General features: G+C 37.2%; 51 protein-coding genes and 1 pseudogene (2 of these 52 running past the window's edge). 23 read left to right on the forward strand and 29 right to left on the reverse strand.

Going from position 1 to position 57671, the window contains the following annotated elements; all coding sequences use genetic code 11:
• The 10 genes from galE to H4J52_RS18200 all read right to left on the reverse strand — a co-directional run.
• On the reverse strand, nucleotides 1–111 hold the beginning of the coding sequence (gene galE, locus H4J52_RS18155) for a UDP-glucose 4-epimerase GalE (protein ID WP_182225346.1). 900 nt of this gene lie to the left of the window's left edge; 111 of the gene's 1011 nt are visible here — the first part of the coding sequence; it begins with the start codon at nucleotides 109–111; the stop codon falls past the left edge of the window.
• 94 nt (nucleotides 112–205) lie between these two features.
• Nucleotides 206–1180, reverse strand: a complete 975-nt coding sequence (locus tag H4J52_RS18160) for a DHH family phosphoesterase (protein ID WP_182181857.1) — start codon at nucleotides 1178–1180, stop codon at nucleotides 206–208.
• Nucleotides 1170–1775: an adenylyl-sulfate kinase gene (gene cysC, locus H4J52_RS18165; protein WP_182181856.1), complete on the reverse strand. Its 606-nt coding sequence runs from the start codon at nucleotides 1773–1775 to the stop codon at nucleotides 1170–1172. The genes H4J52_RS18160 and cysC overlap by 11 nt, the downstream gene beginning before the upstream one ends.
• Before the next feature lie 52 nt (nucleotides 1776–1827).
• A complete protein-coding gene (locus H4J52_RS18170; RefSeq protein WP_220461111.1) occupies nucleotides 1828–3546 on the reverse strand; it encodes an SLC13 family permease in 1719 nt (572 codons plus the stop codon).
• Between the two features lie 187 nt (nucleotides 3547–3733).
• Entirely contained in the window at nucleotides 3734–5155 is a 1422-nt protein-coding gene (cysN, locus tag H4J52_RS18175; RefSeq protein ID WP_182225348.1) for a sulfate adenylyltransferase subunit CysN, read from the reverse strand.
• Between the two features lie 85 nt (nucleotides 5156–5240).
• Complete coding sequence (cysD, locus tag H4J52_RS18180; protein ID WP_182181853.1) at nucleotides 5241–6140, reverse strand: sulfate adenylyltransferase subunit CysD; 900 nt, start codon at nucleotides 6138–6140, stop codon at nucleotides 5241–5243.
• A gap of 192 nt (nucleotides 6141–6332) precedes the next feature.
• On the reverse strand, nucleotides 6333–7001 hold the full coding sequence (locus H4J52_RS18185; protein ID WP_182181852.1) for a GntR family transcriptional regulator: 669 nt from the start codon (nucleotides 6999–7001) through the stop codon (nucleotides 6333–6335).
• 116 nt (nucleotides 7002–7117) lie between these two features.
• Complete coding sequence (locus H4J52_RS18190) at nucleotides 7118–8653, reverse strand: aldehyde dehydrogenase (NADP(+)) (protein WP_310649593.1); 1536 nt, start codon at nucleotides 8651–8653, stop codon at nucleotides 7118–7120.
• Nucleotides 8654–8695: 42 nt separating this feature from the next.
• On the reverse strand, nucleotides 8696–9742 hold the full coding sequence (locus H4J52_RS18195; protein ID WP_182225349.1) for a 4-hydroxyproline epimerase: 1047 nt from the start codon (nucleotides 9740–9742) through the stop codon (nucleotides 8696–8698).
• A gap of 114 nt (nucleotides 9743–9856) precedes the next feature.
• A complete protein-coding gene (locus tag H4J52_RS18200) occupies nucleotides 9857–10777 on the reverse strand; it encodes a dihydrodipicolinate synthase family protein (protein WP_259366509.1) in 921 nt (306 codons plus the stop codon).
• A 164-nt stretch (nucleotides 10778–10941) separates the two neighbouring features.
• On the opposite strand from H4J52_RS18200, the gene H4J52_RS18205 reads away from it, so the two are divergent.
• The 5 genes from H4J52_RS18205 (at nucleotide 10942) to H4J52_RS18225 (ending at nucleotide 14833) form a co-directional block, all read left to right on the forward strand.
• Nucleotides 10942–12225 carry an FAD-binding oxidoreductase gene (locus H4J52_RS18205; RefSeq protein ID WP_182181850.1) on the forward strand — a complete coding sequence of 428 codons (1284 nt, stop codon included), beginning with the start codon at nucleotides 10942–10944 and terminating at the stop codon, nucleotides 12223–12225.
• Between the two features lie 254 nt (nucleotides 12226–12479).
• Entirely contained in the window at nucleotides 12480–13217 is a 738-nt protein-coding gene (locus H4J52_RS18210) for a DUF1538 domain-containing protein (protein ID WP_182181849.1), read from the forward strand.
• On the forward strand, nucleotides 13217–14086 hold the full coding sequence (locus H4J52_RS18215) for a DUF1538 domain-containing protein (RefSeq protein ID WP_182225350.1): 870 nt from the start codon (nucleotides 13217–13219) through the stop codon (nucleotides 14084–14086). The genes H4J52_RS18210 and H4J52_RS18215 overlap by 1 nt, the downstream gene beginning before the upstream one ends.
• 4 nt (nucleotides 14087–14090) lie before the next feature.
• On the forward strand, nucleotides 14091–14441 hold the full coding sequence (locus H4J52_RS18220) for a P-II family nitrogen regulator (protein ID WP_182225351.1): 351 nt from the start codon (nucleotides 14091–14093) through the stop codon (nucleotides 14439–14441).
• Entirely contained in the window at nucleotides 14438–14833 is a 396-nt protein-coding gene (locus H4J52_RS18225) for a CBS domain-containing protein (protein WP_182225352.1), read from the forward strand. The genes H4J52_RS18220 and H4J52_RS18225 overlap by 4 nt, the downstream gene beginning before the upstream one ends.
• 47 nt (nucleotides 14834–14880) lie before the next feature.
• Here H4J52_RS18225 and H4J52_RS18230 read toward each other — a convergent pair whose 3' ends face one another.
• The 5 genes from H4J52_RS18230 to H4J52_RS18250 form a co-directional block, all read right to left on the reverse strand.
• Entirely contained in the window at nucleotides 14881–15252 is a 372-nt protein-coding gene (locus H4J52_RS18230) for a hypothetical protein (RefSeq protein ID WP_182225353.1), read from the reverse strand.
• Between the two features lie 157 nt (nucleotides 15253–15409).
• The gene (locus H4J52_RS18235) at nucleotides 15410–16342 is read right to left on the reverse strand and encodes a hypothetical protein (protein WP_182181844.1); all 933 of its coding nucleotides are present in this window, start codon (nucleotides 16340–16342) and stop codon (nucleotides 15410–15412) included.
• A gap of 4 nt (nucleotides 16343–16346) precedes the next feature.
• Nucleotides 16347–17129, reverse strand: a complete 783-nt coding sequence (locus H4J52_RS18240; protein ID WP_182181843.1) for a hypothetical protein — start codon at nucleotides 17127–17129, stop codon at nucleotides 16347–16349.
• On the reverse strand, nucleotides 17122–17670 hold the full coding sequence (locus H4J52_RS18245; protein ID WP_182225354.1) for an RNA polymerase sigma factor: 549 nt from the start codon (nucleotides 17668–17670) through the stop codon (nucleotides 17122–17124). Before H4J52_RS18245 ends, H4J52_RS18240 begins: the two co-directional genes overlap by 8 nt.
• A 213-nt stretch (nucleotides 17671–17883) precedes the next feature.
• The gene (locus H4J52_RS18250) at nucleotides 17884–18777 is read right to left on the reverse strand and encodes a hydrogen peroxide-inducible genes activator (protein ID WP_182181841.1); all 894 of its coding nucleotides are present in this window, start codon (nucleotides 18775–18777) and stop codon (nucleotides 17884–17886) included.
• A 223-nt stretch (nucleotides 18778–19000) separates the two neighbouring features.
• On the opposite strand from H4J52_RS18250, the gene H4J52_RS18255 reads away from it, so the two are divergent.
• From H4J52_RS18255 to H4J52_RS18270, 4 genes are all read left to right on the forward strand, one after another.
• Nucleotides 19001–20959, forward strand: coding sequence for a S9 family peptidase (locus H4J52_RS18255; protein WP_182181840.1), 1959 nt, complete (start codon nucleotides 19001–19003; stop codon nucleotides 20957–20959).
• Between the two features lie 110 nt (nucleotides 20960–21069).
• A complete protein-coding gene (locus tag H4J52_RS18260; RefSeq protein ID WP_182181839.1) occupies nucleotides 21070–21348 on the forward strand; it encodes a peptidylprolyl isomerase in 279 nt (92 codons plus the stop codon).
• 40 nt (nucleotides 21349–21388) lie between these two features.
• Nucleotides 21389–21742, forward strand: a complete 354-nt coding sequence (locus tag H4J52_RS18265; RefSeq protein WP_182181838.1) for a hypothetical protein — start codon at nucleotides 21389–21391, stop codon at nucleotides 21740–21742.
• 372 nt (nucleotides 21743–22114) lie between these two features.
• Complete coding sequence (locus H4J52_RS18270) at nucleotides 22115–24352, forward strand: M4 family metallopeptidase (protein ID WP_182181837.1); 2238 nt, start codon at nucleotides 22115–22117, stop codon at nucleotides 24350–24352.
• 71 nt (nucleotides 24353–24423) lie between these two features.
• On the opposite strand, the gene msrQ is transcribed toward H4J52_RS18270, so the two are convergent.
• From msrQ to H4J52_RS18290, 4 genes are all read right to left on the reverse strand, one after another.
• A complete protein-coding gene (gene msrQ / locus H4J52_RS18275) occupies nucleotides 24424–25017 on the reverse strand; it encodes a protein-methionine-sulfoxide reductase heme-binding subunit MsrQ (protein ID WP_182223315.1) in 594 nt (197 codons plus the stop codon).
• 81 nt (nucleotides 25018–25098) lie between these two features.
• A complete protein-coding gene (msrP, locus tag H4J52_RS18280) occupies nucleotides 25099–26118 on the reverse strand; it encodes a protein-methionine-sulfoxide reductase catalytic subunit MsrP (RefSeq protein ID WP_182223314.1) in 1020 nt (339 codons plus the stop codon).
• Between the two features lie 102 nt (nucleotides 26119–26220).
• A complete protein-coding gene (locus H4J52_RS18285; protein WP_182181834.1) occupies nucleotides 26221–26583 on the reverse strand; it encodes a glutaredoxin in 363 nt (120 codons plus the stop codon).
• Between the two features lie 123 nt (nucleotides 26584–26706).
• Nucleotides 26707–27258, reverse strand: coding sequence for a DUF2058 domain-containing protein (locus tag H4J52_RS18290; protein ID WP_182225355.1), 552 nt, complete (start codon nucleotides 27256–27258; stop codon nucleotides 26707–26709).
• A 182-nt stretch (nucleotides 27259–27440) separates the two neighbouring features.
• On the opposite strand from H4J52_RS18290, the gene H4J52_RS18295 reads away from it, so the two are divergent.
• The 3 genes from H4J52_RS18295 to H4J52_RS18305 all read left to right on the forward strand — a co-directional run bounded on the left by H4J52_RS18295 (nucleotide 27441) and on the right by H4J52_RS18305 (nucleotide 31707).
• A complete protein-coding gene (locus H4J52_RS18295; RefSeq protein WP_182181832.1) occupies nucleotides 27441–29861 on the forward strand; it encodes a penicillin acylase family protein in 2421 nt (806 codons plus the stop codon).
• Between the two features lie 68 nt (nucleotides 29862–29929).
• The gene (locus H4J52_RS18300; RefSeq protein WP_182181831.1) at nucleotides 29930–30316 is read left to right on the forward strand and encodes an MAPEG family protein; all 387 of its coding nucleotides are present in this window, start codon (nucleotides 29930–29932) and stop codon (nucleotides 30314–30316) included.
• 209 nt (nucleotides 30317–30525) lie between these two features.
• Complete coding sequence (locus H4J52_RS18305; protein WP_182181830.1) at nucleotides 30526–31707, forward strand: chorismate mutase; 1182 nt, start codon at nucleotides 30526–30528, stop codon at nucleotides 31705–31707.
• 127 nt (nucleotides 31708–31834) lie between these two features.
• On the opposite strand, the gene H4J52_RS18310 is transcribed toward H4J52_RS18305, so the two are convergent.
• Nucleotides 31835–33436 (reverse strand): YdiU family protein, encoded by a 1602-nt coding sequence (locus H4J52_RS18310; protein WP_182181829.1) that lies wholly within the window; start codon nucleotides 33434–33436, stop codon nucleotides 31835–31837.
• Between the two features lie 129 nt (nucleotides 33437–33565).
• On the reverse strand, nucleotides 33566–34021 hold the full coding sequence (locus H4J52_RS18315; RefSeq protein WP_182181828.1) for a hypothetical protein: 456 nt from the start codon (nucleotides 34019–34021) through the stop codon (nucleotides 33566–33568).
• A 219-nt stretch (nucleotides 34022–34240) separates the two neighbouring features.
• Between H4J52_RS18315 and H4J52_RS18320 the strand changes: the two genes are divergently transcribed.
• Nucleotides 34241–35557 (forward strand): leucine-rich repeat-containing protein kinase family protein, encoded by a 1317-nt coding sequence (locus H4J52_RS18320; RefSeq protein WP_182181827.1) that lies wholly within the window; start codon nucleotides 34241–34243, stop codon nucleotides 35555–35557.
• A 94-nt stretch (nucleotides 35558–35651) separates the two neighbouring features.
• Here H4J52_RS18320 and H4J52_RS18325 read toward each other — a convergent pair whose 3' ends face one another.
• From H4J52_RS18325 to H4J52_RS18340, 4 genes are read right to left on the reverse strand one after another with little or no spacing between them, the layout of a single operon-like run.
• Nucleotides 35652–37571 (reverse strand): bifunctional diguanylate cyclase/phosphodiesterase, encoded by a 1920-nt coding sequence (locus H4J52_RS18325; protein WP_182181826.1) that lies wholly within the window; start codon nucleotides 37569–37571, stop codon nucleotides 35652–35654.
• A complete protein-coding gene (locus H4J52_RS18330; protein WP_182181825.1) occupies nucleotides 37568–39163 on the reverse strand; it encodes a diguanylate cyclase domain-containing protein in 1596 nt (531 codons plus the stop codon). The genes H4J52_RS18325 and H4J52_RS18330 overlap by 4 nt, the downstream gene beginning before the upstream one ends.
• Nucleotides 39156–39590, reverse strand: a complete 435-nt coding sequence (locus H4J52_RS18335; protein ID WP_259366508.1) for a hypothetical protein — start codon at nucleotides 39588–39590, stop codon at nucleotides 39156–39158. Before H4J52_RS18335 ends, H4J52_RS18330 begins: the two co-directional genes overlap by 8 nt.
• Complete coding sequence (locus tag H4J52_RS18340; RefSeq protein WP_182181824.1) at nucleotides 39590–40843, reverse strand: hypothetical protein; 1254 nt, start codon at nucleotides 40841–40843, stop codon at nucleotides 39590–39592. Before H4J52_RS18340 ends, H4J52_RS18335 begins: the two co-directional genes overlap by 1 nt.
• A 608-nt stretch (nucleotides 40844–41451) precedes the next feature.
• Here H4J52_RS18340 and ettA point away from each other — a divergent pair.
• The 7 genes and pseudogenes from ettA to H4J52_RS18380 all read left to right on the forward strand — a co-directional run bounded on the left by ettA (nucleotide 41452) and on the right by H4J52_RS18380 (nucleotide 48091).
• Nucleotides 41452–43131, forward strand: a complete 1680-nt coding sequence (ettA, locus tag H4J52_RS18345; RefSeq protein ID WP_182181823.1) for an energy-dependent translational throttle protein EttA — start codon at nucleotides 41452–41454, stop codon at nucleotides 43129–43131.
• Nucleotides 43132–43292: 161 nt separating this feature from the next.
• Nucleotides 43293–43673 (forward strand): PilZ domain-containing protein, encoded by a 381-nt coding sequence (locus tag H4J52_RS18350; protein WP_182181822.1) that lies wholly within the window; start codon nucleotides 43293–43295, stop codon nucleotides 43671–43673.
• A gap of 35 nt (nucleotides 43674–43708) precedes the next feature.
• Nucleotides 43709–44206 carry a glycine cleavage system protein R gene (locus tag H4J52_RS18355; RefSeq protein ID WP_182181821.1) on the forward strand — a complete coding sequence of 166 codons (498 nt, stop codon included), beginning with the start codon at nucleotides 43709–43711 and terminating at the stop codon, nucleotides 44204–44206.
• Nucleotides 44207–44338: 132 nt separating this feature from the next.
• Nucleotides 44339–46534, forward strand: coding sequence for a polyphosphate kinase 1 (ppk1, locus tag H4J52_RS18360; protein ID WP_182225356.1), 2196 nt, complete (start codon nucleotides 44339–44341; stop codon nucleotides 46532–46534).
• A 278-nt stretch (nucleotides 46535–46812) separates the two neighbouring features.
• A pseudogene (locus H4J52_RS18365) lies at nucleotides 46813–47473 on the forward strand (hypothetical protein).
• An 11-nt stretch (nucleotides 47474–47484) separates the two neighbouring features.
• Nucleotides 47485–47841, forward strand: a complete 357-nt coding sequence (locus tag H4J52_RS18375; protein ID WP_339379963.1) for a hypothetical protein — start codon at nucleotides 47485–47487, stop codon at nucleotides 47839–47841.
• 25 nt (nucleotides 47842–47866) lie between these two features.
• Nucleotides 47867–48091, forward strand: coding sequence for a hypothetical protein (locus H4J52_RS18380; protein WP_182181817.1), 225 nt, complete (start codon nucleotides 47867–47869; stop codon nucleotides 48089–48091).
• 304 nt (nucleotides 48092–48395) lie between these two features.
• Here H4J52_RS18380 and H4J52_RS18385 read toward each other — a convergent pair whose 3' ends face one another.
• Nucleotides 48396–49361, reverse strand: coding sequence for a PstS family phosphate ABC transporter substrate-binding protein (locus H4J52_RS18385; protein WP_182181816.1), 966 nt, complete (start codon nucleotides 49359–49361; stop codon nucleotides 48396–48398).
• Between the two features lie 345 nt (nucleotides 49362–49706).
• On the opposite strand from H4J52_RS18385, the gene H4J52_RS18390 reads away from it, so the two are divergent.
• Nucleotides 49707–51686 (forward strand): methyl-accepting chemotaxis protein, encoded by a 1980-nt coding sequence (locus tag H4J52_RS18390; protein ID WP_182225357.1) that lies wholly within the window; start codon nucleotides 49707–49709, stop codon nucleotides 51684–51686.
• A gap of 95 nt (nucleotides 51687–51781) precedes the next feature.
• Here H4J52_RS18390 and phoR read toward each other — a convergent pair whose 3' ends face one another.
• From phoR to H4J52_RS18405, 3 genes are all read right to left on the reverse strand, one after another.
• The gene (phoR, locus tag H4J52_RS18395; protein ID WP_182225358.1) at nucleotides 51782–53077 is read right to left on the reverse strand and encodes a phosphate regulon sensor histidine kinase PhoR; all 1296 of its coding nucleotides are present in this window, start codon (nucleotides 53075–53077) and stop codon (nucleotides 51782–51784) included.
• A gap of 55 nt (nucleotides 53078–53132) precedes the next feature.
• Nucleotides 53133–53834, reverse strand: coding sequence for a phosphate regulon transcriptional regulator PhoB (phoB, locus tag H4J52_RS18400; protein ID WP_182225359.1), 702 nt, complete (start codon nucleotides 53832–53834; stop codon nucleotides 53133–53135).
• 169 nt (nucleotides 53835–54003) lie between these two features.
• On the reverse strand, nucleotides 54004–54927 hold the full coding sequence (locus H4J52_RS18405) for a porin (RefSeq protein ID WP_182225360.1): 924 nt from the start codon (nucleotides 54925–54927) through the stop codon (nucleotides 54004–54006).
• A 323-nt stretch (nucleotides 54928–55250) separates the two neighbouring features.
• On the opposite strand from H4J52_RS18405, the gene H4J52_RS18410 reads away from it, so the two are divergent.
• Both H4J52_RS18410 and rdgC read left to right on the forward strand, forming a co-directional pair.
• On the forward strand, nucleotides 55251–56996 hold the full coding sequence (locus tag H4J52_RS18410; RefSeq protein WP_182181811.1) for a HAMP domain-containing sensor histidine kinase: 1746 nt from the start codon (nucleotides 55251–55253) through the stop codon (nucleotides 56994–56996).
• Between the two features lie 377 nt (nucleotides 56997–57373).
• Nucleotides 57374–57671, forward strand: partial view of a recombination-associated protein RdgC gene (gene rdgC / locus H4J52_RS18415; RefSeq protein WP_182181810.1) — the start only. The gene runs 623 nt beyond the window's last position; the window shows 298 of its 921 coding nt (coding positions 1–298); the start codon lies at nucleotides 57374–57376; its stop codon lies beyond the right edge, outside the window.

Below are 57671 nucleotides of genomic sequence, written 5' to 3' on the forward strand. Positions count from 1 at the left end.
AGATGAATTTGATAAGTTATCAACGATGACAATATCTTTATCTAATTTAAGTAACTCAACAACAGTATGACTGCCAATATACCCTGTACCGCCAGTGATCAATAAACTCATTTTTAGTCCTTTTATAAATAGATGCTAGATCTTGATAACATCATGCTCAAATAAGTTCAGCGTGATGGGAATGACAATATTTGTCATAACAATACTATGCGTAATATTCTGACACTGTCGCGATAAACTTACCAAGTATTTCTTTAGGTAATTGGTTAATCCCTGCGGCGCCAGCTCGTCCTCCCCCCGTAGGAAATTGTACACAAACACTGTCAGCACCTTGTTTATTGTGCAAAGGTGCACGTAAACTTACCGTATAAGTGGCTTGCATATTTAAGGTATCCGTTTCATTCAAGGTAAGTACAGCATGAGCTTTATTAGGTGATAAGTTCGCTAGTTCATTGCCAAAAACACCACTCACCCGGCGTGACCAAGCCTCATCGGCTAGCAGTACAACTTTACAAACATCGTTGTCGGCTAATATTTCAGCTGATTGTGCTTGCGCCATATCAGCTTTATAGGCAGCCGCTAATTGAGTAAAAATAGAATCAGGCGCATTAATTAGCGCTAAAGGGTCTTCAAATGCCAGACAAGCATTGAATAGATCAGCGGGTGCAATATGTAAATCGTCAACGGTACGCCCGTAGCCATTATAATTAATGTAAATACCGAGCGCTTTGAGTTGTTTTTGTTGCTGTACTGACAAACCTTGCTGCGCGGCTAGTTTCGTCGCAGACTCATTCATGTTGTCACCATAGGCCGCGGTAATTGCCCAATTAGCAAATTGACCTTTGAGGTAGTCGTTCATTAATAAGCTGGTGCAGGTATTGGCATCAGTATTGATCAGCGCAGTTAATTTTTTTGATTGCGGGATATCTCCCGAGCGATGATGGTCAACATAGAAAATGTCGATGTTATTTTCTAGCAACATAGCTAATGCATCACTATTTTTTTCCATGGAAATATCAAGCACGGTAACCGATGTTGTTGCCGCAACAGGTACTTGCTTTAATAAGCTAATATCTCGCTTCACTCCCGTTATCAACGTTGATTTTTTGGGCTGGGCTAAGCGTAATTGCACTAAAGCAATAATGCCATCTGCATCGCCATTAAAAACATCATAATGCATGAACAAAACCTTCTGCTAGGAGATGGTTGACGATTTGCTCTGCACACACTTGAATTGATTTTTCTGCGGTTTTCACATGTATAGCTGGAGATTCCGGTATATCGTAACCTGAACTTATTCCGGTAAAGTCTTTTATTTCACCTGCACGCGCCATTTTATAGAGGCCTTTGGGGTCGCGCTGCTCGCAAACGTCAATAGGAGTATCAATATAGACTTCAATAAATTCTCCTGGCGCTAACTTGTCAGCCGCCATTTTTCGGTCTTGTGCAAATGGAGAAATGAATGCCGTAGACACAATAGTACCTGAGTCGATAAAAAGTTTAGCGACTTCACTGATGCGGCGAATATTTTCAACTCTGTCAGCATCACTAAAGGCTAGATCGCCATTTAAACCGTGGCGAACATTATCACCATCAAGTAAATAAGTATGGCATCCTCGTTTGAACAACAACGCGTCAACAGCATTGGCTACTGTTGATTTTCCTGAGCCACTTAGCCCCGTATACCATAATAAACAAGGCTTCTGTTTTTTCAGCTGAGCTCGTTGCTCTTTTGTTACTTGCTGCTCGTGCCAAACGGTATTTTCTGTTTTCATAAAAATCCTACTTTTTTCTGTTTGTTATCCTAAGTTTTTTTCAGAATAACCATTAAAACGGGAAAACGACAGGTATCATTAACAACACAACAATCGAGTAAGCTATTGATACGGGTAAACCAAATTTTACCACATCAATTAAGCGATAGTTTCCCGCATTAAAAACCATCATATTCGTTTGATAGCCATAAGGGCTGATAAAACTACCACTTGCGCCAAAAGCCACCGCCATGACAAAAGGTAGCGGGTTTACCCCTAGTCCTAATGCAATACTATAGGCGATAGGAAAAACTAATGCCGCTGCAGCACTATTCGTTATAATTTCTGTCATTAATAACGTGATAATAAAAATACAAACCATGGCTAAATATGCACTTTTCCCCTGCAATAACAACTCTATTTGCTGTGCAAGTAACGCTGCGATACCGCTGGTTTCAAAAGCTTTAGCTAAGGTAAGTGCGCCTAAAACTACCATCCATATTTCTAGGGGAAATCGACGTTTTATTTCATTTACTGTTAAACAGCCAGAGAGTACTAATATAGCGATATAAAACATTAAGCATTTTAATAGCGCAATATTAGTCATAACAGAGCAAGCAATGGTGACTAAAAACCCAAAGACAGTTAATGAATCACGCCACCCTGAGAGCATATTGTCAGGTTTGTGACCAGAAAGAATAAAAAAGTTTTTTGATAAATTTGTGCGAGCACTAAAGTCATTACCAACAGCTAATACTAAAAAATCACCTGACTGTATTGTAATGTCGCCTAACTTGCCTGATAGCTGAGTGCCTTCACGGCGTATCGCCACTACAGCGGCATCAAAACGAGCACGAAAGCCTGCTTTTTTTAGATTTTTGCCGATAACAGCAGAGTCAGGTTTAATTAACACTTCGGTAAGGTTGTCACGCAACAGACCGTCTTTTTCAGCAAATAAGGTTAAACCGTCAAATTGCTGTAGTGTCAATACTTTAGATATATCGCCAGTAAAAATAAGTTTGTCACTTGCTTGAATAATTTCATCAGGGCAAACAGGCGAAATTAATCGTCCGCCACGCACTATTTCCGCAAGGAATAAAGAATCTAAATTTCGTAGCCCGTTCCCTTCAATCGTGATGCCCACAAGTTTTGAAGATTGAGAGACTTCCGCTTCAAGAAGGTATTGGTCAGCAGAAAAATTTTCGACGTCAAGGTTTGGTAATAAATGTTGCGTTGCAAGAATAACCAGTAAACAGATGACAAAAGCACTAAAGCCAATGAAGGTAAAATCAAAAAAACCTAGACTGTTGGCGCCTTGTTCAATAAAGAGCGAATTTACAATAAGGTTAGTTGACGTACCCACTAAGGTTAACGTACCACCCAATATTGCGGCATAAGAGACGGGTAATAGGAGTTTACTGGGCTTAATTAGGGTGTTTTTTTTGATGGTTGAAATAAGTGCAGCAACCACAGCGGTATTATTCATTAATGCCGAAGCGAAGGCAGTGTAAAGCAAGGTTTTAAAGGTAGATTTAAAGGGAGAGCCTTTAATCATAATAACTGATATACGACGCAAAACGCTGGTACGTTCGAACGCAAATGAACAAAGAACCAGTAACACTAGAGTCACTAACCCCGGGTTAACCACATTGTTGAGTACAACGTCCGCTGAAACTAAACCTGTTGCTAAACAAGCGAGTAATGATAACGCAAAAACCTTTTCAGGTGTTTGTTGATACTTTATCAATCCAATAAAGGTTGCGATAAAGATCAATAACATCAACCACTGCATCGTTAACACATACTTTCCTTTTTGATTAACTTATTATGTTATTAACACGAGATGTGGATACTAAAACCGCCATACTGAACTCACCAATACAAAGACAAGTAATAAGGTTTATTGCAAAACAATAAACCTGTTTTTCAGTATCAACATGACTAGGCCGCTGATCGTTTATTTATTGAACTACTCGTAATTATCCTTTAAGGATATCTCGAGCGCCCCAGTGTGGAAAGTGCTTACGAACCAAGGTATTAAATTCAAGTTCAAAAACTGAGTAATTTTCTTTATTCTCATCATCTACCGCTTTAGTGATCATACCTGCGCCGACGGTTAAGTTACTTAAACGGTCAATAATAATGAAAGCACCTGACGATTTATTATCGTCATAAGCATCAAAATGTAATGCTTGTGCAACTTCAAAATTTACTGACCCAATTTCATTTAATGCCAGTTGTGACGTTGGCGATCGCTCCATGGTATTGACATCAAACTTATGTTCAAAACTAATCGCATGACCTGTGGTCATTTTACTGCCGTGTTTAATATAAAATTCACGACCCACTTCTAATTCATCTTCATGCATCCAAACAACATTAGCATTCAATTGCTTATTAGAAATAGGTAAGCTGCCTTTCTTTACGATGAGCTCGCCACGACTAATATCGATTTCATCGGTCAGTGTTAATGTAACGGCTTGGCCTTTATCAGCACGTTCAAACTCACCATCAAACGTGACAATAGATTTAACTGTACTTTCTTTACCTGACGGTAGAGCAACAATTGCATCACCAACGCGAATATGTCCAGAGCCAACGGTGCCAGCAAAACCGCGGAAGTTTAAGTTAGGACGATTAACATATTGAACTTGGAATCTAAATTGAGTGAAACTGTCGTCTTGTTCAACATTAATCGTATTTAATAACTTCATTAAAGTCGCGCCTGGATACCAAGGCATATTAACGCTTTCTTCGACGACGTTATCACCATTTAACGCAGAAATAGGCACAAAACGGACGTCTGAAAAATTTAATTCGTCAGCAAATTCACGGTATTCTTTTTTAATCGCTTGATAACGCTCTTGACTATAGTCAACCAAATCCATTTTATTGACCGCAACCAATACGTGTTTAACACCAAGTAGTGAACAAATAAATGAATGACGACGGGTTTGTACTTGTACGCCATATCGGGCATCAATCAAAATAATGGCTAAATCACACGTTGATGCACCTGTTGCCATATTACGCGTATATTGTTCATGGCCAGGAGTATCTGCAATAATGAATTTACGCTTTTCGGTAGCGAAGTATCGATAAGCCACATCAATGGTAATGCCCTGCTCGCGTTCAGATTGTAAGCCATCAACAAGTAAGGCTAAGTCGATTGCTTCACCGGTAGTACCTGATTTTTTACTGTCGTTTTCAATCGCTGCAAGTTGATCTTCAAAGATCATTTTTGAGTCATGCAGTAAACGGCCAATTAGCGTGCTTTTTCCGTCGTCAACACTGCCACAAGTAAAAAAACGTAACATTTCTTTGTTTTCATGTTTTTTTAAATACGACTCAATATCGGTTTCTAATAAATCAGTTTCGGCGAAGTCTGTTTGTTGACTCATGGTTCTTCCTATAAAATTCTGTTTTATTGCTTATATTACTGACAAGCAAATTTAAAATGTTGTGAAAAAGGTTGTATAAGTTGGCTTAAAAATAACCTTCCATTTTTTTCTTTTCCATAGAGCCTGATGAATCGTGGTCGATCACTCGGCCTTGACGTTCAGACGTCTTGGTTAATAACATTTCTTGAATAATTTCTGGTAACGTCGTCGCCGTTGATTCAACCGCGCCTGTTAATGGGTAACAACCAAGCGTTCTAAAACGAACACTTTTCATCATTACTTCTTCGCCGTCTTCAATAGGCATACGGTCGTCGTCAACCATGATCAAGGTACCGTCACGTTCAACGACAGGGCGTTTCTCAGCTAAATAAAGTGGCACAATTTTAATACCTTCAAGGTAGATATATTGCCAAATATCAAGCTCTGTCCAATTAGATAATGGAAAGACACGAATGCTTTCACCTTTGTTTACTTTGCCGTTATAAACATTCCATAATTCTGGACGTTGGCTTTTTGGATCCCAGCGATGATTTTTATCACGAAATGAGTAAACACGTTCTTTAGCGCGAGATTTTTCTTCATCGCGACGTGCTCCACCAAAAGCGGCATCAAATCCATATTGGTTAAGCGCTTGCTTTAAACCTTGCGTTTTCATGATGTCGGTATGTTTTGCACTGCCATGCGTAAATGGCCCCACACCCATTGCAACACCTTCAGGATTTTTATGAACAAGTAATTCAAAGCCATGCTCTTTCGCCATTTCATCACGAAATGCGATCATTTCTTTGAATTTCCAACCAGTATCTACGTGTAATAATGGGAAAGGAATTTTACCCGGAGCAAAAGCTTTACGGGCTAAATGGAGTAAAACCGCAGAGTCTTTACCAACTGAATAAAGCATGACAGGGTTGTCAAACTCAGCGGCGACTTCTCGCATTATGTGAATAGATTCAGCTTCAAGCTTTTGTAAGTGAGTTAAGTTCATGGTGTTTACCGACTTTCATAACAATATAATGTTAAGAATAATGCCATAGTCGGCAAACAGTTTCCATATAAGAAAAAGCTTTAATATAACCAAAAAGAATAACCAAAAAGAGAGCTGTTAGGTTTATGCTATAAGCCTATAAAAGGTAAAAACAATAAACACCACTACTTATTTGATTTGCTTAAGTAAAAATCATCCCTCTGCGAGTTCACGTGCACAAAGAAAAGCTTTTATTTCATCACGAGAACCTAAAATATGTTGCTTCAACAAAGCCACAGACTTTTCAACGTTGCGGGCTTTACATAAATCGAGTAGTTCATTGTGCTCTGATTCTGCTTTTGAAATACCGCCTGCCCATAATAAGTGCATGCGAATATAACGGTCAGCATTTTTATTTAGGGTATTGACTAAATCTTGAGTTTGCGGACGATTAGCCCCTGAATATAAACAATTATGGTAATCAGAATTTAATTCACTCCAAGTATTAGCCGCATTTTCTTTGCCGAGCGCTTTATCTAATTTTGCCAAAATATCAGTAGCTTCTGCTAACTTTTCATTACTAAGATTAGGAATTGATGAGGCTAATAAATCACCTTCGAGCATAGCTCTTAATTCAAATAGTTCATCGACCTGACTCGCATTCAGCTCAGTCGCTGTAGCACCTTTGTGCGGTTCAAAAGAAACCAAACCTTCAGCTTCCAGTTGCAATAGCGCTTCACGTACCGGTATACGACTAACATTTAATTCTTCTGCTAATGCCGCTTGGCGTAAAGGTTGACCTGCTTGAATTTCGCCACTTAGAATTTTCTCTCTAAGGGTTTCAACAACTAACTGAGTTCGGGTTTTGTAAACAATGGTCATAAAGTACTTCTCTTGAAAGTGTGCTGACATTATAAGGGTTTATCAGCTAAAAAAAAGCGGCTAATAAACATTAGCAGCTTATTCTTATTATCAATGAAAGTTATAACTTTAAAAGCTTACCTTTTCAATAACGCAGGTAAGAGCTCATTGGGCATATTTTGATAGCAAATAGGGCGTTGAAAGCGTTTAATCGCTTCGCTTCCCACCGATGTCGTTCTTATTTGAGTTGAGGCAGGGAATGGTCCGCCGTGATTCATAGCGGCACAAACTTCAACACCCGTAGGCATTTGATTATAAATTAAACGCCCCACTTTATGAACAGCGGCTAAAGCAACGCGTTGTGCTACGTGTAAATCTTTTTCATTTGCATGAATACTGGCGGTTAGGTTACCTTTTAATAGAGAAATAAATTCCATCAATTCACCGTGGTTTTTACAGCGTACAATAAGCGCTGATGACCCAAAAACTTCTTCATGTAATGTTTGATTAGCTTTAAAGGTGGTTAAATCGGTAGCGAATAATACCGCACGACAAAAGTGCGCTTGCTCGGGTTCTGCCACTTGGCCTTGTGCTAAACATTCAACACCCGTGAGGCTTTGCCATTGACTGACAGTATGATTATATGACGCTGCGATTGCTGGCGTTAACATAACCCCGGCTTTTGTTTCACTGATCGCTTGTGCCGCCGACTTTTCAAATGTTGGGGTATTTTCATCCGTCACATAAGCCCAAATCCCCGGGCTAGTGCAAAATTGTCCTTGTGCCATCATTAATGATGCAACCAGCGCTTGTGCAAGTTCCGTTGCTGCGTTAGCTAATTTATCTTCTAAAATAAATTGTGGATTGACACTACCAAGCTCACCATAAAATGGAATTGGCTCAGCCCGTTCATTAATTTGACGTTGTAAAATCATCCCAACACGTTCAGAGCCAGTAAAACCGACGGCCTTAATTAACGGATGCGTAACTATTTGGCGAGAGATCGCGTAGTTCTTCCCTTGGATCAATGAAAATACGCCAGCATCTATGCCACATATTTTAATCGCTTTACTGATCGCTTGTGCCACAAGTTCAGCGGTACCTGGGTGCGCTGCATGAGCCTTCATGATGACTGGGCAGCCTGCTGCTAATGCAGAAGCGGTATCGCCACCAGCCGTAGAGAAAGCCAATGGAAAGTTGCTCGCCGCAAATACTGCTACAGCACCCAATGGTAAGTAACCTAAACGCGTGTCTGATTTTGGTAAAGGTGTGCGATTTTCATCAGCTAAATCTACCACCGGCTGATATTCACCACTTTCAAGTAAATCAGCAAACAGCCCTAGTTGACCTATAGTACGACCTCGCTCGCCTTGAATACGCATAGCAGGTAAGCCTGTTTCAGCACAAGCGATGTCAACTAAATCATCACCAAGTGCAAGAATTTGTTCACCTATTGTGCGTAAGAAAACAGCTCTTTTTTCTGCACTTAAGTGGCTATAAGACACAAAGGCTTGATTGGCTTTACTAATGGCTTGTTCAATTTCTTGTTCACTAGCATCAGCAAACTTTTCATGCATTGTTTGATTAGTAATAGCATTCATTGCAGAGAAACCATTGCTTGTATCGCCTGACCATTCGCCCGCGATTAAATTTTTTCCGGATATATTCATCATTCACTCCTACTTAAATTTGTATTTTAATTTTTATCAATCGAATTAGGTAACAGCGAAACCGAATGCATAAGGGTCATCATCATCAATAGTGATACAGTTTTTTCCAAAAACTTTTGCCCAGCCTTCAATGCTAGGCTTTATCGCTGTTATTTTTCCATTTATCCCTGCAGGATTTCCTCTATCACAATTAAGGGTAACCACTTGTTCAATTTTTCCAACAAACTGACTACCGATATAGCTTTCATGGATAAAGGTATCACCTAAGCTAAGCTTACCTTTCGCAAAAAGCTGAGCCATACGTGCACTGGTACCCGTTCCACAAGGTGATCTATCTATTGCCTTATCGCCATAAAATACCGCATTGGCACCATTTGAATTATGATGCTTCGGTTTCCCTGTCCACAGCACATGCGTCACACCATTAACGCTCGCGTCTTCTGGATGCACACAAAATACGGTTTCACTAGCTGCCGCTCGAACGATTGGGCTCCAATGAAGAATTTCATTTGAACTCCATTGGTCAATACCGGGGAAATTTTCTTGAGGTTCAACAATCACATAATAATTGCCACCATAAGAGACATCGACAATTAAGCGTCCTAAACCTTCAATAATAAGCTCAATATTTTGATGTGCTAAATAAGCAGCAACGTTATAAATTTTTACAGCAGTAACGCCATTGCTCACCTTCAAATTTTTTTGCGTGTATTCAACTTTAATCTGCCCTGCAGGCACATCTAACGTTAATTTACCTTTCTGCTTAGGTGTGATTAAACCATTCTCAATGGCCGCAGTAACGGTGCCAATAGTGCCGTGACCACACATAGGTAAGCAACCTGATGTTTCAATAAACAAAATACTGGCATCCGCATTTTCACTACAGGGCGGATAAAGAAATGAACCTGACATCATGTCGTGACCACGAGGCTCGAACATTAAACTTTTCCGTATCCAGTCGTGATTTTCTAAAAAATCTTGTCGCTTTTCACTCATGGTTAACCCTTTTAAATCTGGGTGACCGCTAGTAACTAACCGAACAGGGTTACCGCAGGCATGGGCGTCGATACAAAAAAAGGTGCCTTTGATCATCTTTTTTTTACCTTTGTGTTTGTGCTATAAGTTTTATATAAATTGTAAGGCCAAAACCCCACGTTCAAGTATAGGGCTTGTCAGTGAGGCTCTAGCCTTAACAATTAAAGACGATTAATCTAGATTAAACGTTGATAAATCAAGTCGCGTTGCTAATGCATCGTTGTATAATTTCTCAACTCTTGCTCGCTCTTCACCCGCAAGCGGTAAACGAGGTGCACGAACAACTTCACTGCCACGTCCGGCTAGTTGCTCGCAAAATTTAATACATTGAACAAGTGTTGGTATTGTGTCTAAGCGCAATAATGGCAGGAACCAACGCCAAATTTCTAACGCCTCTTTATAGCGACCTTGTTGTGCTAACTTATATATAGCAACAGATTCTTGTGGAAAAACGTTAGTTAAACCAGAGATCCAACCCGTACAGCCAAGCATTAAGCTTTCAAGGGCAATATCATCAACACCACCGAACACGATAAAACGATCATCAAATTCAGCATATAATTCAGAAATACGGCGAGTATCTTCTGTCGCTTCTTTTACAGAAACAATCGTTGGCTCATTGGCTAAAACCGCCATACCTTCTATAGAAACATCTACGCCGTAAGTAATAGGATTGTTGTAAATCATCAGAGGTAAACCACAATTACGGGCAATTTGCTGATAGTGATGAATGGCTTCGCGTTCGCTCGAACGATATACCATTCCCGGAAGTACCATGAGTCCGTCAATGCCCACTTCTTCACACATTTGACAATATTCAATAGCAAATTTTGTTGTTGTTTCAGCAACGCCAGAAAGTACTGGCACTCGACCCGCAACAATACTTTTGACCGCCTCAAGGATTTCACGCTTTTCAGTTTGGGTGTGCGAACAATTTTCGCCAACGGTGCCTAACGCGATAATACCGTGAACACCTTCTTTAATTAAACTATCAACCATATTCTTAGTCGCTTCAAAGTTAATCGACATATCGTCAAAATATTGTGTTGTTACTGCTGGATATACACCTTGCCAATTAATTTTTTTCATCATTTTTGCTCGCTACTTTACAAGTTTCTTTACTTATTGCTGACAATACTCTGCTTCAAAAGAGCGTAAAGCTGGCTTTTAGAATATACAGAGTATCAGTGGATCAATTTAAGTATATTGTATACAATATCTAATATTCCACAAGTGTAATTTTCTAAGTGATAAAAATGACAATAATTAAAGTAGATAACTCAGTAATAAACATCGCCGTAATTGGTGCTGGCATTATTGGTATTAACTGTGCACTTGAACTGCAGTCATTGGGCTTTCAGGTCACCCTTATTGATAAATTAGGTATTGGTGAAGGTTGCTCAAAAGCAAACGCGGGACACTTTGCTACAGAACAAGTATTTCCTTTGGCTGAGCCGAGCTTGCTATGGCAATTTCCTAAGTTGCTCCTTAATCCTTTAGGTCCTATTTCTTTATCTGCTATTTATTTACCAAAAGCCCTGCCTTGGTTTGGTCAATTTATAATTAATATGTTACCCGGTAAACGTGCCTCAAATAGTGAAGCATTAAAAACGCTTAACAAAAATGCGATTAATTATTACCAACCACTCTTAAAGGAAGCTGAAGCTGAAAACTTACTGACTTTAAGAGGCAGCTTGTTGGTCTTTGAAAAAAGTTCAAGTAAAAAAATTGAACGTCAATTGATACGTTATAAAAATGCAGGCATTGACGTTTTATTACTCGACCGCCAGCAGACTTTGCTATTAGAGCCCTGTTTGAGTGAAAATATTTATGGTTCATTATATTTCACCCAAGTGGGACACAGTGTTGACCCTTTCGCCATTTGTACAAAGCTTGCAGCACTTGCGTTTAAAAAGGGATGTGTATTTTATCAAGATGATGTTTTGGACATTAACCATAGCACTGTGGGTGCAAGCCTCATCACGACAAAGGGGACATTACAATTTGACCAGGTTGTTATTGCTAGTGGAGCATGGTCGAAGAATCTTTTAAAGACGTTAGGATATCATTTACCAATAGAAGCAGAGCGCGGTTACAGCTTAGATTTACCGATAGGGACGAAAGTACATAAATTATCGCGTCCTGTTGCTTCTGCTGAGCGTAAATTTATTATAACGCCAATGGCACATGGTTTACGTTTAGCAGGCACTGTTGAATATGCCGGGCTGAATAAAAGCGCAAACATGAAACGAGCCGATATGTTATTTAAAAATGCCGAACAGGTACTTAACATTTTACCCAAATATAACCCACAAAAAGCAAAGTCTACAGCGAAGTGGATGGGACATAGACCTTCAATGCCCGATTCACTTCCTGTTATTGGCCAAGCCCCAAACCATAAAAACATCTATTTTGCTTTAGGGCATCAGCACTTGGGGTTAACCCAAGGCGCAATTACGGGTAAGATCATTGGCCAATTAGTTAGCAAGAAAGAAACCGATATCGATATTCGCCCTTTTTGTATAAGTCGCTTTAATTAATTTAAAGCAACGTACTCATCAATACCTCTGGTAGGCTTTAACAAAGCGTTGCCTGCCAATATTAGAGGTTGTCGTTAAAATAGAAAGAAACGCGAGTAATTGTTTCATCTTAATTACATCCAAACTTTCTCTTTGATGATATTCATTAGTTGTCTTTTGCTTAAGTTCAGATAAAACAATTAGTTTGATTCAAAACAAAGTAATTATGCCCACATTTCCTATAATACAATCAACAGGCAATCACACTCTTTTTTATGAATCGACAATTTATAGTTTTCTTAAAGGTATTACTCGGTAGCTGTAAAGATTTACTGCCCATTATTTTAGTGATCGCTTTCTTTCAATTGGCTGTTCTTCAGCAGCCTATGCCAAATATTGGCGATATTTTAGTGGGTTTAGCCTTCGTTGTTCTCGGGTTAACTTTTTTTATTTACGGCTTAGAAATGGGCTTATTCCCTATTGGCGAATCAATGGCACAAGCTTTTGCGAAAAAAGGCAGTATTAGCTGGCTACTTACTTTCGCTTTTTGCTTAGGCTTTGGCACTACAGTGGCTGAACCAGCACTCATTGCAGTAGCGAAAGAAGCAGCAAGTGTTGCGGCTTCAGGGGGCGTAATTAGTGATACTTTAGCCGCACAACTTTCTTATGCTAACGGGTTACGTTTTACTGTTGCTTTTGCCGTCGGGCTTGCCATTGTTATTGGTGTTTTACGTATTATTCGTGGTTGGCCAATTCAATACTTAATTTTAGGGGGCTATGTGCTTGTTGTGTTGATGACAATGATAGCCCCACATTGGATTATCGGTATTGCATACGATTCAGGCGGTGTTACTACATCAACGATTACAGTGCCCTTAGTAACAGCATTAGGTGTAGGTTTAGCATCAGCAATCAAAGGCCGAAACCCGATGATTGATGGTTTTGGTTTAATAGCACTGGCTTCATTAACCCCGATGATCTTTGTGATGATTTATGGCATGGTGATCAGTTAATGGCTTTACTCTTGGAGTTTTTAACAACCTTAAAAAATACCGTTGTTGACGTACTGCCCATACTGTCTATTATTTTAGTCTTTCAGCTATTAGTTATCCGCAAACCTATTCCTCATATTAAGCAAGTTGGCTTTGGCTTTATCTATGTTTTGATAGGCTTGGCCTTGTTCTTACTTGGCCTAGAAAAAGCACTATTTCCTTTAGGAAAAATGATGGCGAAGCAACTAACCGCGCCAGAGTTTATTCATGCCGGCGAGCAGATATTAACAAATGTTCATTGGTCTGATTACACGTGGGTTTATATTTTTGCTGCCGCAATAGGCTTTAGTACCACTATTGCCGAACCTTCATTGATTGCTGTGGCAATAAAAGCAGAAGAAGTTTCAGGTGGCGCTATTAACGCGAATAATTTACGCATATCTGTCGCTATTGGTGTGGCTATCGGTATCGCACTGGGTAGTTATCGAATAGTCGTGGGTCATCCAATTCACTACTACATTATCTCTGGATATGTGGTTGTGGTGATTCAGACTTTTTTCTGTCCTAAATTAGTTGCTCCTCTCGCTTATGACTCTGGCGGTGTAACAACATCAACAGTTACTGTGCCTTTAGTCGCTGCTTTAGGTTTAGGCTTAGCGAGTACTATTCCCGGAAGAAGCCCTTTAATCGACGGCTTTGGATTAATCGCTTTTGCCAGCTTATTTCCTATAATTGCTGTTATGGCTTACGCACAATTAACTCAAGCTAAAGCACGCCAAGCTGAACGTTACGGTGAAAAAAGAAAACGTATTAAAATTAATAAACGAAGTTTACAACCCAAAAAACAAGAGTCCTCAAAAAACCCTATACAAGATAAGAAAAACAGGTGATCACATGCAATTTAAACTAATTGTCGCATTTGTTGACGACAGTGTAACAGACGATGTAATGAAAGGCGCAAGAATGGCTGGAGCCACGGGCGCAACAATAATAAATAATGCGAGGGGTGAAGGTATAAAACGCCAACGCACCTTTTTTGGTATGCAACTTGAGTCGCAAAGAGATGTATTGCTCTTTGTTGTTGAAGAGCATTTATCAAGAAAAATTCTTGAACGTATCAGTAAAATTGCTGGCTTTGACAAAGACCCTGGCAAAGGTATTGCTATTCAATTGAATGTAGAAGATGCCGTAGGTGTTGCTCATCAAGTAGAGCGCTTAAAAGGTAAAGTTGAGGAAGAGCTATGAACCATAAGTTAGTGCAAGTTAAAGATGCGATGACAACCAACAATTATGAATTTGCTGATGGGATGATGACCGTTGCTGAAGGTATTACGTTAGCAAAAAATAATAACGTTAGCGCCTTAATCATCAATAAACGTAATCCTCAAGATGAATACGGCTTAGTGATGCTTGCTGACATAGCTAAAGAAGTTTTAGCAAAAGACCGTTCACCCGATCGGGTAAATTTATATGAAATAATGGCAAAGCCTATGTTAAGTGTTAACCCTAATATGGACGTACGGTATTGCGCCAGATTATTTGAACGCTTTAGTATTCATTTAGCCCCTGTCGTTCAAGACAATGAAATTATTGGTATGGTTGACTACATTAATATGGTTTTTAGCCAAGCTCAGTGATATTTAAGGCATAAAGTCTACAGGGGGGGCCTGAGACTTTATGTTGATTATAATTTATTCTTTTTTGAAAATAATCTAGGTGTCTGAAAAGAAAAATAAGCCGTGATAAAAAACACTCCCATGACAATGAGTGTTCCCATATCTCCTTGGTAGGGTGTTAGAAAATCAAAATAAAACAACGCATTTTCTACTAAACCAACGCCAACACCCATGATGAGTAAAACCGCTGCACTAGACTCTCCTTTAGCTCCGATGAGTTTAGCCAACAAATAACCTAATACGGGTATAAAAGACCAAATTAAAAAAATGACGATTGAAAATATGAGTGCTGATAATGCAAGGTTTTGCTGCGACAATACAGTAATCACGGAATAAAATTTGACCAAAGCGTAACCCATATATAAATACAAAAATAACATGATGCGCTCCCAAATAATGATAACGCGATTATTTTACACCTCTTATTAAAAATAAACTTACCCTAGAACAAAAAAATGCCACTTTACTAAAATAGTGAAGTGGCAAAATATAGCTTATATACTGAAGGTATCGCTAATAAACTTTTTGGGCTTAATATTAAAATTGATAATTTTGACTTTTTTGCGTTAATTTAGAAACTGTAATTTTATCTGCAGAGCAGTCACTGATATCATTTTTAGTAAACACTAGAATACTGTCTTTGTAACGACGGCCATCCTTTTCACCCGCCGACTTTAGAATAATACTGACATGTTCATTTTTAGGTAATGCATTTAAACCATTACCGTACAAACAAAGTGTCTCTGTTAAAGAGGTTTTCAAGCCTTGATAATAAACACCACGTGCTTTTTCTTGTTCAACTTGTTGAGCTTGTTGCTTCTTCTGTAATTTATCACTTTTGGCTTTGAATGCTTTTTCGTCCAAAGCAAGCTTAGCTGCTTGTTGATTAAGGGCTGCAAGTTCAGACTTCAGCTCTTTCTTATTTTCGTCATCAGCTCTACGTAATTTATATTCAATATCACGTTTTTCTCGCGCCATATCTCTTAATTCATAAGACAAGTCTCGTTGCTCATCACGCAATTCTCGATAGCCCTCACGATTATGTTCAAAAGACTCCATTGCATGCTCATAAGCTTGAGATGCTTCTTCCATGGTGCGAGCAACAGATTTATTCATTTGATTTTCAAATTCAATATCGTTATTCGAACTTCTACTTGGAACCACTGGTGCAATAGGTGCTACGGGGAAATCTGGCATGGCGAAATTAAAATTATAATTTCCCCAGCGATTATTACCTGAGCTCGAATTAATCGTAAAAACTATCCCCTGTCCTTTTAAATAAGTGCTTTCGATACCTGTTATTCTTGACCCTTTTCGGCTTTCTTGAGTACGCACTGACGATTTTATAATATTACTCATAATATCCAGTTGCTTGTGCATTCCGGCATACTGATTATTGTCTGCAGCTGTTACGGTAGTAACAGTTAAAGCAAATAAAGCACAAGGGATAAATGTTGTTAATTTTTTCATGGTCTTACTCCTTTGAAGTCCAACTAACTGGCTTTGTTGTTAAACCTAAGCCGTCTGAATTTAAATTATTTGTATTGTTAGGTTGATAATTAATATTTTGCTTTTGAAGTGATTGATAGTTAATAACACTTTCAAGCTGTTGAAATTTAATTTTATTATCTAATGAGTCATCAGCACGCTGATCGTTTATGTACTGAATAAAGTCACCGATATCTTCTTTGCGCTCTTGTCGAGAGGCCCCCATAAGATAACTTGCTAATTGCAGATTATTATCTTGTTGCTTCACTTTAATATCCGCAGCATAATTTGCGAGTACCACTTGTTGTTCGCTGGCAAATAATTGCAGCTTTTGGTCTACTTTAGCATTCACTAAAGTCTCAATTTCTGCTTGGCTGTAACCTGATGGTTGCTTATCACCAAAGGTCAATAACATGCCGTTATCGTTCATTACAAATTCAACTTTAAATAAGACCAATACCACTGCAAATACAGAAAAAGCCATCGACATTGCGGGTAATCCTCCCCATTGCCACCATGAAACCTCATCGCTCTCAAAAGCAGCTGCTCTATCCCACTCAGGCACATTTTGCTTAGCTTGTAAGCTTTCTTGGTGTTCAATAGCTATCGCTGTTTTTAACCGTTTTTGCCAAATTCTTTCTTCTTTAGCACTCTCATTACTCCGCACTTTTTGGTTTTTCGTCTCTTTAAATGAATCTTCGAGTGAATCTGAACGGTCTAGCCATTTTTCAAAGGCTTGCTCTGATGTTACTTTTTTATCTTCAGACATAATCAAACTCCAAATGATCTTTTAGTTTATCTAATCCGCTATATAAACGAGATTTAACCGTATTTACTGAAATGCCTAATTGTTTGGCTATATCGTCAAATGTGCAGTGTTGAAAAAACTTTAATTCAACGACTAACTTTTGATTTAGCGGTAAAGCTTGTAATGCTTTATGCAAAGCCTTTGCTTGTTGTCCTAAAACAGCTTGGTATTCTGGGCATTCATCGCTAGCTTCATCAACTTGTTCTGGTAGGTCATCAAGTGACTGTGTTGGCCTTTTCCGACGATAAAACTCAATACATCTATAATGAGCGATTTTAAACATCCAACCTTTAAAAGGACTATCACCACGAAAAGTTGATAAGTTTCTAAAAACAGCCACAAACACATCTTGCATTAAATCCATTGCATCAGCCGGATGACTCACCATGCGTAAGGTATAGTTATATAAATTTTTCTCATAACGTTTTACTAACGCTACCCAAGCGGACTTTTTACCTTTAAGTGCTTGCTTGACTAATGTTTCATCGCTTCGTTCGAACACAACTATTCCTTTTGTTTTTCAATTGAGATGCTCTTAAATTTGTTGGTTACTATAGAGGTAGTAATAGCGTCGTAAAAAGTTCTAAATGAATTAAAATTAAATCAACAAAATAATTAAACGACTAATTTATAAAAATTTTAAATACAAAATTAACTTTATATTATCGTCCATTGATATTAAAAGTATGACTTTACTGTTTACCATCAGTCATGATTATTTTAATAAACGAGAAATTACTTCTAAAAGCTGATTATATAAAGAATTTCGCATCGACGTTTTTCGCCAAACAACACCAATTTCTCGATAATAATCTCGATCTAGTGGTGCAATGGTTAGTCCTTCATTTTTTCCCACGTCTTTCTTTACCGCCATTTCGGGTAGAAAAGTAAAACCATGATGAAAAGCGGTCATTTGAACCAGTGTTGATAAACTTGATGCCGAAAAAGAATGGATAAGAGATTTATCAGCAAGTTTACACGCCGATAAGGCATGCTCAGTCAGACAATGCTCTGATGATAGTAAAAAAATACTTTGTTCAGGTAAGTGTTGATAACTCGCTGTTTTTTGAAAAGTGTTAACAAGGGCTTGGTCACCCGCCATAAAAAATCGATCTTTCCCAACGACTCTGCAGTGAAAGTTATTAACCGAAATGGGCAGCGCTAGAATCAATAGATCAATTTCGCCATTGTTTAGCAGGTTCATTAAATTCTCAGTCGTATCTTCACGCAAAAACAGCGCTAACTCGGGTAACTTTTTTTGGCAGGCTTGCACAAAGTCAGTTAATAGAAAAGGGGCGATAGTTGGAATACAACCAATGCGCACAGTGCCGGTATATTCATTACCTTGTTGTTTTGCAAAACTGACTAATTCGTTCGCCGACACTAACAGTTGCCGCGATTTATTAACAACTTCTATGCCTTGTGTTGTAAAAATAAAAGATTTGCTATCTCTTTCAATTAATTGACAATTTAGCTGTGCTTCTAACTTTAAAATAGCACTACTTAATGTTGATTGGCTAACAAAGCAAGCACTAGCGGCTCGGTGAAAATTTTGTTCTTGGTAGAGGGCAATTAAATAGCGTAAATGTTTAAGGTTTGGTAAAAACATTGGGCGACATCCATATAAATAATAGCGATTAATTTATCACATAATAATTTAAAAAAACGATTGTGATATTATAGCGATTTATATTCCCTTTTTTACCCTAAAAATTTGCACTCTTATTTTATACAGCCTAATTTGCTCACTATTTTTGATCACACTTATTCTTGCCCTTTCGTTAATATTTTGTTAAAAAGTATAGGTAAATAATAATGATAAAGGAATATAAATGTTAAAAATCATAAATCTTGCATTAATATTAATATTGATATTAATATCCTTCAATGGCCTTGCTAAAACACCTCTTATACCGCTCAAACTCTTTACGCAAATGCCAATGGTATCTAGCCCTTCAATTTCACCTGATGGGAAAAATATTGCTGTTATTCTAAACCAAGGAGAGTTCACTAAAGTAGCTATTACACCTTTTACCGATCGTAGTAACGTCACCGTAATATTACAGCTAGGTTTCGAAAAATATCGAATCGATAGCCTTTCTTGGGCAAATAACGAACGAATACTTGTCTCGGTAACACAGCCTTATATTATTCGAAAGCAAAAATACCGGACAACCCATTTGTATTCAGCCAAAATTGATGGCAGTGATGTTTTTGAAATTCGGAAGAAAAGTAAAAAAAGAACAGCGGTCACTTTCTATTACAATAGCCCTAGGTTATTAAGCCTGCTAGATAATGAACCTAACCATATTCTAGTCAGTATAAACGATCCTCGTGACGGCAATTATTCTTCAGTTTTTAAGGTGAATGTCAATGATGGTAGTTTTGATAAATATTTACCTAACGCTATGCGTATTATCAGTTGGGGGGTAAATAGAACAGGTGAAGTATTGTTGGGTGTTGGTGTTGACAAAAATCCAGATAAAGATATTAGGTATATTTATACCCGCAAAGATTCCAATGCCGACTGGCAATTAGTAAAAACAACAGAAGCTTATAAAACAGATACCTTCAGTGTCATTATGTATGAGCAAGAAAATAATTCCATTATTGTCAAATCAGATTACACCGAAAGTGAAAATGATGTATCTAAAAAATCGTTGTGGCGCTATCACATCGAAAGTGGAAAATTTGAGCTTTTAGGAAGAGCCCCTGAGAATTATGACGTTACTGGTGCGATAATCCGTAACGGAGGTAATAAAAGAGAAGTTATTGGCTACAAATATAATGATGGTTTCGTTCGTTATGTTTATTTTGATAAAGAAAGCGATGCTTTAGCAAGGCAGATCCGCAGCATATTTGCTAAAAAAGATTTACAGGCAAATATTTATGACTGGGATCGTAAAAAAGAGCGCTATATCATCAGCACAATTAGTGACAGTAAAGCCGCTCAATTTTATTTATTTAATCAAAAAACCAATAAGCTATTACCCTGGTATGGAGAATATCCACAATTAAATCAATATACATTATCTAAAGTTCAACCTTTTGAGTTCAAAGCTCAAGATGGCATGGCACTTCATGGGTATTTAACATTACCTAACAATGTTAAGAATCCCCCTATTATCTTGCATCCCCATGGTGGTCCCTACGCGCGCGATTCACAATACTTTGACTCATTCGTGCAAATGTTTGCTAGCCGTGGCTATGCTGTACTACAAGTGAACTTCCGTGGTTCGACGGGATATGGCAACCAATACCAAACCTCTGGATATATGCAGTGGGGCAAAAAGATGCAAACTGATTTACTCGATGCCATGCAATGGGTAAAAGAATCAGGTCAAGCAAATACCGAAAAAGCCTGTATTGTAGGGGCAAGCTATGGTGGCTACGCCGCGTTAGTTGCCGGTTTCCAAACGCCTGATATGTTTAAATGTATTATTAGTATTGCAGGTGTTTCAGATATGGAAGCACAAATTAATCATTGGGAACGCTTTGGTAGCGATGGTTATGTTGATAACGCAGTCAGTAAAGACCCTGACGAGATGAAAAAGGTTTCACCCGTTAATCATGCTAAATTATTTAAAGCCCCGGTACTGCTACTCCATGGTCAATCAGATATTAGAGTAAGTTACTACCAGTCCGAAATGATGTATGACGCGTTAAAAGATGCAGGGAAAAATGTTGAATATGAACTGTTCAAATTTGGTACTCATCATCTAAACGATGCCGCAAATCGTACAAAAGCGATGACGATGATGGAAGCCTTTTTAACTAAGCATTTAAACTGAACAACGTTTAAAGAATCGATGAATGCTAATTCAATTCATCGATTTCTTTAATTATTTCTCAAGATACGGTAAAGTAAAAATATTAATTTATACTATTTATAGGAAGTAACATGTCACAAGCATCAGCACGTCATTTATTAGTAGATACAGAAGAGCAATGTTTAACGCTTAAAACCCAAATCGAAGATGGAGCAGATTTTGCTGTTATAGCCCAAGAGCATTCAAACTGTCCTTCAAAAATGCAAGGTGGCGATTTAGGAACATTCGGTCGTGGCCAGATGGTACCAGAATTTGATGAAGTTGTTTTCACTGCTGACTTAAACACTGTTCAAGGCCCAGTAAAAACACAGTTTGGGTACCATTTATTAGAAGTTACCGCTCGCTCTTAAGGACTAGCTTCTTTAAAAACCGATAAAAGTAAGGTTAATAATGAAACAACTTATAATTTTAATTTTTCTTTTATCGATTTCCAATAACTGCCAAGCTATCGCAATTGATGCGGTTAAATCACATCAAAAAATAATTCACTTTCTTGCGGATAATTCGTTAACTGACCTCAAAATAACTTATCAACAACTAGACCTTGGCGATATTTGTGGCTTTGTGGGTTGTCATTGGCGAAAACTTGTTTCTGTCATCGTTACGTCTAAAAGTGCTAATGCACCATCAACAACTATTGTCGCACTAGTTGAAGGCCTAGTACCGGATAATCAAAATAAGCCTACGGTTACTTTTGTAACACTACAAAATAGCTTACCTAACACACTCGTTTTTATTGATTAACAACAAGGTATAACTCTCGTTATCCCACTTTGTTGTGATTCGACTTCATACCTATTGCTTTTATTTTTAACAATAAAACTCTAAATCACTGATATTTAAAGAAACAAATATTTAGTTACCTTTTATTTACAAAGTAAACCCTCAAGTCGTAAATAATTAATTACACCTTGTACGATTAATTAACCATCAATTTATTGTTAATTATTTGTTATTTTCGTTAAATTAATGCTACGGTTAATTTGTCAGCAAAGACTGGCCAAAATTCCTCAGCACCCTAGGATGACAACTAAATCAATGGAATGAGGGAGGAAAATAAAAACAACGCTTGGCTTTTAATCTGAGCATAAAATTAAGTTAAATTAGGAACACCTAATGAAAAATAATAATAAAATATCTCAACTCTCATTCCTTATTGGTGCAGCACTTACCGCTTCAGCAATGAATGCAACCGCTGTAGAAATGAACTCAAGCTCAATGTTAGAAGAAACAAATACAGGTACTCCTGTAATTGCGCCTGTGACGACTACAGGTCCAGAGATTGTAAATTCTCTTGTTGGTACTAAAAACCCTGCTGCTCAAGCATTCAAAAGCATGATAACCAACCAGAGTTCATACGGTTCTCTGGGCAATGAGAACTTCAATGTTCGACGCCAATGGACTGATGAATTAGGTAAAACTCATACACATTTTGATCAAACTATTAATGGTCTGAAAGTTTATGGTACGAGTATGATCATGCACACAAATTCACCTATCAGTGCGTTTAGCATGACAAATGCAGCCGCAAGCGTGTATAGCGTTACAGGTACACTTGCGACAACTTCATCTCCTTTGTTCTCTATGATGAGCAATGCAAGTGTAATAAAAAATGACTCAGCTCAAGCGGTAGTCGCCGCCGAAAGTATGGGTAATATTTTAAATACTCCAGAGCTTGCTTACATATATTTACCACTTTTAGAAGAAACTAAACTCGCTTATAGACTTGAAGTCTCATGGGATAATGGCGGTGAAGATTTTGGTCGTGACTATGTTTATTTTGATGCTGATACAGCTGAAATATTAACAAGAGAACCACAAATACATTCAGCTAAAAACTGGAGAACTTATACCTTAAATGGCGGTTCGGCAAATTCGGCTCCTGGTACATTGTTGTGTACAAACACGCAAAATTGTGGAGGTAATGCAGCGGCACAGCGTGCTCATGATGGTGCGTCAAAAGTCTATGATTATTATCAGAGTAAATTTGGCCGTGATAGCCTTGATAACAATGGTATGACCTTAATTTCGAGTGTAGATTTAGGCGTACAGAATGCATACTGGACTGGATCACAAATGATGTATGGCCAAGCCTCAAGTGGTATGAACGACTTTACCAGTGATTTCGATATTATCGGTCATGAATTAACGCATGGTGTTACTGATAAAACAGCAAATCTCATTTATGCCAATGCATCAGGAGCATTAAACGAAGCGTGGTCAGACATTTTAGGTCTTTCTGCAGAGTCATATAAAAATGGCACAACAAGCTCTACTTGGTTATTAGGTGACGGCTTATATAACACCGCAGGTAAAGCTTTACGTTATATGGACAACCCAACTAAAGACAATTACTCAAAAGATTGGTATCCAGAGCGTATTCCTTTCGTCAGTAACCCAAGTAACAGTAATGACCAAGGCGGCGTTCATGGTAACTCTGGTATTGCTAACTTAGCTTATGTGTTGTTAGTCGATGGTGGTACTCATCCACGTAATAAATCAACAGCAGTCGTTCCAAGTATTGGTATGGCAAAAGCAGAGAAAATTTTCTATCGTGCGCTGGTGACTTACATGAATCAAAACACTAACTTTGCTGGTGCACGTTCAGCAACCGCACAAGCCGCACAAGATCTATACGGTACTACTGAAAAAACAGCTGTAGAAACGGCTTGGTGTGCTGTAGGCGTTGGAAGTTGTCCTGATACAGGAACACCTCCTACCGGTAATGTATTAACAAATGGTGTTGCTGAAACTAACCTGAGCGCATCAACCAATACAGATGTTGTTTATACAATGGAAGTACCGACTGGCGCGACTGACATCAACTTTGTGATGAGTGGTGGTTCTGGTGATGCTGATATGTATGTAAAGTTTGGCTCAGCCCCTACGGATTCAACCTATGACTGTCGCCCTTATGTTGGTGGAAATAATGAGTCTTGTGCAGGTACCTCTACTGGCGGTACTTACTATATTCGCATAAAAGCTTATTCGGCCTTTTCAGGTTTAAGTCTAACCGGTAGTTTTACGGGTGGCTCTACCGGTGGAAATCCAGCGATTAATGGTTCAGAGTCAAATGTTGCTGTATCACAGGGACAATGGAAACGTTTCACTCAAGTGTTACCAGCCGGTTATGCCGATATGACCATTAGTCTTTCAGGTGGTTCGGGTGATGCTGATTTATACATTCGCCGAGGAGCACAATCAACTTCATCTACCTATGATTGTCGCCCATATAAAAATGGTAACAACGAAAGCTGTAGTTTTACAAACCCAGCGGCAGGTACTTGGTACATAGATATTTTTGGATATAGTGCGGCTTCAGGTATGACGCTTACACTTCAAGCAAACCCTTAATTTATTCTAAAGTAAGCTATTTTAAATAAATTAAGAAAGTAAGTTAATTAAAGCTGGTCGGTAGATACTGACTAGCTTTTTTTTATGCGTTTTTTAAATTTTTCAAAACGAAGCGCTAATAACGTAATACTAATAAATAGATAAATGCTTGGTTCAATAATGTCGGATTTCACCGACCAGTAAAAATGAATACCAACAAAGATAACCGCTAAATAAACCCAATTATGTAGCTTTTGCCAATTTTTACCCATGCGTTTTTTCAGTGCAGAAATTGATGTTATTGCTAACGTCAGTAAAATTAAAAGTCCTGCCATACCAATGGTAATATAAGGTCGATCAATAATTTCATTCAAAAATAGTAACCAATCAAACTGAACTTCAAAGACCAAAAAGTTAGTTAAGTGAAGTAGTGCATAAGTAAAACTATATAAGCCGACTAATCGGCGAACTTTTACTAATAATGAAATTTTAAAGCGCTTACTGATAGGAGTTATTACCAAACTTAATAACAATAAATTAAAAGCGCCGATCCCGGTAAAATGAATAATGGCCTCAACCGGATCAGCACCTAATTGGTCAGTAAAAGCTAAGTAATATGCATTGACTAACGGCAATAAGGCCGCAAGGTGAATAAATAATTTGAAGAAAAAAACGTTATATTTCATGAGGCTAATAATGACTTAATCAGTTAATAGAGATGATGTATTCATAGCTAAACACTCATCCCTGACCGTTTAAAAAAGGCTTTAGAAGTTTTTTCGTAAGTCGAGATCTCTATACATCTCAGCAACTTCTCCTCCATAACCGTTGAAAGGTAAAGTATCAATACGGTTACGAGCAAATAAACCACCAGAAGTAATTCTTCGCTCACTGGCTTGACTCCATCGAGGGTGGTCAACGTTAGGATTAACATTAGCATAAAAACCATATTCGCTGGGCGCCAAAATATTCCATGTAGATGCGGGGGGATGTTCAACAAATTTTATTGCAACAATCGATTTGATACTTTTAAAACCATACTTCCAAGGTACAACTAAACGAATAGGCGCCCCATTTTGGGCAGGTAAAGTTTTCCCATATAAACCGACACTCATCAGTGCTAGTGGGTTCATAGCCTCGTCAATACGTAGGCCTTCAACATAAGGGTAGTCAACACCACCACCAAGTCGTCTACTTGCTTGTCCTGGCATTTGTTCTGGGTCGTATAAGGTTTCAAAAGCAACATATTTAGCACGAGAGTTTGGCTGCGCTTTTTTTAATAGCGTTGCTAATTCAAAACCAACCCAAGGGATAACCATTGACCAAGCTTCTACACATCTTAGACGATAGATACGTTCTTCAAGCACAAAACTTTTTGTTAACGCATCTAAATCTAACGTATAAGGTTTGTCACATTCACCACTAATGGTTAACTTCCAAGGATTAACGTTAAAACTTTGTGCGTTGTTGACTGGATCACTTTTATTTGTCCCAAATTCGTAAAAGTTATTATGACTCGTCACTTTAGCTTCAGGTGTGAGTACTTGTGCGTTGTTAGTGCTGTTAGCTGTAAAATTCAGGGGATAACGCTGAAAAGTTTGTGTGGGTTCTGATGAGAAAAAATCTAAGCCTTTACCATGAACAACACTCGGTATAGCAGAGGCGATTAATGTTCCTGCGCCAATAAATCCCATTTTCTTAACAAGCTGTCTGCGTTGTAAGTAAACACTTTCATCGGTAACTTGATGTTCTTTAAGCGAGGATTTTGCAGGCGATTTAATTAACATAGGTCTACTTCTCGGGTTATTAATTGTCTAACGATAAACTAATAGACCCGAAAGATAGAGAATTACTTCATTATTTATAAATAAATATGATTAACCATAAAATTAACGAGCAAATTGTTGCAAGTAATTAATAACATCTTTAGATTCATACAACCAAGTCACCTTTTCGTTTTTATCTGTTATTTTCAAACAAGGTACTGTGCGCTTACCTCCTTCTTTGATTAACTCTTCACGATAATTTTCGTTTTGATTAATATTACGTAATTCAATATTTAAACCATCACGTTTCATTGAACGACGAACTTTTACACAAAAAGGACATGCGGGTAATTGATATAAACTTAAATGTTTTGTGCTCGTATCAATCTCAGTTTGTAATTCAGGGGTTCGTTGCGGACCACTTGGTGAAAAGATGAAATTCAATAATAAAATAATACGACCAATAATCCAGCGAACAATAAACATAAAACAACTTCTCTTTAGTTATAAAAATAATACACGAGACTGCTTCAATACAGCCCCCTCAATTTGTGCCAGTTTAACATAATTGCTTTGTTATACTTATTTTCATTTGTGCAAACACGCCAGCTACCACATCATATCATCAGGAATTTGATAATCAGCATAGGGATCGTCAGCTGCGACCTCATCACTTTCAACTTTATCATTTTGTACCAAGATAACGCTTGGGTCTAAAATGGCTAATTTTGCAGCCGTTTCAGCCGTAACAAGGTAACTCTGATCCACTAAACCACAAACCGCTAAACGTCCGTTCACTAGAGCTCTATGGGTAACCGCATTTACAAAAAGTTTTTTAATTTTACTATTAAAGGTAAAGTTATACTCCGTTTCACCGTTAACATTTTTAATATGGTGGTGCTCAAGTATTTGTTGAATACGTAACGTTTTTTCTTTATTAGCAAGCTGTTGTTTTTTTTCTTCGTTAAGGGCAGCGTCTTTTGCTAACTTTTCTTTCTGAGCTTTCGCTAAATCTTGCTTTACTTGGTCTTGCAAACTGTCATCTTTTGCAACACCACTGCGTTTTTGTTTATTTGTTTTACGTTGACTTGTATTGGCTTGTCGCGCTTTTTGCTTAGTTGTTAAGCCTGCTTTTAATAGCTGATCTTGTAAAGATGCCATAAAAACTCCTGAATTAAGTTTATCGATAATAATTGTCGCTATTCTATCGGTAAAAATACTAATAAAAAAGCATGTGTTCTTTTCTTTATTTATAAACCCATAATAATGTTCTATCATTGAATGTTAACTTTATAAATAATAAGGTAATCTAGCACAACTAAATATCCTAAAAACTTCACACTATGAATAAAATAAAACACATATTAATTGGTTTCTTGCTGATCTTATTTTTAGTCATTGCAAGTTTAGGTACATGGATTTACAGCCAAATTGATAGTGCTTTGCCTGTTCTTGAAGGGAAAAGAACGTTACTGGGATTAAGTGATACCGCCGTAGTTGAACGAGATAGTCAGGGCATTGTAACGATAAAAGCTAAGAAGCGTAATGATGTTGCCGTTGCTACTGGTTTTATACACGCCCAAGAACGCTTTTTTCAGATGGATTTACTGCGCCGAAATTCTGCTGGTGAACTCGCTAGCTTATTTGGTGAGAAAGCATTACCCCATGATAAAAAAATTCGCCGCCATCGTTTTCGTGAACGTGCGCGTGTCATAGTATCTCAACTTCCCGATAAAGATTTAGCCTTACTAAAAGCATATACTCGTGGCGTTAATCAAGGCATAAATAATTTAAAGTCACCTCCTTTTGAATACTTACTCTTACAACAAGCGCCAGTGTCATGGCAAGAAGAAGATACTATATTAACGGTATTAAGTATGTACATGGACTTACAATATGCCGCGGGCGATCGTGAAAGAACATTAGGTAATATAAAAAATAGCCTCGGTAAAGACGTCTTTGAGTTTCTGAATCCCAAAGGAAGCATTTGGGATGCCGCTATCGATGGCACTCACTATCCTTCAAGTGCCATGCCCACACGTGCATGGCCTTCGGCCTCAGCAGAGCAGAAAACGCTTATATCTGCATCCTCAATTTCTGAGCAAGACCAAAATACCGGTTCTGCTAACAATAACTATCAAGGTGAGGAATTCCCTGGTTCAAATAACTGGGCCGTTTCGGGGGAACTCAGCAAAACAGGTAGTGCTATTGTTGCTAACGATATGCATTTAGGTATACGCGTACCTAACACTTGGTTTCGGGCAACCTTTGAATATGACAGTGATAATAATAAAAACATAAAAGTAACAGGGCTTACATTGCCTGGAACACCTAATATAATTGCGGGTAGCAACGGAAATATTGCCTGGGGTTTTACCAATAGTTATGGTGATTGGAGTGATATTATTATTCTCGATACTAATGCTGATCAAAGTCAGTATTTAACGCCAACCGGCTATCGAGACTTTACTGAACATAAACATGTTATCGCTATCAAAGATCAAGACGCTCAAGAACTTATCGTGAAAGAAACAATTTGGGGCCCCGTTATAGGCTCAAATAGTAATAAGCAATTATTAGCTTATCGTTGGGTTGCTCATGATGTGCAAGCCGTAAATCTACACCACACCCAACTCGAATTAGCAACGAGTGTTGACGAAGCTTTTATTATTGCTAGCAAAGCCGGTATTCCGGCACAAAATCTAGTGGTAGGTGACAAAGCTGGGAATATTGGCTGGACAATTATGGGACCTATCCCTAAAAAGTCGACTCAGTTTGGCGAAACACCAACACATTGGGCTGATGGTAAAAACAACTGGCAAGGTTATTTAAATAGCGAACAATATCCCCGTATTAAAAATCCTGAAAACAATCGTTTATGGACCGCTAACACCCGCGTTGTAGGTGGTAAAATGTTAGATAAACTGGGTAACGGTGGTTATGCTTTAGGCGCGCGAGCACAGCAAATAAGAGAGCGTTTACTCACTAAAAATATTTTCTCAGAACACGACTTACTTGATATTGCGCTTGATGACCGTGCCATTTTCTTAAAACGCTGGCAGGACTTTTTACTTAAAAAAGTATTAACGCCTCAAGCCATTGTTCAGCACCCCCGTTGGCAAGCGGTGAAAGAAATTGTTGATACGGACCCATTATGTGCTTGCATTGATTCAGTTGCTTATCGATTGGTGAATAATTTCCGTTTGAATGTACGAAATGACGTGTTCAGTTTACTTAATAAAAATTTATCTCACGTAGACGGTAGCTATTCTTTTCGCACTATTCGCCATCAAGTTGAAACACCACTTTGGCAAATGATTAATGACCAGCCCAAGAATTTCTTATGGTTGCCAGAAAATAGTTGGCAGGAAGTTTTTGAACAAGCATTAACCACTACATTAGCTGATATGACGAAAGACCAGCCATTAGCGAGTGCGACGTGGGGGCAACAAAACACCAGTAATATACAACACCCACTCAGTAAAGCAATACCGTTCATTGGTCGTTGGTTAGATATGCAGCCTATACAATTGCCCGGTGACAGCTATATGCCACGCGTACAAGGAAAAACCTTTGGTGCATCGCAACGCATGGTCGTTTCACCTGGCCATGAATCATCTGGAATATTGCATATGCCAACCAGTCAATCAGGCCACCCATGGAGCCCCTACTTCGGTTTGGGTCATGAAGATTGGGTACAAGGTAAACCATCATCCTTTTTACCTGGTAAAACAAAATACACCTTAACGCTATTAAGCTATTAAGTGGAACGATTAAACAGTTTGATAAGCCTTAGCACTAAAACTAAAATCAATCATAAAAAGAGGAACGTATGACTATTCTAATTTGGTGTTTATTTGCTGCCACCCTATTACCCTATTTAGCGAAAGCTCCCGTGGCTATCGCGATGAATAAACTCGGTGGTTACGACAATAATCACCCTCGCGCTCAACAAACACAATTAACCGGCTTTGGTGCACGTGCACTTGCGGCTCATCAAAACGCTTTTGAATCGCTAATAATCTTTATACCTGCGGTTTTATTAGCGATTGCAACCAACACAATAACAGATAGTATTACGGTATTAGCTATCACCCATGTTATTGCACGTGTTGCCTACAACATATTTTATTTATTAAATATTGGACTTATACGTTCAATTGTTTGGGGCATAGCAACCGTGTCATCTTTTGCTATTATTTGGCAATGCATTCCTTAAGAGTAAAAATCTATTTCTAATATAGATTTTTTTAATACAAGCCTTTGGTAATAAAGGCTTGAACAATTTCTTTCCCCTATATACAGTAATGTCATATATCCTGACTAACGTCCTGTTTTAGTCGCCTTCATGATTTTTATTTACTAAAACATCAGGATTCTTTATTTTTAACCATTTTCTTGAAATAACAAAATATAGGGTGAAGTGCTGTGAGCGAAGAATTAGATCTGAATAAAATCCGCGAAAAAATAACCCAGTTAGATCAACAGTTATTGGAATTATTTGCGCAACGCCGTTCACTCACGCTCAATGTGGCGAAAAGCAAAGCTCATCAAATTCGCCCTGTTCGCGACCAACAACGTGAGCAAGAATTACTGATACGTTTGATTAACCAGGGTAAGGTACTGGGTTTAGACGCTCACTATGTGACGAGTGTTTATCAAACCATTATTGAAGATTCAGTATTAAATCAACAAGCCTATTTACAAACCTTAGCAAACCCAAATATTCAGGTACCTACGGTTAGTGTCGCTTTTTTAGGAGACAAAGGTTCTTACAGTTACTTAGCCAGTCATCGCTATTTTTCACGTCGTGCGGCAAAAATCAATGAATACGGCTGCCAAAGTTTCAACGAGATTATGCAGCAAGTAGAATCTGGTCATGTAGACTATGGCATGCTTCCGATTGAAAATACCAGTTCAGGTAGTATTAACGAAGTTTACGATGCCCTGCAGCACACTAACTTGTCAATTGTTGGTGAAATAACCCAACCTATCGAGCATTGTTTATTAACCGCAGTAACGACCGAGCTCAATAAAATAAAAACGATTTATGCACACGGACAACCTTTTACCCAATGTAGTAATTTTCTTGATAAACAAAAGAATATTCGCATCGAATATTGTGACAGTACCGCTGATGCCATGGCGAGAGCTTATGAATTACAAGACCCTACAGTGGCGGTTATTGGCAGTGAGGAAGGTGGTCACCTCTATAAGCTTCATGCTTTGGAGAAGTCGATTGCAAATCAAACAGAAAACCACAGTCGCTTTATTTTAGTCGCCCGTAAGCCTATCGATGTTGCAGAACAAATTCCTGCAAAAACAGCGTTAATTTTGGCTACAGGACAAAAAGCCGGTGCGTTGGTAGATTGTCTTATTATCTTAAAAGCAAAAGGCATCAACATGTGCAAGCTTGAGTCTAGACCGATTCAAGGACGCCCATGGGAAGAAATGTTCTATATTGATGTGGAAGCCAATGTAAAAAGTGCGGTATTACAAGAAGCGATAAATGAAATAACGACAATTACTAACTTCATTAAAATTTTAGGCTGTTATCCTATCGAGCATATTAGCCCAACCAGTGTGCCAAGTAGCGCAATAAACGCTTAGTCTTTATCGATTAATATTGACGTTATTGCCTTTGATAATATCTCTACATCTGCAAAAACAACCTTATCGACCTCGTCAAAAATACAGGTCGGTAAGGCTTTAGTTTTAAGCGCTATTTAATAACGCTTTAAGAGCTGCACGATAACATCGAACAACCTGCTTTATTTCTCGCCCACTCAGGACGCTTTTCACTGTAATGATGAAACGCTATTTGTTCATCGTAAGGTTTTTCCAGAACCTTTTGTAATTCGTGTAACTTGCTATAATCCCCTTGTTCTGCAAGCTCAATGGCTTGTTGTGCTAAATAATTACGCAAGACATATTTAGGGTTCACTTTATTCATCGCCGCTTTTCTTTGCTCTGCTGTTTTTCCGTCTTGCTGAATTCGATGAGCGTAGCTTTCTAACCATAAAGAAAAACGTGATTGATGATCTATCGTCAACTGCTCCTCTAGATAGAAACAATCGGCAAAATGATTAAAATTATTTTCTTTCACTTTTTCGTTATAACTAAAATCAGCCAATAAACGATAAAAAATAGTCATGTCTGTTTCTATATCACCCAATAAGATTTCAAGTGCTAAAAACAATTCAGTATCCGCTTTATGGTTTATAGCTTCGCTCGTAATACCTAGTTTGTTCGACATCATTGCATGCCATTGTTGTTGATACGTTTTGCTGTAATTATTTAATATGGTTTCTAGTGGTGCAGATTCTGCTATCAACGGATAGATAGCGTTCGCTAATTGAAATAAGTTCCATTGCGAAATTTCCCCCTGTTTGCCAAAACGGTATCGCTTACCTTGAGCATCTGTCGTATTGGGTGTCCAAGACAAATCAAAATTATCAATCCAACCATAAGGTCCATAATCAATGGTTTCACCGATTAAGGACATATTATCGGTATTCATTACCCCATGAACAAAGCCCACCCGCATCCAATCCACCATCAGTCGACAAGTACGTTGAGCAATTTCCTCAAACCACGCTAAATAACGTTGAATAGGGTCGTCAGCGTATTCATTTAATAATTCAGGAAAGTCCCGTTTAATTGAATAATCAACGAGCTGCTTTAACAATGCTTTATCTTTACGATAAGCTGGTAGTTCAATACTACCAAAACGCATAAATGAAGAAGACACCCTACAAACAACAGCGCCTAATTCAGCTTTCGCATTACCGTTATAAAACATATCTCGAACGACGCTATCACCCGTTAACGATAAACTCAGCGCTCGGGTTGTAGGAATACCTAGATGAAACATCGCTTCTGAACATAAGAACTCTCGTACTGATGAGCGCAAGACCGCTAAGCCGTCAGCTGTTCGTGAAAAGGGTGTTGGCCCAGCACCTTTTAGCTGGAGTACTTTATGGCCATATGATGGGGTATTTACTTCAGCTAAATTAATCGCTCGGCCATCGCCTAATTGTCCAGCCCAGTGTCCAAACTGATGCCCGCCATAGCACATCGCATAAGGTGAAAATTCTTCGGGAACAATATTACCGGTAAACAATTGTAAAAATTCATCACTCTTTAGTTGTTCTGTACTTAAGCCCAACATTGCAGCAGCATCACGACTACTGGCGATCAATTGAGGATTTGATGTTCTTTTAGGGGTTACCCAGGAGAAAGCAGCAGAATGCACTTGGTGTGGAAAAATAGATTCTTCTAAATCTTTAGGTAATTGAGAAGAAAATTTATTTTCAATATTAAAATCTAGATAAGACAAAATAAGCGACTAATTGGAGAATAGAATTGAGTAGGAAGTATTCACTGTCAGTTTGCATTTTGCAATATGCATTTAAAACAAAAAACTGATAAGAGCTGAATACGCCCCATAAAAAATTCAGCGAGCGTACTATAACAAAGCTTTCGACAGCCTGGCTTTAAAAGTGCTATGGCATGATTGACAACCGGTAATTAACTTTTGATATTCGGCTATCACAACAACCATATTTTTATCCTTTGCTGCTTGCTGAATTTTCATCGCACCTCTGTGTACAATGTGATCCAACCCTTTGAATGTTGCAATATCATCACCTAAGGCCTTCATCAATTTTTTCCTTTGTGACATTGCCGGTTTTGGATGATTAATAATATTCTCTGTCGCATCGTTAATAAGCGTAAAGTCTTCTAAAATAATACCTTGTGTAATCATCTTAGTTTCAGATAACAAACCTTGCATAATATGTTTAAATGTTACCAAGCTGTTTTTATCGATATTTTGTTGGTAATGCTGTGCGTTCGCTGAAGCACCAACGAAAAAAGCTATCACAACACTGGTAATAATAATTTTTTTTTGTATTTTATACATGGTAACTCTTATTTTATCAGTAAGGTAAATTAGTAAACTAAGGTTAATAAAGGGATTAAGTCATATGACAATAATCGCTTTAACGTTAACCAAACAGGAAACAATCATTAATACTCGCATAAGAACACCCAATTTACGCCAAAAATATTAAAGCGCTTTAGCTTATTTTAGTTTCACGGTAAAATAGCGGCAAATTTTAGCGCCCAATTAGGCTTTATCTTGCAAACATTAGCCCAGCTCAATTCCGGTAAACATTCAGATATAACGCATTTAACCCTCAGTGAGAATTTAACTGAATTTCCAATGGAAATATTCTCATTAGCGAACTCGCTTGAAGTCTTAGATTTAGCTAATAACCAATTAACCACTTTACCTGATCAGTTATCTTCATTAAAAAAACTTAAAATATTATTTTTAACAAATAATAATTTTGAAACTATTCCGGCTGTATTAGCAGCCTGCCCGCAACTAGAAATGATCAGCTTTAAATCCAATAAATTAACGTCTATCGATGAAGACGTACTGCCTATAAGAACACGTTGGTTGATCTTAACGGATAATAAAATAGCCAGATTACCCAACTCAATGGGTGGGTTAACACGTTTACAAAAGTTTGCGTTTGCCGGCAATCAATTACAGCAATTACCCGAGACCATGGAAAACTGTAAAAACCTAGAATTAATACGACTTTCTGCTAATCAATTATCAATGCTACCAAATTGGCTATTTCAATTACCAAAATTAGCCTGGCTAGCGTTCTCAGGGAATAATTTCCGCAATGCCTCCCCACAAATAACCGCTAATATGATCAGTGTTTCACGAGAAGACTTTGAGTTAAAGCACAAGTTAGGTGAAGGCGCTTCGGGAGTTATTCATCAAGCAACGTGGCTAAAGAAACCATCAACCATTAATTCAAATAACGATATCGCAGTGAAATTGTTCAAGGGAGAAATAACTAGCGACGGCTACCCAATTGATGAATTAAATAACTGTTTACAAGCTGGCGAACATAAAAGCTTAATAAAAGTCATTGCTAAAATCATGTCAAAGGAACAACTCGCGTTAGTCATGGAGTTAATTCCAGCCAGCTTTTATAATTTAGGTTTACCCCCATCATTAAAAACCTGTACTCGAGATACGTTCCCTAACGAGGGAGTATTAGAAGTAAAAAATATTACAAAGATTGCGCTTAATATGGCTGATACATTGCGTCACTTACATGCGAATAACATTAGCCACGGTGATATTTATGCTCACAATACGATGGTTGATGAAAACGCAAATATGCTGTTTGGTGACTTTGGTGCGGCTTCAAATCTGCAGGTACTCCCCAAAGGCCAACAAGTGGCAATGCAAGCGATTGAAGTAAGAGCTTTTGGCTGCTTATTAGACGATTTATTACCTTTGTGCCACCACTCAAAAATAACTGAGCAATATAAAGCGCTGGCAACAATAAAAGACAACTGTATGCAAAAAGATCTCTTTAAAAGACCAACATTTTCCAGAATTGTAGAACAATTAAAATCGCTGGCTTAAAGGTTTTTTTATAATCATAAATTCCATTTTAATCGCTACTTTTAGTGGCGATTATTTAGCAGTGAACCTTATTTACTAACTTCTACTGCACATATTAAACAGATTGAATGACGTTATTTTCATGAGACAATAAGGCGATAAATTCCTGCTGAGGCAAAGGCTTTGACCAAAGATAACCTTGACCAACTTCACAGCCTAATTGGGTGAGCAACTTGGCTGTTTCTGTATCTTCAATACCCTCAGCAATGTTGGTAATATTCAAACTTTTGCTCATTTCTATAATCGCTTTAACGATTTGTAGCTCATTACTTGAATGACGAATATTCATCACAAATGACCGATCAAGTTTAATACTGCTGACATTAAATTTTGTCAAATACCCCAAGTTTGAGTAACCTGTGCCAAAATCATCAATAGAAAATGAGAGACCAAAAGCAGATAACTCGTTAATTTGCTTTTGAATATGATTTATATCTTCCATTAACATAGACTCAGTCAACTCTAGCTCTAAAAAGTGTGCTGATAACTTCGCTTGATGTAAAATACTCATGGTATATGTCACAAGATTACCGCGCTTAAAATCAGCTGCTGATAAATTTACCGCCACGCATAGCTTATTAAAGCCTAGTTCATGCCAATGCTTACAAGCATTAACAGAGTGTTCGATAACCCAGTGAGTAATATCAGAAATCACTCCAACCTGCTCCGCTAAAGGAATAAATACCGTTGGTGGTATAAAGCCATGTTCTGGGCTATTCCAACGAATTAAGGCTTCTGCACCAATAATTTGTCCTGTTGCTAAATCAACTTTTGGTTGAAAATGTAAAACAAATTCGTTATTTACCGTAGCATTTCTTAATGACTTAGTTAGCTGTAATTTTTCTTGCTCTTTAGTGGCCATCACCTGATCAAAGAAACTTAAATTAGCTTTATTGCCTTCATCTTTAGTATGCATTGCAAGGTATGAATTGTGCCTAAGCTCTTCCATAGAACTACCATCAAAAGGCGCTAACGCTATACCTATGATAGGATTAAACACAATATCGAAATGTTCGACATGAAAGGTTTGCGAGCAAACTTGATACATTTTTTCAGCAAACTGGTTGATTCCCCGATGATCAGGTGAGTGCCTTAAAATAACAAATTGATTTTGTTGGAATCGATAAATAACGGTCTTATCATTTGCATAACCTGTCAGTTTATTAGCCAGTAACTTTAATGTTTTATTACAAACGCTATGACTGTAATTCATCTTAATTAAATCTTGATTACTAATATTTAAGGTGATGAAAGCTAATATATGGCTAGATGATTTTTGTTGCTGTAGTATTTCATCAAGGTCTACTTTACAAACATTTTCATTGGGTAACCGTGTTAACGGGTCATAACCACTTCGTTTTATTAAACGACTGATTGATAATTCAAGTGACGCATTTTTATCTAAAATATTTTTAAACCTTTTTTTTATATCGGCAAAAACATAAAAAACACCAACCGAAAAAAATACTAACATTATAATGTAGCTAAACATTCGATCCCATAAAGGTAGTGTTTCAAAAAGGTGTGCTCCCGCCAATAAGCCTTGATTATGCGCAAAAGCAAAAAAGCACAACGCACTAATAAGGTAGACAAAAAGAGAAATAAAAATCAATTTACCTGATAAGATAGCCGCCAGCATAAGTAAGCAAGGAAAAGCTAATATACTGGTATCAAAAATGCCATTTCCTATCCAGCAAGCGTAGGTAATAAACACCGCCACTGACCACAACACCATGCCTGAAATAACACTGTAAGTATCGGCAGAAGCCCATAAGAAGAAAAGGATGAACATGATAACTGACAAAGACATCGCCAAAGCCAAAGCCGAAAATCGATTAAAAAACAGCTCACTCATCAATAGTAAGACCGCAATGGTAATCAATGCCTTGAGTGTTAATTGAAGTTGAAGGACCTTTGTATACCCTGAGGATAATGTAATCGAAGAGTGCGTCACTTTATTATTGTTTATTTTCATTGACGTTTACTGTCATTTTCTATATTGGCGGGATCATGAGTAAAGGCCAAATGAAGGTCATTGTTAGTCAACTTTTCTTTTTTTACTTGATACATCGCTTTGTCAGCTGATCTAATTAACTCTAATAATTCCACTTGATCATCGGGGTAAAAACTCACCCCCATACTTGCCGTGACAAAAACACTCTGATCGTATTGTGAAAGATAATATGGCTTACTTAATTTAGCCGCTAATTTAGCACATACTTTGATCACTTCTTCCCTCGAAGTATTGGGTAAAATAATGACAAATTCATCCCCTCCCCAACGCGATAATACATCAGCTTTCCTCAAAATTTTAAGAAGTTGGCTTGAAACATGAATTAGTAATTCATCTCCAGAATCATGACCAAAAACATCATTAATGGGTTTAAAGTCATTTAAATCCATCATGATTAAAGCAAAAGGACTATGGCTTTCTGTTAATTGCCTAAGATGTTGCTCTGCCGCCTGGCGATTAAGTAAATGAGTTAAGCCATCATAATTAGCTTTTTGATCAAGCAATGATATTTTATACTTACTTTTAGAAATATCATGTAAAGTTATTTGATAGCTCTCTAGAAAATCATCAGTGATCAACCGTGTTACTAGCACCTGTACCCAAATTTTATCATCTTGATACGAGATCAACTCTAGCTCTGCAGCGGCTGACTCGTTATTAGCAAAAGCAATTAATATCTGTTCATGCAGTACTTTTTTCTTAATAAAGAGATCTTCCAAGTATTGGCCATAATTTTTTTTCAAAGATAAATTAAGCTTATCAATTAACTTTTCAAAAGCCTCATTATAGAGCAGTATGTCGCCCTGTGGCGCAACTAACACAATAGCAGAAGTCGCATTTTCAAAGAGCATTCTAAATTTTGACTCAAGTACTTGAACCTCATTTCTAAGACTTTTCTCTCTGAGCATCTGTTGCTCGGCCTTCGCTAATAAGTCATTTACATCATCCGTCAGTTGGCCAATTTCACTTTGTTGATGTGAATGAGGTTTTTTTATTCGCTCGCTAGTGCCAGGTCTTATTAAATGAAGCGCTTTACCAATGTTTAAAATAGGCTGGGTAATAACATAATAAGTCACTAAAATTGAAATAATAGTAATAATTAAAGCCTCAATAGCCACAACAAAGGTATTAGTTGCACTTATTTTATTCGCTTTGGCTGCAAGGTAACTGTCATTGATTTTAACAAACAGCACGCCGACTTTATTATCTTTTTGAAAAGGCGAGAATAAATCAAACGCGACTGAAGCTGTAGACTTTTGATAGTTTTCACTTTCCACGCGTAATGTCTCTGTTTGAATAGCTGCGGCTGTAACAATATCATTACTAATCAATCCATTAACAACTTCCTCAGCAAGGCCTTTATCATTCAAGTAACTAGCAATTGAAGCGGTAGGAGAAACTGTACTATAGAGTTGTTTAATACTTTGCTTACCCAGTTCCTGTTCGTTGACAAACGTAAATCGGGAGAAAAGTTGGGTGGTAATAAGCCCAACAATGACGGCTGTAAAGACAATGACGATTGCCAATCGAATAACTAAACCTGATTTATTCATTTAAAATATAAACAACCTTTAAATCTTTTGTGATGAGTGACTGTGGCACATAACCAATAGCTTGCTTATTAGCGGTGATAAAGGCAATTAAATCGTTTTCATTTGATTTGAACACTGCCATTCGTTTTCTACCGGTAAAACGTAATCTTGACCAATAAGCGTTAACTCGTGACAAGGGCATTCCAACAAGATTTTGATAAAATTCAACTTTAATCTGATGATCACTATTAAGTTCAACGGGTATCGCCTTAATATCATTAGGAAAAGCCACATATTTACCCATAAACAAATCAATAAGTTCTGAGCGAGATAATTGCTCAACTGGATTGTCCTTATTAACCACCACCACCAATGGCTCTTTAGCTGAAACAGGCTCAATAAATAATGCCAGTAAGAGTATGACAAAGACTTGCTTAATATGACTCATCAGAAAACCATGCTCAATGTTAATAGAAAGGTATTAACTCTTTCTTTTGAATTATGCTCACTCGCTTTATTTAACCATAATACACTACCCGTTTCGTCAACTTGTGTGTGGTTCCATTGCAATGAAGATGCAATATCGTTGGTAATATCGCAACGCCAGCCCAAAGAGATAGTTTGCTGATTTGCCGAATAAAAGTTCATTAACATCGTTGTACCTTGAATAAGTTCATTCAAGGCAACTTCATTAACGTTAGGCTCATTAAAAACATAATTTTTGGAATCAGTAAAAGCATAAATACCATAAAATTGATGAGCATTAAGTTGGTATGACAAAGCGGCATAGCCACTGGTTATTTTAGGAATGACATCACTTTTTGAATTGATTTGTGAAACTTCAGCAGAAGCTAACCAATTATGCCACTGGTATTGACCACTTATCGAAAAGTAGCTTACTTTCTCACTCTTAAGTAATAATGACTGAGCAAAGCTTTGTGAATTAGGCCATAAGAAATCAGGGATTTGGCTAATATTTTCAGCTAAATAGATATTAGATAAAGGCTCATTGGCAATATTAACTTGGCTATGTTTTACCTGAACTGTCCAATTAAAATGATCGAAAGAAAAAGAAATCCCCATAATGTCTTCAATTTTGACTTTTTGAACTATCGAGTCCCCAGAAATTTCTGCTTCACTTGAACCGCTGAATAGTTTTGTTTTAAAAACACCACCTAAACCTCTTTCACTATAAGTAACATCAATGCCATCGATACTTCGGTAAGGTATAATGCCATAGACTTCATTGGGCGCAGTTGCCCAAATATAAGAAAAATCAACATCACGGTATTCTGTTAATAAAAAAAGATCAGGAGCCGTTCGACCGACTCTTACATTCCAATTTGTATTGACTTCATAGCGAAGGAACGCCAGCGTAGTGTATCTATCTAGTGATGGTTCAACTAAATCTCTCAGTACACCTTGATAAACAGCATCTAAGTTAGGCGAAATAGACCAGTTCGCTTGTAAACCAAGCAATGATTGTTGCTTAAAATCAATATCACCTGAAAAGACCCCTTCATCTGAACTGACATCTTTACGATAACCATAATGGTCAGAATCGGAGAAAACCACCCCTAAAGTTGCAAACCCACTGAATTGTAATTTATCATTTTCTCCATTACTTGCTTGGGCGTATGATACAAAAAAAAATAAAAAAAGAAATAAACCAAGCAGGTTTTTGCATTGCACAGGAAACATATCTAAACAGCCAAATAAGACGTAAGGTCTATAATGTAGGTGAATATCGGGTATTAAGCAATGCACCACCAAAAAAAAAGCAAATAAAAACCAATGAAAACAATAGCTAACAAGCCCCGCTAACTACACCTACATAACATAAGAGCTACACAGTTGTTACAACCTTCAATAAAACCAAGTTAAACGCGATAAAAATATAAAACTATTTCATAGCGTTATCAACATGACTTAATCATACTCGACTGACATCAATTCCTGTCAACCGCCCTGAAAAAACAACACAAGCAACACTACCGTAACGTCTCTTTGAATTAAGAACGTGACACTTTAAAATATATTTATTCACGACGATGCTAGATTTTAATGCAAATAGCTTTTGCTGTAATACATCCTCCTTAGTCATAACTTAGAGGGGCGGCAGTAAAGAGACTTCATTACTCGTATATTCAATGTGTAATAAGTCAAAGGCTGTGCTTTAACTTATTACTTCTATGTTATCTACCACTTGATGAAAAAAATTAAATCCCTTTAAACACATTTGCTTGCCCAGCCCCTTTAACCTAAAATATCGACAAGTTAATTTCTTCCTTCAAATAATAAGGTTTTCCATGGCACAACCATTACCAGATAAATTTATCATGTCGATGAACCGCGTATCAAAAGTGGTTCCACCTAAAAGAACAATACTTAAAGATATTAGTCTTTCATTTTTCCCAGGCGTTAAAATTGGTGTTTTAGGTTTGAACGGCTCAGGTAAGTCAACCTTGCTTCGCATTATGGCAGGTGTGGATAAAGACTTTGAAGGTGAAGCAACGGCTTTAGCGGGCACAAATATTGGTTACTTACCTCAAGAACCTATACTTGACGAAGAAAAAACCGTTCGTGAAATCGTTGAGTCAGCAGTATCTGAAGTTAAAAATGCCCTTGCTCGACTTGACGAAGTTTATAACGAATACGCTGCAGAAGATGCAGACTTCGACGCTTTAGCTAAAGAACAAGGTGAGCTTGAGGATATTATCAACTCTCAAGATGGTCACAATATTGATAACGTACTAGAACGTGCAGCTGACGCATTGCGTTTACCTGCTTGGGACCAAAAAATAGCGGTATTAAGTGGTGGTGAACGCCGTCGTGTTGCTTTATGTCATTTATTATTACAAAAACCTGACATGTTGTTACTTGATGAACCCACTAACCATTTAGATGCTGAATCTGTTGCATGGTTAGAGCGTTTTTTACATGACTACCCTGGCACTGTTGTTGCTATTACCCATGATAGATACTTCCTTGATAATGTAGCTGGCTGGATATTAGAACTAGACAGAGGCTACGGTATTCCATGGGAAGGCAACTACTCTTCATGGTTAGAACAAAAAGATGCGCGTTTAGCACAAGAAAACAAATCAGAAAACGCCTTACAAAAAACCATCAAACAAGAATTAGAATGGGTACGTTCGAACCCTAAAGCACGCCAAGCAAAAAGCAAAGCACGTATGGCACGCTTTGAAGAATTGAACAGTCAAGAGAACCAAAAACGTAATGAAACTAACGAACTTTATATTCCTCCTGGACCACGTTTAGGTGACAAAGTTTTAGACGTTAAGAACTTGACCAAATCGTTTGACGATCGCGTATTAATTGACAACTTAAGCTTTAGCATGCCCAAAGGCGCTATTGTTGGCATCATCGGTGCTAACGGTGCAGGTAAATCTACACTGTTTAAAATGATGTCGGGTGATGAAAAACAAGATTCAGGTTCAATTGAATTGGGTGATACCGTTAAACTGGCGAGTGTTGACCAATTCCGTGACGACATGGATGGCAGTAAAACCGTTTATCAAGAGATTTCTGAAGGCAGTGAAATTATTGAAATTGGGACTTACCAAATTCCAAGCAGAGCTTATGTCAGTCGATTTAACTTTAAAGGTAACGACCAACAGAAATTAATCAAAGACTTATCAGGTGGTGAACGTAACCGTTGTCATTTAGCTAAACTAGTCAAAACCGGTGGTAATTTATTATTGCTCGATGAGCCCACCAACGACTTAGACGTTGAAACCTTACGTGCACTTGAAGAAGCTATTTTAGAGTTTCCTGGCTGTGCTATGGTTATTTCGCATGATCGCTGGTTCCTTGATCGCATCTCAACACATATCTTAGATTACCGTGACGAAGGACAAATTAATTTCTTTGAAGGGAACTTTACAGAGTATGAAGAATGGTTGAAAAAGACCTTAGGGCCAGCCGCTATTGAGCCTCATAGAATTAAATATAAAAAAATAGGGTAATATCCCCCCCGAAAGCAATTTATCAAAAAAATATCTATTAGTTATTAAATAGTTATAGGCACTTTATTTATGTGAATATATAAAAATTCACATGAATAAAGTGCCTTTTTTACAAAAGGGAGCTATGCTGAAGTTACCAATTAACTATTTGAACTTAAGCAATGGAAAATAGACGTCAATTCACACGAATTTTGTTTTCAATCAATGCGATATTAGAGGTTGAACAGCAAAATTATCCCGTTACTATCCACGACATTTCACTTAATGGCGCATTAGTCACTGTACCTAAGATTGAAAGCTCATTAAAAGGCAAATTGGGCTTGTTACATTTTGACTTAACAAATGGTGAATCAATTGTTCAAATGCATATTGCCGTAGTGCACGAGGTCCGTGATAAAACAGGCTTGCAGTGCGAGGTTGGCTTGCAGTGTAATGCCATTGACATTGACAGCGTTACGCACTTAAGAAGGTTAGTTGAATTAAACCTAGGTGATGAAAGCCAACTTCACAAAGAGCTTTCACAATTATCACGTTTAGTTTAATACTATATAAAATCAGCTTTTTATAGAGGCACATCATGAACCATTTAGTTATTTCATTTATGACCAAAGATCGCCCTGGTTTAGTAGAAACTTTATCAAAAGTGGTGAAGCAACACCAAGGTAACTGGCAAAATAGTAGTTTACATCACTTATCAGGCTTCTTTACGGGTGTACTAGAGATTACAGTAGAGCGAGCTCAATCTGCAGCGTTAACCCGTGATTTAAAAGCATTGCCTGGCTTTACCATAAACATTGAACAAGCTACTCCAGAAAAAGCCAACAATGCCGCTAACATTGTTTTAGAACTTACAGCGAACGACAGAGAAGGTATTGTAGAAGAGATATCGGCTGTTATTCATCATCAAGGGGGTAATATGTTAAAACTGGTTAGCGTACAAGACAATGCCCCCCATACAGGACAAGCACTTTTTAAAGCGAAAATAACCTTATCTGTTGATAATGAACAAACAAACAGCTTAATAGGTGCATTAGAGGACTTGGCTGACGATTTAATGGTTGATATTTCTCGTTAGTCATAAGGCTATCACCTAACCCTTACGGTTTTATTAGCCTGCTTCCACCAGTCTTTATTGGCATAATAAAACCGACATATTTTTACCTATACTTGTTTTAACAGTAATATCAATTACGTTTGAGTAAACAAGATGAATAATCCTCTTACCTTTTTTGACAAAGAACTTAGCTGGCTTACCTTCAACGAACGTGTGCTACAAGAAGCGGCTGATGAAACAGTTCCTCTTATTGAGCGTATTCGTTTTTTAGGTATTTATTCAGCAAATTTAGATGAGTTTTTTCGTGTTCGTATTGCGGGTATTCGTCGAAGTGCTATTTTAGAAGTTGCTCAAAACAACGGACAAAAAACCAATACACTGTTACATCAGCAAATTAGCGATAAAGTCAATGCCTCTACCGAAGAGTTTAAACGTGTTGCCGAGCGCCTTTTTTCACAACTTACCGATAAGAATATAGAAATTCTTTTTAACGACAATCAATCAAATAATATTGAGAGCAAACTTAATGTTGACCAAAAATCATGGCTAGAGCAGTATTTTGATAACCGAATTATTCGTCATATTACCCCTATTGTTATCCACTCAAAAACACATTTAACTCACTGTATTGACGATGACGGTATTTATTTTTTAGTCGCCTTAAATTGCGAAAATAAATTACAGGCACAACGTACACAGTTTGCATTGGTAGAGATCCCTCGCGAAGAAGTTCAGCGTTTTATTCTTATCCCAGAAAAGCTCTCTAGCGAAAATCGGCCCAGTAAAAGTCAATACATAATGCTACTTGATGATATTGTACATTTCTTTATTGAAAAGCTTTTTAAAGGGGTATTTCACTACGATAGATTAGAAGCCTATTCAATAAAGCTCACCCGTGATGCTGAATATAATTTAATTGACGACCTTGATGAAAGCTTACTTGACCAAATGTCTAAGGGGTTAAAACAACGGTTAAAAGCTGATGTGGTACGCTTAGTTTACGACCATAACATGCCACAATATATGGTCACATTTTTACGTAAAGCACTTAAAATAAAAGAACTTGATAATTTGGTACCCGGCATTCGTTATCGTCATTTTAAAGACTTTATAAAGTTTCCTAATATAGGAAATAAAAATCTCGAAAAATCAGAATTACCGCCACTAGCCTCCAGTCGTTTTATGGCCTTTGATTCTGTTTTTGATGCAATACATCAGCACGATATCTTATTGTATTACCCTTATCATAAATTTAAACATTTCACCGAGTTTGTCAGACAAGCCTCTTATGATCCGTTAGTTAAAAGCATTAAAATTAACGTTTATCGTGTTGCAAAAAATTCACGTATCATCCACTCGTTAATTGAAGCGGTAAAAAATGGTAAAAAGGTTACTGTTGTTATTGAGCTTCGAGCAAGATTTGACGAGCAAGCAAATATTGAATGGGCAAAAGTAATGAAAGACGCGGGCATTCATGTGGAATTTGGTATTGAAACACTTAAAATTCACGCAAAGCTTTGCTTAATTACTCGAATTGAAGATGAACAAACGGTGAAATATGCACACATTGGTACAGGCAACTTCCATGAGAATAACGCACGCGTTTATACTGACTTTTCACTCTTTACAAAACATAAAGAAATTTGCCAAGAAGTAAATAATGTATTTTCTTTTATTTCACATAGTTATAAACGCTTTCGATTTAATCATTTAATTGTTTCACCGTTAACAGCAAGACGTCGCTTATATCAACTTATTGATCATGAAATTCAGGTTGCCGAGCAAGGTGATAAAGCGGAGATAATTTTAAAGCTCAATAATCTAGTTGATAAAGGCTTAATCACCAAATTGTATTCGGCCAGCAACGCTAAAGTCAATATTCGTTTAATTATACGTGGTATGTGCTCACTTATTCCTGGTGTGAAAGGGATGAGTGAAAAAATAAAAGTCATTTCTATTATCGATCAATATTTAGAACATCCTAGAGTAATGGTGTTTCATAATGAGGGAAATAAGCAAGTATTTATCACTTCTGCAGATTGGATGGAAAGAAATTTAGATCACCGAGTAGAAGTGGCTTGCCCTATATATGATGAAGAGTTAAAAACACGAATATTACATACCATTGAGCTACATTTTAAAGATAATACCAAAGCGAGAATAATTGATCGTCAGCAGAAAAATCACTATGTTAGCCACAATAATAATGAGCGTGTTCGTTCACAAGTAGCTATCTATGATTATTTGCAAGAACAGGAGTTTATAGACCAGCAATGGTTAATAAAAGCCCTAGCAAATATAAAAAGTGTGTCTACAATGGCGAGTAAAACTGTAAAAAATCATGAGTAAATGATGCCAAAACCTCCAACAATCGCTAATGAACAGAACATAACATAACACAAGATTACTTTGCAGCACTCGATATTGGTTCAAATAGTTTTCACTTTGTACTCGCCAGAAAGTAGGTGAACATTTGCAAATTTTACATTCGGAAAAATACCGTGTAAAACTTGCTCAGGGATGAGATAAAGATAATAACTTAAGCGCTGAAGCTATTTACCGGGGCGTAAAAACCCTTGGTAACATAGCCAGTTTTGCTGTCCATATTCATAAAGAAAATTTTCGTATTGTCGCGACTCATAGCCTGCGAAAGCAAAAATATCGAAACGTGCATACAAGAGGCAGCAAAAGTTTTCCCTTACGATATTGAAATCATTTTAGGGTATGAAGAAGCCCGTTTAATCTACCAAGGAGTTGCGCATCATAGTGAAAACCTTGGACAACAACTCATTATTGATATTGGTGGTGGCAGTACCAAGTGCATTATTGGTAAACAACAAGAAATAATGACTTTAGCCAGTTTAAATATTGGTTGTGTTAGCTATACGCAAAGCTACCTTGCCGATAGGTTAATCAGTGAAAAAGGCTTTAAAAAAGCAATTCGTGCCGCTAAGCATGAAATAGATTCTGTTATCAAGCGGTTTAAAAACGTGAGTTGGCAAAGCGCTATTGGCACTTCTGGTACATTCAAATATATATATAAAGTACTTAACAATGAAGAAAAATTGCCACAACCATTCACATTAAAACAGCTGTATACGTTAAAAAAAACTATTAAAATACCGCCATTACCATGAGTTAAATATTGATGGCTTAAAAGAAGACCGACAAGAACTGATTTGTTCAAGTGTTGCCATTGCACTCATGGAGTGTTTGGAGATTAACGCACTTGATTATTGTCAATATGCACTTCGTGAGGCGTTTTATATAAACAACTTGAAAACCTGACGCCAGACCATATAAACAATAATACCCGTCAATGCAGTGTAAATAACTTAGCAATTCGTTTTAATGTTAACCAAATACAAGTCAGTATCATTCAGAAAGTATTAAAAATATGGTTGACACAAGTTGAAAAGAAATGGGCTGTATCTTCACCCGTTTACACTGAATTATTAATGTTTGCTGTGCAACTACATGAATTAGGGATTGACATTAATCCTTCAGGTTATCAAAAGCATGGACAATATATTCTCACCCATGGCGATTTAGTTGGATTTAACCAAGAGCAGCACGCACTTGCCTGGCTGGTAGGAAATCAACGAAAAAAAATCCCACCCCCTCACTCAGTACCAGTGGTATTTATTAAACCCTGAGAGTTTAAAGCAAATTTGCAGCTTATTGCGACGAGCAACTTTATTATGTCAGCAGCGCCAGGATGATAGGTTTTGTCCTGTTGCTAGCAGTAACGCTTCTGGCCAGAGCTTAACATTACAGATTGATCAGCATTGGCTTCTTAATCGCCCGATTGTAGATACTGAGTTGTTTTATGAGCAAGCAGCCATAGTAACGCTTGGTATTAATTTAGAAACCTCTATTGATGATAACGCTGCTGCTGATTTTTAGCATTATCTTCAATATCACTTTTAATCGGTATATCTTGTCTTTTTATTGACAATATCGATAAAGTTAAATCTCAATAATTTTCATTATGTTACCCAACTTTCTTTATCCAATAAAAAATCCTTTCTATAGTTTTATTACAGAAAGGGTTTAGCTTTTCATTCGTGTAGCGATAAATTTACTAATAAGCGCCTGCTTAAGATACTCAACTATTGCTTGTGTTTATAGTTGTACTCGCTCGTTAATATAAACAAAAAAAGGCCTGATATGAATCAGACCTTTTGAAAGATAAACTTAGGTCGATTGATTAAAGCTTGATACCTAGTTTTTTCAATTCTTTTTGAACAACCGAATTAGGTAGTGGAATATAACCATCTTTTTCTACAATCTTTTGACCTGACTGAGAAAGTACCATTGTTAAAAACTCAGCATCCATTGGCGCTAATGGCTTGTTAGGGTGCTTGTTTACGTAAACGTATAAAAAACGAGATAATGGGTATTTTTTCGATATGGCATTCGCCATATTAGCTTCAACATAGTTGTCACCTTTTTTAGACAAAGCTAAAGCACGAACACCTGAAGTTGTATAACCGATACCAGAATATCCAATACCATTTAGTGAAGAGGATACTGATTGAACGACTGAAGCTGAGCCTGGTTGTTCATTAACCGTGTTTTTAAAATCACCTTTACAAAGGGCTTTCTTTTTAAAGTAACCGTAAGTACCAGAAACTGAGTTACGACCATAAAGTTGAATGTCTTTTGCTTCCCAGTCACCTGTTAAACCTAAGTCGCCCCAACGGTCTGCATCTTTATCAGCACCACATTTGCGGTTATTTGAAAAAATAGCATCAACTTGATCAATACGTAATCCTTTAATAGGGTTATCTTTATGAACAAATACCGCTAATGCGTCAATAGCAACACGAACAGCCATTGGTTTATAGCCGTAACGTTTTTCAAATGATTCTATTTCACGCGACTTCATCTTACGGCTCATAGGGCCTAAATTTGAAGTGGCTTCTGTTAATGCTGGTGGCGCAGTAGATGAACCAGCGGCTTGAATTTGTATATTCACATTTGGGTAAGTGCGTTTAAACTCTTCAGCCCAGAATGTCATCATGTTTGCTAAGGTATCTGAACCCACTGAAGATAAGTTACCTGAAATACCACTAACTTTTTTATATTCAGGTAAATCTTTATCCATTGCTATTGATGAGAAACTCACCAAGCTTGCTAAACCTATAGCGCCTAAAGCACGTTTAAAACCCATGTTATTCTCCACTAAGAGTGTTGTCCCAAATAAATTATTATTTATTTGGGTCTAATTAATTATGAACACTATATAAACCTTATGTGACAATTATATTTAAGGTTTGTGACACTTATATGACAGTTATAGATATAAGCTATATTATCCTTAATATTCGCCTACATTAACAAATAAAAACTATTCTTTACATTCTAATAGCAACTTTATAACAATAAAGTTTTCTATAATTAATTGGCATTGCTAAAATAAAACTAAATCGTTAATTATTATCATTTAATCAAGAACAATGTTTAACCTTTGTTCGAGATCATTAGGCAGATTGCATTATTTATAAAAGGAATTATGATGAATTTAAAGAATAAATTACTGATCACTTTTTTATCTATCGCATTATTACCGACGATGGCTGTTGGTTTAATTTCCAGCTATATATCAAGTTCTGCTCTCGAAAAACAAGTTTTTTCTCAATTAACTGCGGTACGTGAAATAAAAAAAACTCAAATTAAAGACTATTTTAATGAACGTAAAAGCAACATAAAGGTACTGTCAGAAACTGTTGGAAATATGTTGAATTTCTCTTCAGCTAAATCACTTAAAATAAGTGCTAATAATAACCACAATTTTTTTGAAAATTTTATTCATACTTATGGATATTATGACTTTTTTCTTATAGATAAAAATGGTGATGTTTTCTACACCGTAACTAAAGAAGCGGATTACCAAACAAACCTTTTAACCGGCGCCTATAATCAATCAGGTTTAGGAAAACTATATAAGAAAGTAAGTAATAACAAAAGCTTTGCAATGTCTGATTTTAGCCGTTATGCACCTAGCAATAATGAACCCGCTGGCTTTATAGCTTTGCCCTATACCAATAGAAGTGGCGTAGAAATAGTTATTGCCTTACAACTTTCAATCGACGAAATTAATTATTTGATGCAGCAACGTTCTGGAATGGGCGTAAGTGGTGAAAGTTACTTAGTAGGAAGTGATTTACTGATGCGTTCAGACTCATTCCTTGACCCTAAAGCACACTCAGTCAAAGCGTCTTTTGCCGGAAATGTAAAGCAAAACGGTGTTGATACCGAGGCTGTAAAGTTAGCTCTAAGCGGCGAAACAGGAAATAAAATAATAGATGACTATAACAGCAACCCAGTACTATCTTCATATACCCCTATTAATATTAATGGTATTACGTGGGTATTGTTGGCTGAGATTGATGTGGCAGAAGCTTTTTTACCTGTTTATAAAATGTATAAGAATATATTTTACATTATAGTTTTATGTGTTTTAGGCATTATTATTATTGCACTTTTAACAGCAAAGTCTATTTTAAAACCGCTCGGTGGAGAACCTACTGAAATGCAAAAAATATCAGAAACTATTGCAGATGGCGATCTGATGATTTCTTTTATAGAGCATAGTAATCATTCCAGTGTTTATGGAGCTATGCAACGTATGACGACTCACCTGCGTAATGTCATTAGTAAAATTATTCATGATAGTAATAACCTTACCCATGTAGCAATGGAAACTAGTGCACTGAGTTTACAGTCTTCGACCAGCTTGCAAAATCAAAAATTGAATATTGCACAAATCGCCACAGCAGTTGAACAAATGTCTGTAAGTATCAATGAAGTCTCACATAACGCAGCAAATGTAGCTCACTCAGCACAAAAAGCCAGTTCATCATCTGGGCACGCAAATACAAAAATTAGCCAAGCTATTGATGATTTAAATAATTTAGGTTGTGAAATATATCAAGCTAATAATATCATTCAAGATTTAGAAAAAGATTCTACTGATATTGGCTCAGTACTAGAAGTTATCAGAGGGATTGCAGAACAAACTAATTTACTTGCGCTTAATGCAGCTATTGAAGCAGCAAGAGCAGGAGAGCAAGGTCGTGGTTTTGCCGTGGTTGCAGATGAGGTTCGTTCCTTAGCCTCAAAAACACAAGAATCCACCAAGAACATTGAACTAATGATAAAAAAACTCCAAAAAGCATCTACCGATGCCGTAAAGGCAATGGAGGTTAGCCAGGATGTTTGTCGACAGACGATTGCAAATACCCAAGATGTTGCTGACGTTATTGCTTCAATGAATGGCGAGATAAAGAGTATCACTCAAATGACAGATCTCATTGCAACCGCAGTAGAGGAACAGTCATGTGTCTCAAATGAAATTAGTAAAAATGTTACCGCAATTAGTGATGTCGCCAATGAAAACTCAACCAGTGCTGAGCAAGTATCCGCTTCTAGTAAAGATATTAGTAATATCGCTGCTGCACTCAACCAATTAACACTGCGCTTTAAAGTCTCTTAACGTCAGTAAATAATGGCTTCTAAAGGAGCTTATCAATGAGAGAATAGAGTATTCTAACACTTTATCCTCTCATTAAATAAGCATAAATAATAACCTTAGCTTTTATCTAATACTTCGAAATAAATAATAAATTCACTGCCCTCACCCCACTGACTTTCAATCGCTAATTCAGCGTTATGGTGGTGTAATACATGCTTAACAATTGATAAGCCAAGGCCTGAACCTCCAGTGTCACGAGAACGAGACTTATCTACTCTAAAGAATCGCTCGGTAATACGGTTAACATGCTCAGGACGAATACCTGGCCCATTATCTTTAACAGAAAACTTACCTTTATTACCACTGCGTTGCCATGAGATATGAACATCTCCATAAGCATCTGTATAAGCGATGGCATTAGAAATTAAATTCACACACGCGCTTTTCAATTCAGTGTCAATACCTTCAATCCACAGGTCGTTAGCGATATCAGCTGTGATTTTATGTTGCTTTTCTTGATTAAGCCAAGTTGTGTCATCAACCAAGGTTTTAATTAACTTAGGCATATCGACAAGTTGCTTTTTTTCTTCATCCGCATGGTTTTCTATGCGTGAGAGCACCAATAACTGTTCGACTAAGCGGTCCATACGTGAAACTTGTGTTTCTATCGTGCCAAAAGCTTTGTGCCAATGAGGTTCAAGCGCATGCTCAGTAGTAAGTATCATTTCTACATAACCGCGCACAACCGTAAGTGGGGTTTTAAGTTCATGAGAAACATTAGCAACAAAGTCGCGGCGCATTTCTTCTAATCTTTTAATATTACTGACATCTCGAGCAAGAAAAAGCACCTGATCACTACCATAAGCCATTAAACGTAATTCTAACTGTAAATCGTTATTCATGGGAGAAATAATATGACAAGGCTGCTCAAAATCACCAACTTCAAGGTACTTAGTAAACTCAGGAAAACGAATCAGGTTATCAATACGCTGCCCAACATCACTGGGCCAACGAATGCCTAGAATACGCTGAGCTTTTTTATTGCCCCACAAAATGGTGAGTTCATTAGACAGTACCAATGCTGCATCAGGCAATGCTTCAGCGCCATCTCTGAACTTTCTAAGACGTTCATTTAGCTGCTTTTGCTTATGGCGATGTTGCCTAATTTGTCGATATAAACCATCATATATTTTACCCCAAACACCTTGAGACTGAGGTGGAGAGAGCGTTTTACTGCGCCACAACCATTTTAGAAGTTTAAGTAGATGATGGTAGTGCCAGCATAAAATGGCAAAAGTACTAATAAAAAGTACTAAGAGAGTTTGGCCAATTAAAAAACCAAATAACGCGCTTACTGACAAGATAGTCAATAAACGCGTGATGATACTTTTGATGGATAAACGAAAATACATAGTGAGTCGTTTTTACCTATGACAAATAATAACAGTACGAAAACTCAATTTTATATTAAGCACTCGTTTTGAGTTTTCCTGAAAATCGGTAGCCAGAGCCTCGCACGGTTTGAATAAAATATTCATGCCCTTCGCCAGTAATCGCTTTGCGTAATCTTCTAATATGAACATCTACCGTTCGGTCTTCTACATAAACATTAGTCCCCCAAACATTATCAAGTAATTGTTCACGGCTATAGACACGCTCGGTATGAGTCATAAAAAAGTGTAATAAACGAAACTCCGTTGGCCCTAAATCGAGTGACCTGTCATTAATTGAAACACGATGAGCGATGGGGTCAAGTTTCATACCATGAAATTCAATGGCTTCTTCGAGCGCCGTAGGAGAAACTCTGCGAATAACGGCTTTGATACGCGCTATAAGCTCTTTCGGCGAAAATGGCTTAGTGACATAGTCATCAACACCAGCATCAAAACCTTTAACTTTGTCGTCTTCATCGGCACGAGCAGTTAACATGATAATAGGAATAGATCGCGTATATTCATTCTGTTTTAATGACTTTGCTAACTTAACCCCTGTGCCCCCTGGCAGCATCCAATCCAATAAAATCAAATCAGGATAAGGCTCAACAATCTTTGCTTTTGCCTGTTCATAATCTTCAGCTTCAATAGCATTAAAACCATTTTGCTCTAATACAAAAGTAATCATTTCCCTGATCGGCGCTTCATCTTCAACAACCAATATTTGTCTGTTCATGTAAACTTCCCGTTGTCTATACACACTTTACTTATTGACCATTGTGATAACTTTTTATGACATTTATATTACACACAACAAGTTTAATTCATTTATCTTCGCGCAAAAAGCCAAACCATAAAAAAGCGACTAAAAGTCGCTTTTTTTACAATAATTGTACAAAGATTCATTAAAACTTGTATTCTATACCTGCCGCTAAGTAATCTTGATCAGCCTCACTGTCCATATCAAAAGTCGTGTAATAAGCGAATAGTTTTGTGCTTTTCGCTAATGCGTAATCCGCGCCAAGTGTCATACCTGAACGATCATCACCATCATACTCAGCAGTCTGCAGCTGTGCTTTAATGGTAATTTTATCAAAACCATATTTTGCTGAGAATAAGAAACCGTCGACTTCATTGCCATTGGATACTTTTTCTTGCGTATGGGCAATAGCACCTAACGTAAAACCCGCTAGTTTGCCCTGTACAGTAAAACGCTTTGTATCATAACCTTTAACTTCAGAATCAATTGCTATAGCAGCATAAAAGGTAGATTTTTTAAGCCCACTATCACCATAAAAGAGAGCAATTGACGTACCATCTTCAGTATCAATGGCATCTTCTGCAATATAAGTCACCCCTAATTGTAAACCATTAACCTTAGGTGATTTATAGGTAATAGTATCGCTCATACGATTTTCACCTTTCCAAAGGGTCTTAATATCGCCATTTAAATCACTGAATAAATCGACCTTTCCTTGTGACTGCTTTAATACCGTATCATTTATGCCTAACAATACTTCGCCAAAGTTACCTTTTAAGCCAATATATTGATTACGGTCAGTAATACTCTTGCCTTTTTCACTATCACCATCGAGGTCAACTTGAAACTCAGCTTTAAAAATCACTTCTAAATCATTACCTAAATCATGTCCACCTTTAAAACCGATACGTGAAGCGTTACTTTTAACTTCGGTGTAAGAACCTTCTCCATCGTCTGATGATTGAACCGTTAGGTTTGCTTTACCATAAATATTTACATCACTGGCAAATGCCGATATAGAAAACGTTGATAATAATGCTGTAGCAATAACGCTGTAAGAAAGTTTCATAGGTATACCTTATGTATGTCAGAATTTTTATGTGTAAAACGATTAAATTAACTCATTATTTGACGTATATTCTGCCCAATTTTTATGACACTTTTGTGACATTATGAATCTTTTTTTAAAAGTTTATGACATTTTGATAAATTTAGCTTTTTTTTGTTTATAAATACTCAACCTGTATGACTTAACTTAAACAGTATTTACCCTACTAAAATAGGATAAAACAGTCTTTATTGAATAAAAATCATTTATATATAAAAAAAGACTTTTAACCTACCGTAAAATGTCTAAAATCATTGTTAGTTGTCATAAAAAAGAAAGTTGAAATGAAGGTAAAAAGCATATCTCGAAAACTATTAACACGAGTGCTATCGGTTTATTTTATTTTAACCTTTATTGTTACCTGTGTTCAAATTGGTGCTGAATACATTAACACTAAGAGTCACATTAACAGTGAACTGCTTACCCTAGAACAAACATTCAGTGGTAGTTTAACCCGTGCTGTTTGGGAGTTGAATACTCAACAAGCTATCGATATTGCTGAAGGATTAGTTGCTATCCCAATGATTAAGGGGATAACAGTCACTGATGAAAATGACCAAGTTATTGCTCAACTGGGTGAGTTTTCTAACAATGATTCTTTTAATCAACCAGAAAAAATAGCATTAAATAGTGAATATTTTACCATTGACTCGCTTTCAGGAGGCTTATTCGGTCATTCTTTCCCACTTATTTTTGAATTCTCTGGTCGAACAACAAAAGTGGGTACCGTCATTCTATTGTCAAGTGACACTGTTATTTTTGAGCGTATTGAAGTGGGTATATATTTTTTGATTGGTAATGCGATGGTAAAGACTGCAGCATTAGTTATTTTATTTTCACTCGCCTTCTCTCATTTATTAACCAACCCACTGAATGAACTTACCGAACAAATTAATCATTTTGATATCGATGATCCAGAAGCATCAAAACTTCACACAATGAATTATGAAAATAATGAGCTGAATATTTTGCAAAATGCTTATAACAACTTGCTTGATGAACTCGTTCAGCACCAAATACGGCTAAGTGTAGCAAAACAAGAAATTCTAGCGGCCAACCACAAGCTTGACGATCAAAACTTAATACTAGAACAAGAAGTCGCTAAAAAAACATCATCATTGAGTACCACTATGCTCGAGATGAACAAACAACAACGTGAACTTATTGAGCAGCAAAAACGGTTAACCGCTGAAAATATGCGACGAAGTCAAACAGAGGAAACGTTAACAAAAACGAACAAAGAATTAAAAAGATCTATAGAAGAGCTAAAAAAAGCGCAAGAGCGCTTAATTGATGCAGAAAAAATGGCAATATTAGGTAAATTATCGGCTGAAATTTCACACGAAATTAATACCCCTATCGGTGTAAGCATTACTTCAACAAGTTATTTAGCTGATTTATTAGATTCTCTGCAAAATGATATCGAAAATCAGAAGTTGACCAAACGATCTCTAGATGACTTTACAAATAATGCAGATCAAAGCTTACACTTATTAATGAACAACCTTAACCGTGCCTCTGATTTGATCACGAGCTATAAGCAAGTTGCGGTAGATCAAACGAGCGACAAAACACGAAAAATTAATTTCGCCCAATACCTGCATGAAATTATTCAGTCTTTGCAGCCTAAATTAAAAAAAACCAAACATGTGATTAAAGTCGATTGTGCTGACAATATTGATATTTACTGCCACGCTGGTGCAATTTCACAAATTTTTACTAATCTGATCATTAATTCTATTCTTCATGGTTTTGATGGTATAGAGAGTGGCATAATTACTATCAGCGCACAGCTGAAAGGTGAACGCTTACATTTACACTACCAAGATAATGGCGTAGGTGTTCCCAAAAATAAATTACCACAAATCTTTGACCCTTTTTATACTACTAAAGCAGGGAATGGTGGCACAGGTTTAGGTACTCATATTATTAATGAACTAGTCACCGACACGTTAAATGGCACAATAGTCGCAACGTCTAACACAGGACAAGGTCTTAGCTATGATATTGAATTTAATGATATGCGTTAAAGTAGCTTTCATATAAATATCTTAAATTTAAGACTGTACTAATGTTACCTATTAAAAATATTTGTTGAACCACTGAAAGCTTCATCACGAACTCAGAGCAAGTAAGATCATTTAACCTAGCCATTGATTTTATAATGTCATGAGTTTGAAAATGCGCTTATCGAGGTTAAAATCAAAAGGTCTAGATAAAAGTTGTTCATGTGGGCAACTCAGTAGAAGTTTCACCGCATAACCACTCTATCCTATCAATGCCTTATCTATAAGCCTCTTAATTCCCACGAGTATGAGTGCTTATAACTCATATTTAAGTTACTATATTGCTCTTTTAAAATTTATCAGCCGGCACACTTCGTGTTCCAACGGCGCAGGAAGCTTCTATGTGGTTCAAAAACCTATATTTTTTCACATTTACTCGCCCTTTTGAATTATCAGAAGATCAATTAGAAAAACACTTAGCTGAACATTTATTCACGCCTTGTGGGTCAACAGAGCAGTCACACTTTGGTTGGGTAAACGCTTTAGGTAAGCATGGACATTCAACGGTTCATTCAGCTAATGGCAACCTTTTAGTTTGCGCAAGAAAAGAAGAAAAAATACTTCCAGCGCCTGTTGTTAAAGATATGATTGAGGCAAAAGTTGCTCAACTTGAGGTTGAACAAGCGCGTAGTGCAACCA

Source organism: Colwellia sp. MB02u-14, assembly GCF_014076915.1.
Classification (GTDB): Bacteria; Pseudomonadota; Gammaproteobacteria; order Enterobacterales; family Alteromonadaceae; genus Colwellia_A.

What these genes read in the sequence shown, in the direction of transcription:
- H4J52_RS18340 (WP_182181824.1), bottom strand. Translation starts at nt 40,843, where the DNA reads ATGTTTCCTGTGCAATGCAAAAACCTGCTTGGTTTATTTCTTTTTTTA.
- H4J52_RS18385 (WP_182181816.1), bottom strand. Translation starts at nt 49,361, where the DNA reads ATGGGTTTTAAACGTGCTTTAGGCGCTATAGGTTTAGCAAGCTTGGTG.
- H4J52_RS18160 (WP_182181857.1), bottom strand. Translation starts at nt 1,180, where the DNA reads ATGCATTATGATGTTTTTAATGGCGATGCAGATGGCATTATTGCTTTA.
- cysC (WP_182181856.1), bottom strand. Translation starts at nt 1,775, where the DNA reads ATGAAAACAGAAAATACCGTTTGGCACGAGCAGCAAGTAACAAAAGAG.
- H4J52_RS18215 (WP_182225350.1), top strand. Translation starts at nt 13,217, where the DNA reads ATGGCTTTACTCTTGGAGTTTTTAACAACCTTAAAAAATACCGTTGTT.
- H4J52_RS18355 (WP_182181821.1), top strand. Translation starts at nt 43,709, where the DNA reads ATGAACCATTTAGTTATTTCATTTATGACCAAAGATCGCCCTGGTTTA.
- H4J52_RS18240 (WP_182181843.1), bottom strand. Translation starts at nt 17,129, where the DNA reads ATGTCTGAAGATAAAAAAGTAACATCAGAGCAAGCCTTTGAAAAATGG.
- H4J52_RS18405 (WP_182225360.1), bottom strand. Translation starts at nt 54,927, where the DNA reads ATGAAACTTTCTTACAGCGTTATTGCTACAGCATTATTATCAACGTTT.
- H4J52_RS18205 (WP_182181850.1), top strand. Translation starts at nt 10,942, where the DNA reads ATGACAATAATTAAAGTAGATAACTCAGTAATAAACATCGCCGTAATT.
- H4J52_RS18300 (WP_182181831.1), top strand. Translation starts at nt 29,930, where the DNA reads ATGACTATTCTAATTTGGTGTTTATTTGCTGCCACCCTATTACCCTAT.
- H4J52_RS18255 (WP_182181840.1), top strand. Translation starts at nt 19,001, where the DNA reads ATGTTAAAAATCATAAATCTTGCATTAATATTAATATTGATATTAATA.
- H4J52_RS18170 (WP_220461111.1), bottom strand. Translation starts at nt 3,546, where the DNA reads ATGCAGTGGTTGATGTTATTGATCTTTATCGCAACCTTTATTGGATTG.
- msrP (WP_182223314.1), bottom strand. Translation starts at nt 26,118, where the DNA reads ATGTTAATTAAATCGCCTGCAAAATCCTCGCTTAAAGAACATCAAGTT.
- H4J52_RS18410 (WP_182181811.1), top strand. Translation starts at nt 55,251, where the DNA reads ATGAAGGTAAAAAGCATATCTCGAAAACTATTAACACGAGTGCTATCG.
- ppk1 (WP_182225356.1), top strand. Translation starts at nt 44,339, where the DNA reads ATGAATAATCCTCTTACCTTTTTTGACAAAGAACTTAGCTGGCTTACC.
- phoR (WP_182225358.1), bottom strand. Translation starts at nt 53,077, where the DNA reads ATGTATTTTCGTTTATCCATCAAAAGTATCATCACGCGTTTATTGACT.
- H4J52_RS18390 (WP_182225357.1), top strand. Translation starts at nt 49,707, where the DNA reads ATGAATTTAAAGAATAAATTACTGATCACTTTTTTATCTATCGCATTA.
- H4J52_RS18195 (WP_182225349.1), bottom strand. Translation starts at nt 9,742, where the DNA reads ATGATCAAAGGCACCTTTTTTTGTATCGACGCCCATGCCTGCGGTAAC.
- H4J52_RS18270 (WP_182181837.1), top strand. Translation starts at nt 22,115, where the DNA reads ATGAAAAATAATAATAAAATATCTCAACTCTCATTCCTTATTGGTGCA.
- H4J52_RS18285 (WP_182181834.1), bottom strand. Translation starts at nt 26,583, where the DNA reads ATGTTTATTGTTCGCTGGATTATTGGTCGTATTATTTTATTATTGAAT.
- cysD (WP_182181853.1), bottom strand. Translation starts at nt 6,140, where the DNA reads ATGAACTTAACTCACTTACAAAAGCTTGAAGCTGAATCTATTCACATA.
- H4J52_RS18185 (WP_182181852.1), bottom strand. Translation starts at nt 7,001, where the DNA reads ATGACCATTGTTTACAAAACCCGAACTCAGTTAGTTGTTGAAACCCTT.
- H4J52_RS18350 (WP_182181822.1), top strand. Translation starts at nt 43,293, where the DNA reads ATGGAAAATAGACGTCAATTCACACGAATTTTGTTTTCAATCAATGCG.
- H4J52_RS18325 (WP_182181826.1), bottom strand. Translation starts at nt 37,571, where the DNA reads ATGAAAATAAACAATAATAAAGTGACGCACTCTTCGATTACATTATCC.
- H4J52_RS18330 (WP_182181825.1), bottom strand. Translation starts at nt 39,163, where the DNA reads ATGAATAAATCAGGTTTAGTTATTCGATTGGCAATCGTCATTGTCTTT.
- ettA (WP_182181823.1), top strand. Translation starts at nt 41,452, where the DNA reads ATGGCACAACCATTACCAGATAAATTTATCATGTCGATGAACCGCGTA.
- msrQ (WP_182223315.1), bottom strand. Translation starts at nt 25,017, where the DNA reads ATGAAATATAACGTTTTTTTCTTCAAATTATTTATTCACCTTGCGGCC.
- H4J52_RS18200 (WP_259366509.1), bottom strand. Translation starts at nt 10,777, where the DNA reads ATGATGAAAAAAATTAATTGGCAAGGTGTATATCCAGCAGTAACAACA.
- H4J52_RS18210 (WP_182181849.1), top strand. Translation starts at nt 12,480, where the DNA reads ATGAATCGACAATTTATAGTTTTCTTAAAGGTATTACTCGGTAGCTGT.
- H4J52_RS18290 (WP_182225355.1), bottom strand. Translation starts at nt 27,258, where the DNA reads ATGGCATCTTTACAAGATCAGCTATTAAAAGCAGGCTTAACAACTAAG.
- H4J52_RS18235 (WP_182181844.1), bottom strand. Translation starts at nt 16,342, where the DNA reads ATGAAAAAATTAACAACATTTATCCCTTGTGCTTTATTTGCTTTAACT.
- H4J52_RS18335 (WP_259366508.1), bottom strand. Translation starts at nt 39,590, where the DNA reads ATGAGTCATATTAAGCAAGTCTTTGTCATACTCTTACTGGCATTATTT.
- cysN (WP_182225348.1), bottom strand. Translation starts at nt 5,155, where the DNA reads ATGAGTCAACAAACAGACTTCGCCGAAACTGATTTATTAGAAACCGAT.
- H4J52_RS18315 (WP_182181828.1), bottom strand. Translation starts at nt 34,021, where the DNA reads ATGTATAAAATACAAAAAAAAATTATTATTACCAGTGTTGTGATAGCT.
- H4J52_RS18265 (WP_182181838.1), top strand. Translation starts at nt 21,389, where the DNA reads ATGAAACAACTTATAATTTTAATTTTTCTTTTATCGATTTCCAATAAC.
- H4J52_RS18220 (WP_182225351.1), top strand. Translation starts at nt 14,091, where the DNA reads ATGCAATTTAAACTAATTGTCGCATTTGTTGACGACAGTGTAACAGAC.
- H4J52_RS18190 (WP_310649593.1), bottom strand. Translation starts at nt 8,653, where the DNA reads ATGATGAATATATCCGGAAAAAATTTAATCGCGGGCGAATGGTCAGGC.
- phoB (WP_182225359.1), bottom strand. Translation starts at nt 53,834, where the DNA reads ATGAACAGACAAATATTGGTTGTTGAAGATGAAGCGCCGATCAGGGAA.
- H4J52_RS18295 (WP_182181832.1), top strand. Translation starts at nt 27,441, where the DNA reads ATGAATAAAATAAAACACATATTAATTGGTTTCTTGCTGATCTTATTT.
- H4J52_RS18225 (WP_182225352.1), top strand. Translation starts at nt 14,438, where the DNA reads ATGAACCATAAGTTAGTGCAAGTTAAAGATGCGATGACAACCAACAAT.
- H4J52_RS18250 (WP_182181841.1), bottom strand. Translation starts at nt 18,777, where the DNA reads ATGTTTTTACCAAACCTTAAACATTTACGCTATTTAATTGCCCTCTAC.
- H4J52_RS18260 (WP_182181839.1), top strand. Translation starts at nt 21,070, where the DNA reads ATGTCACAAGCATCAGCACGTCATTTATTAGTAGATACAGAAGAGCAA.
- H4J52_RS18230 (WP_182225353.1), bottom strand. Translation starts at nt 15,252, where the DNA reads ATGTTATTTTTGTATTTATATATGGGTTACGCTTTGGTCAAATTTTAT.